We start from the raw sequence: 57671 nt of genomic DNA, 5'->3' as shown, positions 1-57671 counted from the left end.
ATCACCGGGACCAGCAGGCCCCGCGGGGTGGCGACTCCGAACCCCAGATGCACCTGACGGTGGACGCGAACCTGTGGGCCTTCGGCTGAGTCGACCCAGGTCGAGTTGAGAATCTCGTTGTGCCGCAACGCGATCAGCAATAACCGCAAGGTCAGGACGAACGGTGTGATCTTGTGATCCGCCGCCGTCCGGTCCGACAGCCGCAAGAGTTCGGTGCAGTCGACGTCGACGCTGACCTTGGCGGCGGGGATCTCCCTGTGCGACAACGTCATCTTCTCGGCCATTCGGGCGTGCACGCCGCGGACCGGCCGAACGTCCGCCCCGTTTTGGTCGGCGGCCGCCAGCACGTCCGCGCGGGTGATGATGCCGTCGGGATCGCGCTGCAGCGAGCGCAGGTCGACCATCAGTTCCTTGGCCAATTTGCGTGCCGGCGGGACCGCGCGCGGGCGGCCGGTCCGTCGGCTCGCGTCGATGCCGTCGTCCGCCCCATAGCCGACGAGCGTCGGCACCGCCCCGGCCGGGGCGTCGCCATTCACCGGTGCCGTGTCGATGCGAACCAACACAGCCCCCACGTCGAGCACATCGCCTTCATCGCCGTGCGTTTCGACGATTCGCCCGGCGTAGGGACTGGGAAGCTCGACCTCGGCCTTCGCGGTCTCCACCGAGCACAACACCTGGTTGAGCTCGACGTCGTCGCCCGCGGCGACGTTCCAGTGCGTCACCGTCACTTCCTGCAATCCCTCACCGAGGTCGGGAACCCGGAATTCCTGGATCCCGCCGCTCACGGCAACCCCAGCGCACGCTCGACGCAGTCCAGCAAGCGGTCGGGGCCGGGCAACCACAATCGCTCCAGCCGGGCCGGCGGGTAAGGAGTGTCAAACCCGCAGGCGCGCAACACCGGCGCCTCGAGTTCGTAGAACATGTCCTCTTGAATCCTGGCGGCCAATCCGGCGCCGTATCCCAGGCTGCGCGGGCCCTCGTGCATCACCACGCAGCGTCCGGTCCGGCGAATCGACGCCGCGACGGTATCGAAGTCCAGCGGGACCAGTGACCGCAGGTCGATGACCTCCAGGCTCCAACCGTGTTGCCGCTGAGCCTCTTCCGCGGCACCGACCGCGGTGCTCACCAAACTGCCGTAGGTCACGACGGTGACATCGGAACCTGGCCGGCGCACCACCGCCCGGCCGATCGGCGGTTCGGGCCGCTCGGTGTCCAGGGTGCCGCGCACCTGATAGCGCCGCTTCGGCTCGAGGTACATCACCGGGTCCGGGCAGGCAATCGCGTGGCGAAGCAGCCAGTACGCGTCCGCCGGGCTCGACGGGACCACCACCTTCAGGCCTGCGGTGTGGGCCCAGTACGATTCGGTGGAGTCCGAATGATGTTCGGCCGCACCGATTCCCCCGAAAGACGGGATCCGCACGGTCACCGGCATGTTGATCTCGCCGCGGGTGCGGGTGCGGTACTTCGCCAGATGACTGACCACCTGGTCGAAGGCGGGGTAGGAGAACCCGTCGAACTGAATCTCCGGCACCGGCACGAAGCCGCGTAGCGCCAGTCCCACCGCGATCCCGATGATGGCCGACTCCGCCAGCGGCGTGTCGAAACAGCGCTTCTCGCCGAATATTTCGGCCAGCCCCTCGGTTACCCGGAATACTCCCCCCTCGACCGACACGTCCTCGCCGAACACCAGCACCCGGTCGTCGGCGGCCATCGCGTCGCGCAGGGCGCGGTTGAGCGCCTGCACCATGGTCAGCGACTGCGCGACGTCCCGCGCCGCGGCAGTAGGGGTTTCGGCGGAACTGGCCGGCCGGTCGGCGAGCTGAGTCATTTAGGCCTCCCCACCGCCGCGGTCCAGTTCGGCTCGCAACTGTTGGCGCTGCGCCTCTAGCCCGGGCGTCATCTCGGCGTACACCGTGGTGAACACCTCGTCGATGTCGAAATCGGGTGCGCCGAACACGGCGTCGCGCAATTCCGCGCGCATCCGCTTTGCGCGGGCGGCGACCCGGTCCTCCAGGCGGGTAGACCACAGGCCCTCGTGCTGCAGGTAGGAGCGATAGCGCGGGATCGGGTCGAGTGCCGCCCAGCGGTCCACCTCCTCCTGCGTCCGGTAGCGACTGGGGTCGTCGGATGTGGTGTGCGGGCCCAGCCGATAGGTGACCGCCTCGATCAGCGTCGGCCCGCCGCCGGCCCGGGCGCGGTCGGCGGCCTCGGCCATCACCGCGTAGCAGGCGAGCACATCGTTGCCGTCCACGCGAATTCCGGGCATGCCGTAGCCAATTGCCTTGTGCGCGATGGACGGCGCCGCGGTCTGCTTGTAGATCGGCACCGAGATCGCCCACTGGTTGTTCTGCACGAAGAACACGCACGGCGTGGCGAACACGGCCGCGAAATTCAGCGCCTCGTGCACGTCCCCGACGCTGGTGGCACCGTCGCCGAGGAAGGCGACCGTCACCGAATCCTCGGCGAGCCGCTGGGCGGCCATCGCGGCGCCGACGGCGTGCAGGGTCTGGGTGCCGATCGGGATCGAGGTCTGGGCGCAGCACTTCTTGGTGAATTCCAGTCCGCCGTGCCAGGTTCCGCGCCAAACCGCGCCGACGTGCCCGGGCGGGATGCCGCGCACCAGGTACGCGCCGAGCTCCCGGTATTGCGGAAACAGCCAGTCCGTCTTGCGCAGACAGGCCGTCGCGCCCACCTGGGCGGCCTCCTGACCGCGGCACGACGCGAACAGCGCCAACTCCCCTTGGCGCTTCAGGTTGACGAACTCGGTGTCCAGCTCGCGGGTGACGACCATCATTTCGTACAGCCAGCACAGCGTCTCGGCCGGAAGGTCGCGGCCGTACCGCGGTTCGGTGGTCGGTGTGCCGTCGGCGGCGACGAGCTGCACGGGCTCGAGGTCGACGGTCATCGGCAACTGAGGCACCATCGCCATACCGTCTCCCTACCTCGGTGCCGCAGGGCCACAGCAACAGCTCAGCCGGGACCTACCGCGAGGCGAAGTCGATCGCCAGCTACCCGAAAGGCTTCGCTCGCCGCGACACTGGCGTACTGACCATTATGCGCCCGATTGACGGCAGACCGCGGCGATCGCGAACGTGTCGCGCCCGGCGGCCATTAGACGACTCTCGAGTCTGATATCGCCGGTGATACCGCTTTGGTGGATTTCACCCGGCGGCGGACTGCCCCGCCCTGCGCACCAGCATCTCCGCGTGCTTGAGCACCGGCGAATCCACCATCTGACCCTCGAACGCGAAAACACCGCGCTCGGTGCGGGCGGCGGCCAATACCCTTCGCGCCCAGTCGAGTTTCTCCTCGCTGGCACGGTAGGCGTCGCGCACGACGGGAATCTGGGTCGGATGGATGCAGACGGTTCCGTGGAAACCCACGGCGACGGCGTCCTCGGCCTCGGCGCGCAAGCCTTCGAGGTCGCGGATGTCCAGATGCACCGCGTCGAGCGCGGCCCGGCCGAAGGTGGACGCCGCCAGCAGGACCGTCGACCGGACATGGCGGGCGAAGTCGCGGTAGGTGCCGTCGGCCAGGCGGCTGGAGCTCCCGCCGAGGGCCGCGACGAGGTCCTCGGCACCCCACATCATCGCGACCGTCCCCTCCGCGGCGGCGATCTCGGTGCTGAAGACGGCACCGCGCGGCGTCTCGATCAGCGCGATGACGTTGCGCGGCGCCAGGGCAGAAACCTGCGCGGCGGATTCCGTCTTGGAGAGCATCACCGTCGTGTACGGAGTATCGGCCAAGGCGTCCAGGTCGCGACCGTGCTCCTCGGTGCCGGCCGCGTTGACGCGCACCACGGTGCGCTCGGGATCCAGCGGGGTCTCGCGCAGCGCCTTGCGCGCGGCGGGCTTGTCGGCCTCGGCCACGCCGTCCTCGAGGTCGAGGATCACGACGTCGGCCGCGGCCGCGGCCTTGGCGAACCGCTCGGGACGGTCCGCCGGGCAGAACAGCCAGCCCGGGCCGGCGGCTTGCAGGTTCATCGGGACTCCTCCCCGTCTGGTCGTTTCTGAACCAGCGTGGTCCGCACCGCCCGCGCCACGATGTCGCCGTGCTGGTTGCGTCCCGTGTGCTCGAGAGTGACGATCCCTTCCCCGGGCCGGCTCTTCGACTCGCGCTTGCCGGTGCAGACGGTCTCGGCGTACAGGGTGTCGCCGTGGAAGACCGGTTTGGGGAACGACACCTCGGTGAAGCCCAAGTTGGCGACGATGGTGCCCAGCGTCAGCTGCGACACGGACAACCCGACCAACGTGGAGAGGGTGAACATCGAGTTCACCAAGCGCTCGCCCCGAAAGCCCGGCTGCTCGGCAGCCCACGCCGCATCCAGGTGCAACGACTGGGTGTTCATCGTGAGGGTGGTGAACAAGACGTTGTCGGCCTCGGTGACGGTGCGGCCCGGCCGGTGCAGGTACGTCGTGCCGATCTCGAATTCTTCGAACCACAGGCCCCGCTGGACGACCGACTTGCCTTCGCTCATGGGCGCGACTCCTCGATCCCGGCTACGCCGGCATCATCGTCGCCAGCGCGGCTCATGACAACCCCAGCGATCGCGCGATGAGCATCAGCTGCACCTCGGTGGTGCCCTCACCGATCTCGAGGATCTTGCTGTCCCGGTAGTGCCGCGCCACCGGGTACTCGTTCATGAAGCCGTACCCGCCGTGAATCTGGGTCGCGTCCCGGGCGTTGTCCATGGCCGCTTCCGACGCGATCATCTTCGCGATGGCCGCCTCCTTCTTGAATGGATTGCCGGCCAACATCTTTGCGGCGGCGTCGTAGTATGCTGTGCGGGCGACGTGGGCGCGGGCTTCCATCCGCGCGATCTTGAAGCTGATGGCCTGGTAGGAGCCGATCGGCTGGCCGAACGACTGGCGTTCCTTGGCGTACTTGACGCTTTCGTCGACGCAACCCTGGGCGGCACCGGTCGCCAGCGCGGCGATCGCGATGCGGCCCTCGTCGAGGATGGACAGGAAGTTCGCGTACCCGGTGCCGCGGGGGCCGAGAAGGTTCTCCTCCGGCACACGCGCGTCGGCGAAGCTCAACGGATGGGTGTCCGAGGCGTTCCAGCCCACCTTGCTGTAGACGGGCTCGACGGTGAATCCCGGTGTGCCGTTGGGAACGATGATCGTCGAGATCTCTTTCTTGCCGTCACCGATCGTTCCCGTCACGGCGGTGACGGTGACCAGTTTCGTGATGTCCGTGCCGGAGTTGGTGATGAACTGCTTGCTGCCGTTGATCACCCACTCGCCGTCGTCGAGGCGGGCCGTGGTCCGGGTGGCGCCGGCGTCGGAACCGGCACCCGGCTCGGTGAGACCGAACGCGGCCAGGGCCTGGCCGGCCGTCAGGTCCGGCAGCCACTTACTTTTCTGTTCTTCGGAGCCGAAGCGATAGATCGGCATCGCGCCGAGGCTGACACCGGCCTCCAAGGTGATCGCCACCGATTGGTCGACCTTGCCGAGTTCCTCGAGCGCCAGCGACAGGGCGAAGTAGTCACCGCCCATGCCGCCGTACTCCTCGGGGAACGGCAGGCCGAACAGTCCCATCTCGCCCATCTTGGCGACGACTTCGTACGGGAAGCTGTGCTCTTCATCGTGTTTGGCGGAGACGGGCGCGACCACGGTGCGCGCGAACTCGGCGACCGTGTCGCGAAGATCCTCGTATTCTTTGGTCAGCGTTCCCGCGGTGATTGATGTCGTCATGTTTCGTCCTTACTCGAATCTGCTGCCGCTTCGGGCTCTTCGGGCACCAGCCGCGCCAGTACCTGGTCGACCGTGACCTGGTCGCCGACGGACACCAGGAGTTCCACTCGCCCCGAAACCGGCGCTGCGAGCGAGTGTTCCATCTTCATCGCCTCCACAACCACCACCACGTCACCCTCGGACACCTCGTCGCCGGAGGCGACCTGGACCGCGATCACGCTGCCGGGCATGGGGCTGAGGATCTCGGCCTGCTGCGCCCCGGCCGCGCGGTGAATCTTGTGTTCCTCGGCTTCGCGCAGGTGCCAAGCTCCGCGTTCGTCGGCGATCCACAGGTGACGGTCCGCTTCGGCCCAGAAGTATTCGCGGCGCACCCCGTCCAGCGTGACGTCCATCCGGTCACCGTCGACTTGCGCGGCGGCGGACTGGATCTCGCCCGCACCCACCTGCACCCGGGCGTCGGCGGGTGGCCCCCACACCGACACCGTGTCGCTGCGCAGCGGGGTCTGCATCTCGGTCCGCACGGGCGCGGGTGTGCCCCCGACCCGCCATCCGCTCGGCTCGGCCCAAGGGTTGCCCGCGGCACGACGGTCCAGCGCCCACTGGCGATAAAGCCCCCCGGCGGCGAGCACGTCGTCCGGCGCGGGCAGCGGCGCGAAGTCCGCCACCCGCTCGTCCAGCAACGCCGTATCGAGGTCGCCCGCGCGTACCCGCTCGTCGGCGAGCAGGAACCGAAGGAATTCGATGTTGGTCTGCACACCCAGGATTGCGGTCCGGGCCAGCGCGGTGTCGAGTTTCGCCAGCGCCTCGTCGCGCTCCTCGCCGTAGGCGATCACCTTGCTCAGCATCGGGTCGTAATCGCTACCGACCACCGTGCCCGCCAGCAGCGACGAATCGACCCGCACGCCGGCGCCCGACGGCTCGGACACCCGCAGCACCGTGCCGCCGGTGGGCAGGAATCCCCGCGCCGGATCCTCGGCGTAGACCCGGGCCTCGATCGCGTGGCCCCGCAGCTCGATGTCGTCCTGCGCGAACCCAAGCTTCTCGCCGGCGGCCACCCGCAGCTGCCACTCCACCAGGTCCAGGCCGCTAATAGCTTCGGTGACAGGGTGTTCCACCTGCAGGCGGGTGTTCATCTCCATGAAGAAGAACTCGTCCGGCCGGTCAGCGGAGACGATGAATTCCACCGTGCCCGCGCCGACGTAGTCGACGCTTCGGGCGGTGTTGCACGCCGCCGCCCCGATCCGCGCGCGGGTCTGCGGGTCGAGCAACGGGGACGGCGCCTCCTCGATCACCTTCTGGTGGCGCCGCTGCAGGCTGCACTCGCGCTCGCCCAGGTGCACCACGTTGCCATGCGTGTCGGCGAGCACCTGCACTTCGATATGTCTGGGCCGCAGCACGAATCGCTCCAGGAACAGGGTGTCGTCACCGAACGAGGAGGCGGCCTCCCGCCGCGCGCCCAGCAGCGCGTCGCGCAGCCGGCTCGGGTCGTCCACCAGGCGCATGCCCTTGCCGCCGCCGCCCGCCGAGGGCTTGATCAGCACTGGGTAGCCGACTTCCTCGGCGGCCGCGACTAGGTCGTCGTCCCTCAGTCCCGGCTTGGCCACACCCGGCACCACCGGCACGTCGAAGGCGGCGACCGCGTTCTTGGCGGTGATCTTGTCGCCCATCACCTGGATGGCCCGCGCCGGCGGGCCGATGAACACCACGCCTGCCCGCTCGCAGGCGGCGGCGAATTCGGCATTCTCGGAGAGGAATCCGTAGCCCGGGTGGATCGCCTGGGCGCCGGTGCGCGCCGCCGCATCGAGCACCTTGCCGATGTCGAGGTAGCTCTCCCGCGCCGTGGCGGGGCCCAGGCGAACGGCCGTGTCGGCTTCCAGGACATGGCGGGCGTTGGCGTCGGGGTCGCTGTACACCGCGACCGATCGGATACCCAGCCGGCGCAGGGTGCGCATCACGCGGACCGCGATCTCGCCGCGGTTGGCCACCAAGACGGTCTCGAACATGGTCATCACATCCGGAAGACGCCGTAGGAGACCGGGTCTAGCGGGGCGTGAGCGCAGACCGAAAGGGCCAACCCGACAACGGTTCTGGTGTCGGCGGGATCGATGATGCCGTCGTCCCACAGGCGGGCGGTCGAATAGTACGGGTTGCCCTGGTCCTCGTATTGCGCGCGGATCGGCGCCTTGAACGCCTCTTCCTCGTCGGGTGGCCACGGTTTACCGGCCGCGGCGAGCTGCTCACCGCGCACCGTCGCCAGCACCGAGGCCGCCTGCTCACCGCCCATGACCGAGATTCGGGCGTTCGGCCACATCCACAGGAAGCGCGGGGAGTACGCCCGCCCGCACATCGAATAGTTGCCCGCGCCATAGGACCCGCCGATCACGACCGTCAGCTTGGGAACCCGGGCGCAGGCCACCGCGGTCACCATTTTGGCGCCGTGCTTGGCGATGCCGCCGGCCTCGTAGTCGCGGCCGACCATAAAACCGGCGATGTTCTGCAGGAACAGCAGCGGGATCTTGCGTTTGTCGCACAGCTCGATGAAATGTGCGCCCTTCAAAGCGGATTCGCCGAACAGCACGCCGTTGTTGGCGACGATCCCGACCGGGTGGCCGTGGATGCGGGCGAACGCGGTCATCAGCGTCTTGCCGTAATTGGTCTTGAACTCGTTGAATTCACCACCGTCGACCAGCCGCACGACCACCTCGTGCACGTCGTAGGGCACCCGCGGATCCGGCGGCACCACATCGTAGAGCTCGCTCTGCGGGTGCTTGGGCTCGACCGTGGGCCGGACGTCCCACTGGCTGGGCTCACGCGGACCGAAGGTCGCGGCGATGGCCCGCACGATGCGCAGAGCGTGTTCGTCGTCGTCGGCGAGGTGGTCGGTGACGCCGGAGATCCGCGAGTGCAGGTCGCCGCCGCCGAGGTCCTCGGCCGAGACGACCTCGCCGGTGGCCGCCTTCACCAGGGGCGGACCGCCGAGAAAGATCGTCCCCTGCTCGCGCACGATGACCGCCTCGTCGCTCATGGCCGGCACGTAGGCCCCGCCCGCCGTGCACGAACCGAGTACGGCGGCCACCTGGGGAATCTCCTTGGCGCTCATGGTCGCCTGGTTGTAGAAGATCCGGCCGAAGTGCTCCCGATCGGGGAACACCTCGTCCTGGCGCGGCAGGAAGGCACCCCCGGAGTCCACCAAGTAGATGCAGGGCAGGCGATTCTGCAGCGCGACTTCCTGTGCGCGCAGGTGCTTTTTGACCGTCATCGGGTAGTAGGTGCCGCCCTTGACCGTCGCGTCGTTGGCGACGATCACACACTCGCGCCCCGACACCCGGCCGATCCCGGTGATGATTCCGGCGCCCGGGGATTCGTCGTCGTACATGCCATTGGCGGCCAGTGGGGCCAACTCGAGGAACGGGCTGCCCGGGTCGAGCAGCCGATCCACCCGCTCGCGCGGCAGCAGCTTGCCGCGGCTGACGTGACGTTCGCGGGCGCGTTCGTTCCCGCCCAACGCCGCGGCCGCCAGCTTGGCGTTCAACTCGGCGACCAGCCGGCGATGCTCGTCGGCGAACGAGGGCGCGGTCATCACAGCTGAACTCACAAATGCCTCCCGGTCCTCGCCAGCACAAGCGGCGGTTCGGTCTTGTCGAGCACCTCTTCGGCCGAAACGCCGGGGGCGGTCTCGACCAAATGCAAGCCGTCATCGCACACGTCGATGACGGCCAGGTCGGTGATGATGCGGTTGACACATCCCGCGCCCGTCAACGGATGGGTGCACCGCTCAACGATTTTCGGGCTGCCGTCGCGGGCGGTGTGTTCCATCATCGCGATTACCTTGCGGGCGCCGTGCACCAGGTCCATGGCGCCGCCCATGCCCTTGACCATCTTTCCGGGAATCATCCAATTGGCCAGGTCACCGGCGGCCGAGACCTGCATCGCCCCCAGGACGGCGACGTCGAGATGCCCGCCGCGAATGATCCCGAACGAGGTCGAGGAAGCGAAGAACGCCGCCCCCGGCATCGTGGTGACCGTCTCCTTGCCCGCGTTGATCAGATCCGCGTCGACGTCCTCGGGCCGGGGATACGGGCCCACGCCCAGGATTCCGTTCTCCGAATGCACGACGACCGTGACGGCCGGCGGGATGTGGTTGGGGACGAGGGTGGGCATGCCGATGCCGAGGTTGACGTATTGGCCGTCCTCGAATTCGGCGGCCACCCGCGCCGCCAAACCCTCCTTGCTCCAACTCACCGGGCGCCACTCCTCATCGCTTCGTCCCCCACGGCGTCGTCGTCGAGCGCGCTCACCGCACCGTCACCTTCTCGATCGGCTTGGCCGCGTCTGGCACGTGCACCACCCGATGAACGAAGACGCCGGGCGTGTGCACCGCCGCGGGCTCGATTTCGCCTGGCTCGACCAGATGCTCGACCTCCGCGATGGTGATCCTGCCGGCCGTGGCGCAGTCGGGGTTGAAGTTGGCCGCCGCCGCGCGGTACACGAGGTTGCCGTGCCGGTCGCCCTTCCAGGCATGCACCAACGCGAAGTCGGTGCGGATCGCCCGCTCGAGAACGTAGGTCACACCGTCGAATTCGCGCCTCTCCTTCGGCGGCGACACCACCGCCACCCCACCGGAAGCGTCGTAGCGCCACGGCAGGCCGCCATCGGCGACCGGGGTGCCGACCCCCGCCGGGGTGTAGAACGCCGGGATGCCCGCGCCGCCGGCGCGCAACCGCTCCGCCAGCGTGCCCTGCGGGGTGAGCTCCACCTCCAGCTCACCGGCGAGGAATTGGCGGGCGAACTCCTTGTTGTCACCGAAGTAGGAGGCGACGGCACGGCGAATTCGCTTGTGGTGCAGTAGCGCTTCCAGTCCGACGCCATAGCCGCCGCAGTTGTTGGACACCGTCTCCAGGTCGCGGACTCCGGTGTCGACCAACGCGGCGATCAAGGCCTCGGGGATGCCGCAGAACCCGAAGCCACCGACCGCCAGGGACGACCCGTCGGTTATGTCGGCAACCGCCTCGGCGGCCGTTGCCACCACCTTGTCCATCGCCGCAGCAGCCTCCTTGCCGTCGGGCGGGGGTTTTGAGTTAATCCTCATTAACTCACGGTGAGAATACCATCGTCGATCCCGCCGGTCCAGGGACGACGGCACCGGGCCACCGCCGGCCATCGCGGCAGGTAAACCCGCGGAAAACTCGTGCTAAGTTAGTGACGATTAACCAACCGGACGGGGATTCTCCATGACAACGTCCACCTCGGACGGCCAGTCGGGCCCACCCGATGCCCCAAATCGCCGCAGCCAGTTGAAATCCGACCGGCGTCTGCAGCTGCTGTCGGCCGCCGAGCGCCTGTTCGCCGAGCGCGGCTTCCTCGCTGTGCGGCTGGAAGACATCGGTGCCGCCGCCGGTGTGAGCGGCCCCGCCATCTACCGCCACTTCCCCAACAAGGAGTCGCTGCTGGTCGAGCTGCTGGTGGGCATCAGCGCGCGCCTGCTCGCCGGCGCCCGGGATGTGCGGGCCCGCAGCTCGGACGCGGCCGCGGCGCTGGATGGCCTGATCGACTTCCACCTGGACTTCGCGTTCGGCGAGCCCGACCTGATCCGCATCCAGGACCGCGACCTCGCGCACCTGCCCGAAGCGGCCGAGAGGCAGGTGCGCAAAGCCCAACGCCAATACGTCGAGGTGTGGGTCGGGGTGCTGCGCGAGCTGGACCCCGACCTGGCCGAGGCCGACGCCCGGCTGGCCGCCCACGCGGTCTTCGGGCTACTCAATTCGACGCCGCACAGCATGAAATCCGCCGACACCTCGCGCAGCAAATCCGCCCGCACCACGCGGTCGCGCGCCGTCATGCGGGCGATGACGGTCGCCGCGCTGGCCGCCGGGAACCGGTGCCCCTGAGTCATCGCTGGTGAGGTGATTCGGCGTTCGGGCGCCCGGCGCAGGTACTCTGCAATCCATGAGGTGGACATGAACGATTCACGTCCCACCGAGCGGTTCAGCCCCTCTCCGCCGGGAGCGGGCCCGCAGGGCGCGTGGTATCCGCCCGCCGACCCCGCCTACGCCGATCAGGCGCGCTATGTGCCCACCTACGGCGGGCAGGCTCCGCCGTGGGCGCCGAACACGAACGAGGCCAACACCACCAAAGAGCTGCCGGCGTACTGGCAGCACGAGCTGCCTCCGTCGGGGCAACCCCCGGGGTCGGCTCCCCCGCCGCCGGATGGTCCGAAGCCCCCGCCGCGGTGGCTGTGGATCGTCGCCGGCGCGGCGGTGCTGTTGGTGGTCGCCCTGGTTATTGCCCTGGTACTGGTGAACGACGCGATCAAGACTCAGACCGCCGTCCCGCCGCTGCCCGCCATGCCGGAGACGACTCCGGCGATGCCGAGCCCGTCGACACGCACCTCGACACCGCGCATTCCGGCGCCGGTGCCGCCCACCGGCGGTTCCCCGACGCCCACCGAGTCCACCGGCCCGGCCGCGATGCAAGACATCGTCTACAGCGTGGCCGGCGAGGGCCGGGCGATCAGCATCATGTACATCGACACCGGCGACCTGATCCAGACCGAATTCAACGTCGCGCTGCCCTGGACCAAAGAGGTCAGCCTGTCCAAGGCGGCGGTGCACCCGGCCAACGTCACGATCGTCAACATCGGCCACAACGTCACGTGTTCGGTCACCATCGACGGTGTCCAGATGAGCAAGCGCGTCGGCGTGGGCCTGACGATCTGCGACTCGAGGGGCTAAGCGTCCTACGACGGTTCGGCCGCGAGCGCGCCGCGTGCCGGAACACGAACCGCGAGCATGGCCAGCAACCCGGCGAGCAGCACCAGCGAGATCCCGCCAAGGCCCGCGCGCACCGCGCCGAATACGTCCACGAATACCGAGAACAGCCAAGGCGCGACGAAAGCCACCGCCCGTCCGGTCATCGTGTAGAGGCCGAAGGCGACGCCTTCCCTGCCCTGTTTCGCCATCTGCAGCAACAAGGCCCGCGAGGACGACTGCGACGGCCCGATGAACATGCACAGCAGTAGCCCGCAGACCCAGAACGCCACCGAACCCGACAGCAGCATCAGCGTGACGCCCAGGACGACGATCGCGGCGAGGGACGCCACGATGACGGGTTTCGACCCGATCCGGTGATCGACGAACCCGCCCAGCACCGCGCCCACGGCCGCCACCACGCTGGCCACCACCCCGAACACCAGCACATCTCCCTGCGAGATGCCGTACACGTTGACGCCGAGCACGGCGCCGAAGGCGAAGATCGCCGCCAGGCCGTCGCGGAATAGCGCGCTGGCGAACAGGAAGTAGACCAGGTTGCGGTCGCGGCGCCACTCCGCGCAGACCTCGGTCCAGAGCTTGCGATAGCCGCCGAGCATGCTGGTCGCCTCGTACACCTCGGCCGAGTCGGGAAGCCGATGCGCGACGAACAGGAGCGGCAGGGCAAAGATCGCCAGCCAGGCCGCCGCGACCAGCATCGCCTCCCGTACGTAGAGGCCGTCGTGAATGGACACCCGCAAGAAGCCACGCGTCGCATTCGGCCCGGAGCCCTTGCCGGAAATGAATCCGCTGTAGACCACGAGCAGCAGCAGGACGCTGCCGACGTAACCGGCCGCCCACCCCAGGCCGGAGATGCGGCCGGCGGTCTGCGGCGTCGAAAGTTGGCGCAGCATAGCGTTATACGGGACGCTGGCCAGGTCGCTGCAGGCCGCCGTCGCCCCCATCAGCACCAGCCCGGCCCACAGGTAGCCGGGGCGGTCGTGGATGAAGAACATCGCGCACGTCAGCGCGACGGCCAAAGCGGTCAACACGCTCAAGGCCACCCGCCGGCGATGTGGCGATTCCACCCAGACGCCGACGGCCGGCGCCAGCACCGCAACCGTCAATCCGGCGATGGCGGCGGCGCGCCCCAACCAACTCGCCGGCGTGGTGGCCCCGGGGAGGCCCACCCCCACGCTGCTGGTCAGATACACCGAGAAGACGAAGGTGGCCACGATCGCGTTCAGGCCGGTGGAGCCGCAGTCCCAGAGCGCCCACGCCACCACCCGGGATGGCACCGGCGTGAGTGAACGCGAGGACGGCTGGCCCATGCCCGGCACTCTATTTGTTGGGCAGGCGACCCGCCGCGCCCGGCGTCGCCGCCCTCGCGATCGCCTGCAATTTGTTGGGCAGGCGACCCGCCGCGCCCGGCGTCGCCGCCCTCGCGATCGCCTGCAATTTGTTAGGCAGGCGACCCGCCGCGCCCGGCGTCACCGCGCTCGCGATCGGCTGGCCTCTCTTCACAGCCGACCCGCCCCGCCCGGCTTCGTCGCGCTCGCTGTCTACGATTGGATCATGCCGATCCCCGCTCCCAGCCCAGACGCGCGCGCCGTTGTGACCGGAGCCTCGCAGAACATCGGCGAGGCGCTGGCCACCGAACTGGCGGCCCGCGGACACAGCCTGATCGTCACGGCGCGGCGCGAAGACCTGCTCAACGAGCTGGCCGCTCGCCTTACCGACAAGTACCGGGTCACGGTCGATGTGCGACCCGCCGACCTCGCCGATCCCGGCGAACGGGCCAAATTGTGCGAAGAACTGGCCGCTCGGCCCATTTCGATCCTGTGCGCCAATGCCGGCACCGCGACGTTCGGTCCGGTGGCCACGTTGAACCCCGCAGGTGAGAAGGCCCAGCTGCAGCTGAATGTGCTGGGCGTGCACGACCTTACGTTGGCGGTGCTGCCGGGCATGGTCGAGCGAAAGGCCGGCGGGATCCTGATTTCCGGTTCGGCGGCGGGCAATTCGCCGATTCCCTACAACGCCACCTATGCGGCCAGCAAGGCGTTCGCGAACACCTTCAGCGAATCGCTGCGCGGTGAGCTGCGCCACTCGGGCGTGCACGTCACGCTGCTGGCGCCCGGACCGGTGCGCACCGACCTTCCCGACGACGCCGAACGGTCACTGGTGGAAAGACTGGTGCCGGAATTCCTGTGGATCTCCACCGAGCACACCGCCCAGGTGTCGCTGGATGCCTTGGCGCGCAACAAGATGCGGGTGGTCCCTGGCCTGACGTCGAAGGCGATGTCGGTGGCGAGCGGCTACGCGCCGCGGGCTATCGTCGCGCCCATCGTCGGCAGCTTCTACAAGAAGCTGGGCGGTAGCTAGCCCTTACTTCCGGCGGCGGCGCCCGGTACCGAAGATGTTCTTGGTGATTTCGCGTATCGCCGTGTTGATGCCGCTTTTCACCGTGGGGTTGCTCAGCACTTCCTCCCACACCGCGGGCCCTTTCGGCTCCGCCGGCGGCGGCATCGGCGGCGGCGGCTCGTTCGCCGGGACCGGCGGGTAGTCGGACTGGGCCTGCGGCGGCTGACCCTGCGGCGTCGGCGTCTGGGCCTGCCGGTCCGGCGCGCCGGCCTGCGGCTGGGCCGGTTGTTCGATCGTCTGGCCGTACTTCTCTTGCAGCGGACTGCTTTTCGCCGCGGCGGCGATCGCGTCATTCCCGATCGAGGCCATCAGCGAGCGTGGCACCCGCATGCGGGTCCACGCCACCGGCGTGGGCGCGCCCTTCTCGGACAGCACCGTGACGACGGCCTCCCCGATACCCAGCGACGTCAACGCCGATTCCAGTTCGTAGACATCGGTTTTCGGATAGGTGCGTACTGTCTTGCTCAGCGCCTGCTGATCGTCGGGGGTAAACGCCCGCAGCGCGTGCTGGATCCGGGCGCCGAGCTGGGAGAGCACATCGTTGGGCAGGTCGGTGGGCAGTTGGGTGCAGAAGAACACCCCGACGCCCTTGGAGCGGATCAGCTTGACGGTCTGCTCCACCTGCTCGAGGAACGCCTTGGAGGCGTCGGCGAACAACAGGTGCGCCTCGTCGAAAAAGAAGACCAGCTTGGGCTTGTCGATGTCGCCGACCTCGGGCAGCACCGCGAACAAATCGGCGAGCACCCACATCAGAAACGTGGAGAAGATGACGGGGCGCAGCGACTGACCGCTGAATTCGAGCAGCGAGATGATGCCGTGGCCCTGGTCGTCGACGCGCAGCAGATCCTCAGGTTCAAGCTTCGGCTCGCCGAAGAACGTATCGCCGCCCTCGCCGGCGAGGTTGACCAGTGCCCGCAGGATCACGCCCGCCGTCGTCGGCGAAACACCGCCCAGGTCTTTCAGATCGGCCTTGCCCTCGTCGCTCGCCAAGTGGCTGATCACGGCGCGCAGGTCAGCCAGGGTGACCAGCGGACGGTTGGCCTGCTTGGCCCAGTGGAAGATCAGCCCCAACGTCGACTCTTGAGTAGCGTTGAGCCCCAACACTTTCGACAGCAGAACCGGACCGAAGCTGGCGACCGTCGCGCGAACCGGCACGCCCAGACCCCCGGTCCCCAGCGACAAGAACTCGACCGGGAACCCGGTCGGCGCCCAGTCGTCGCCCGTGTCTTTGGCGCGCGCGGCGGTCTTGTCGTTGGCCTGCCCGGGCCGGGCCAGACCCGACAGGTCGCCCTTGACGTCGGCCATCATCACCGCAACGCCGGCCGCGCTGAGTTGTTCAGCGATCAGCTGCAGCGTCTTGGTCTTCCCGGTCCCGGTCGCACCGGCCACCAGGCCGTGCCGGTTGATCGTGGCCAGCGGGATGCGAATCTGCGCCGTCGGGTCGACGGCGCCGTCGACGACGACGGTGCCCAATTCGAGTGCCCGCCCGTCGACGGCGTAACCGTTGGCGATCCGGCGCGCGGGTGTTTCCGCGGATTCGGTGCTCATCGTGCTGCGCCCCCGTTCCCTCGGCGTGCGGTCCGGCACCGCTCACACTACTTCTCCGTCGCAGGTGGGGGCGACGACCGGCACGGGCGCCACGTGGGCCTAGTCTGAGCGCTGTGCGAGACGAGTTGGTGTGGATCGACTGCGAGATGACGGGGCTGGACCTCGGCTCGGACAAGTTGATCGAAATCGCGGCGCTGGTCACCGACGCCGATTTGAACATCTTGGGCGACGGCGTCGACGTGGTGATCCACGCCGACGACGCGGCGTTGTCGTCGATGATCGATGTGGTCACCGAAATGCACACGCGTTCAGGGCTGACCGACGAGGTGCGGGCGTCGGCCGTCGACCTGGCCACGGCCGAGGCGGTGGTGCTCGATTACATCGGCAAGCACGTCAAGCAACCCAAGACGGCGCCGCTGGCGGGCAATTCGATCGCCACCGATCGCGCGTTCATCGCCCGCGACATGCCGGCGCTGGACTCGTTCCTGCATTACCGGATGATCGACGTGAGCTCGATCAAGGAGCTCTGCCGGCGCTGGTATCCGCGGATCTACTTCGGCCAGCCGGTCAAAGGACTCGCGCACCGCGCCCTGGCCGACATTCACGAGTCGATCCGCGAGCTGCAGTTCTACCGCCGGACCGCGTTCGTCTCGCCGCCGGGACCTTCTACCAGCGAGATCGAGGCCGTGGTCGCCGAGTTGGAGGGCGACGGCGGCGCCACTGGCGAAATCGATTCGGCCGCCGAGCCACCGACCGGCTAGTATCGACGTCGCCGCTCATGGCCTCGGGGCCGCTGGCGGCAATGGTGGCTGTAGTTCAGTTGGTAGAGCACCAGGTTGTGATCCTGGATGTCGCGGGTTCGAGCCCCGTCAGCCACCCCAATCGGCCGGAAGCCATTGGTGCTTCGGCGACCGCCTGGTCGTACCGGCCCGCGCAACGCGAACGCACCCGCAAACGGGAGGGAAGCGCGCCGTGCCGCCGAAGCGACGCCGGATGCCTCATCGCCTCGCCATGAATGCGGCTTGCGCTGCCCTGCTCGCGGGCTGCGGTGGTTCGAATAACACGGCGACCACCGTCACGTCGACCCTGCCGGCGGAGACCAAGACGGTAACCGTGACCGCCACGCCTCCCCCACCACCCGGGCCGAAAACCACCATCGAGGCGAACGGCACGTTCACGGTCGGCGGCGACATCGCGCCGGGCACCTACCGCAGCGCCGGGAACTACGGGTGCTACTGGGCGAGGCTGCGGAGCCTGGACACCAACGACGTCATCGACAACAACGTCAACGACGGCCCGCAGGTGGTGCAGATCCTGCCGACCGATCGCGCTTTCATGACCAGAAACTGCGCGACCTGGCACAAGGTCGACTGACCCGCACGTCAGGTGTTGGCGTTGCCCGCTTTCCACTGCGGCCAGGGAATGTTCCAGTCGCCGAGGCCCTCGGTGCCCGGCAGCGTCGGCCCCACCGTGTTGATGACCTCGACGATGTCGCCGGTCTTGCTGTGGTCGTAGAACCACTCCGCGTTGCTGGGGCTCACATTCAAGCACCCGTGGCTGGTGTTGGTGTGCCCCTGCGCGCCGACCGACCACGGCGCGGAGTGCACAAAGACACCGCTGTAGGACATCTGGGTGGCCCAATCAACTTCGGTGCGATATCCGTTGGGCGAGTTGACCGGAACGCCGTAGGTCGACGAGTCCATGATGATGTGCTTGAACCGGCCGCCGATGATGTAGAAGCCGTTGTCCGTCGGCGTGCTGTCTTTGCCCATCGACGTCGGCATGGTCTTGACCACTTCGCCGTTGACGCGCACGGTCACGGTCTTGGTGGTGTCGTCGGCGGTCGAAATGACCTCGTCGCCAATGGTGAAGTGGGTCTTGACGTTGTCCTCACCGAACATTCCGTCACCCAGGTCGACGCCGTAGGTGTTGACCGCCACGTCGATGGCCGTTCCCGATTTCCAGAAATGCTCGGGGCGCCAACGCACTTCGCGATTGTTGAGCCAGTAGAACGCGCCCTCGACAGGCGGGTTGGTGGTGATCTTGATGGCCTTCTGCGCGGCGGCGCGGTCCGCGATGTTCTCGTCGAACCGGATCGCCACCGGCTCGCCGATGCCGACGACCTCGCCGTCGCCCGGGGCGACGTAGGGCATCGTCAGGTGCGCGGGCGAACTGGTCTGGAACGTCATCTGCCGATTCGCCGCGCCGCCCATGCCCAGCGCTTTCACGGTCAAGGTGTAGCGCCGGTTGTAGCCGAGTTGCTCGGTGGTCGACCAGCGCAGCCCATCGGGGCTGAGCTGGCCGCCGATGGACTTGCCGTTCTCGTTGACCATGGTCACCGACGCCAGAACGCCATCGGCGACGCTGACCGTCACCGGGGCATCGACGGTGACGCCGACGGCGCCGTCGCTGACCGAGGAGGTCAGCTTGGGGACGAGCAGGTCGGCGAATGGGGTGCCCTTGTCGAAGATCACCTTCGCCGGCGCCGCGGTGTGGCCGCCGCCGCAGGCGACGCCGAACACAGCAACCGAAGCGATCGCGGCGGCCAGCCACGATCGTCGTCTGCGCAAAGGCGTCATCGAGTGACCTTCCATGGGATCCGATGCAGTTGGTCACCGCTGACCAGAAACGGTGCATGCATTGTAATGCCTTTTGTGGCGCCCGCATGCCGACCTTGACAGGTCTGTGATCAGGTGCCACGTGGGGCCGGATGTCGCGCACTCAGGCCGGTTGGCCCACCCTGTCGTGGAGCTCAGCCTCGACCCGATCACGGGTCGCGACGGCCTCCACCCGCGCGAGCTTGACGATGGCCGCCGCCGTCACTAGCACGGCCACCGCAAGGGCGATCATCCCGGCGGGACCCGCGTCCAGCTTCTCGTCGAGCACGACGACCCCCAACGTCGCCCCCACCACCGGCTGCGCCACCTCCAGGGTGGGCATCGACGCCGTCAGGGGTCCCGCCCGGAACGCTGACTGGCTCCACACCACGCCGCCCACAATCACCAGGATCGCGGCGTAGAGCTCGGGAGTCCGGATGACCGCCCAGCCGCCGTCGCCGAGCCGGGCGACGACCTCCTTGGCGAGCACCGCAAAGATTCCCCACAGTGAACCGGACACAAGGGCGAACAGCACCGCGGCCGCGCTGCCGCCCCGGATCCGGCCGGCCACGGCGCAGGCGACCAGTAGTGGCCCCAGCACCACGGCCACCAGCGCCCAGGTGCGCAGCGGTGCGGACGCGTGACCGGCCTGCGGATTGCCGACGACGACGATCACCGTCACCGCCGCGGTCAGCAGGCCGGCCCACATCCACTCGGCCGCCGTCACGGTGCGGTGATCCAGCCTGGCGTTGATCGGCAGCGCGAACAGCAGCGAGAACATGAGCAGCGCCTGCACCAGCAGCACAGATCCCTGGCCCAGCGCTGCGGCCTGCAACCCCACGCTGGCCGCGAGCAGTACCGCGCCGCACCACCACCGCCGGTTGCGCAGCAGGCTAGCGAACAATTCAACGTGGCCCGCCGTTCGGTCCTCGATGCAATGCGCCGCTCGCTGCTGGAGCACGTCGCCGATCGCAACGCACAGCGCGGACGCCAGCGCGAGCAGCACGGCGATATCCGTCTTCGCCATCAGGGCGCTCCGTCGGTATCGAATGCCGTTGGGGCACAGGCGGAAAGCGGGCTAGCCACGGTACGTCGCCGCTTTGGTGGGCCATCGTCGGATCGACGGCCGCTCGGGCGCGTCACCGTCCCAGCGGCGCCGCCCCACCGCGGCGGCCGCGTCTTCACCCGTATCGGACCGTTCCCGCAGCCACTCCAACGGTTTGGGCGCCCACCACGTCCATCGGCCGAGCACATGGATGAAGGCGGGCACCAGGACCATCCGCACCAGGGTGGCGTCGGCCAGAACGGCCAGGGTCAGGCCGACCCCGAGCATGCGCATGAACGACACGTGCGCGGGAATCAACGCGGCGAACGAAATCGACATCACTACCGCCGCGGTGGTCACCACCCGGCCGATGCCGGCGATGCCCAGGGCCGTGCTCTCGTCGGTCGCTGCGCGCGCTTCGGCCGGGGTGGGCGGCGTTTCCTGGATGGCTTGCGACGCCTGCCAGTATTCGTGGATCCGCGATACCAGGAACACCTCGTAATCCATGGCCAGGCCGAAGGCGATGCAGAACAACAGCACCGGGATGTTGGCGTTCAACGTGCCATTGGGTGTGGTGCCCAGCGCGCCCAGGTTGCCGTCCTGAAAGATCCACACCATGGCCCCGAACGCGGCCGTCAGCGACAGCAGGTTGCACACCAACGCCTGCAGCGGCAGGACCGCGCTCCCGGTCAGCAAGAACAGCAGCGCGAACGTGATGAGGGCGATCAACGCGAACACCAGGGGCAACCGCTTGGTGATCGCACCGACGCTGTCGCGGTTGATCTGCACCAGCCCGGTCATCTCCACCGATCGGCCCGCCGGCCCGGCGACTTTGTGCAGCCGGTCCAGCTGCGCGTTCGACGCCGGCGAGTACAGCGGCGCGCTGCTGGCCACGGTGAAGAAGGCGCCGCCGTTGGCGGCGCCGGCGGGCGCCGCGGGCGGTCCCACCCATTTACCCGCGACGAACGTCCCGGTCGGCGCGGTCACCGACGAGACGTCGGGCACGCGCGACAGTTCGGCGGCGTAGCGGTCCAGGTCGGCGGGACCCACGCCACGGGCGTCGGGGACGACGACGGTCACCCCGTTGCCGAATCCGTTGGCGAAGTCGTTGTCCAGCATGTCGGCGACCTGGCGCGCCGACGCCGACCGGGGCAGCACCCGCTCGTCGGGGAAGCCCCATTTCACGCCCAGGAACGGCACGCCGAGCAACAGCAGGAACGCGACCACGCTCAGGCCGACCGGCAGGGCGTGGCGCAACACGTATCGGGTCGACCGGTACCAGAACTGCTGCTCGAGCGGCTTGTGCGCGTGATCGCGGAACGACCGCTGCCCGTGCAGGACCCGATGCAGCACCCGACGGCCGTCAAGCGAGTCCAGCCGGGGCCCCAGCAGCGCGATCGCCGCAGGGGTGACCACGACCGCCGTGATCGCGACGATGGCCGCGGTGGCCACGATGGTGTAGGCCGACGATTTCAGGAAGTACATCGGGAAGACCGCCATCACGGCCATCGACAACCCGACCGTGGTGGCGGAGAACAACACCGTCCGACCCGCGGTGGCCATGGTCCTCACCAGCGCCCGGTCCCGGTCACCGCTGCGCGCCAGCTCCTCGCGGAAACGGCTGATGATCAGCAGGTTGTAGTCGATCGCCAGGGCGAGCCCCATCGCGATGCTCAGGTCCAGCGCGTACGTCGACACGTCGGTGGCGAAGGTGATCAGCCGCAACACCGACATGGTGCAGACGATGGCGAGCGCGCCCAGCACGATGGGCAGGGCCGCCGCCACCACCCCACCGAGCACCCAGACCAGCACGGCGAAGCTCAGCGGGATCGCGATGGACTCCATCAACAGCAGGTCGCGCTCGTTTTGGTCGTTGATCTGCGCGTAGGCCACCGCCATGCCGCCGGCACGCACGGTGACGCCGTCGCGGTCGTGCACCAATTGGTCGGTGAGCTGGCTGGCGTACCGCTGGGCGTCGTTCTCGCCGCCTTTCAGGCCGGCCACGATCATCCCGGACTTCTGGTCCTTGCTGACCAGCTGGGCGGCCGCCTGCGGCGGGGCCGTCCACGCCGACGACACGTTCAGCACCCATGGCGAGGTTTTCAGGCGGTTGGCGATGTCGGTTCCGACGTCGCGCGCCTGGTGGCTCTGCACGCCGGCCGGGGCGGTGACGACGACGATCATCTGCTGGTCGGTCTGGTTGAACTTGTCGCGGAGCACGTTGGTCGCCCGCGCGGATTCCGAGGTTGGGTCCTGAAAGCCGCCGCCCGACAGGCTGTTGATCACCGGCAGGCCGAAGACCGCCGCCGCGACGAGGACCAAAAAGGCAATCGCGATGATGCGGCGCGGCGCGGCGATGGCAAGTCTGGTGATCGCCTGCAGCATCTTCGGCCCTTTCCGCTAGGAATCCCCCGGCGTATCCCTATACCCGAACCAGACGCCCTGACCCACATTCACCGCGACGGGCGGCGACGTTTGGCATCCCATGACCCGGGTATCGCCCGAAGGGGAAGTCATCGGTAGGCCATTCGCTGTGCGGAGCGCCGGTTTGGCTGGGCTATAAGCGGATTGGATGTGCGATGAACTCGACGGGCGGCGCCATCAACATGCGGCACCCAACCAAGGACGAATTGCAGGCGGTTTACCGCAATCAGGCTCGCACCTTCGGGGATCCCATTGACCCGGAAAGCGTCGAAGCGTGGAAACGCCGCGTCGAGGTCGACGACATCTTGGTGGCCGAGGACGTCTCCGATCCGCAACGGCCATTGCTGGTGGGGACCTCGATCATTTATCCCACCCGGCTGACCGTGCCCGGTGCCACTCTGCGAGCCGCCTGGCTGACGATGATCGCCGTCGCATCAACCCATCAGGGCAAGGGCGTTTGGGGACAGCTCAGTGCTAAAGGGCTGGGCATTCTGATGGAACGGGGTTACCCCATCGTCTTCGGTGTGCCGACCCAGACCGCGATGTATGACGGCTTCGGGGCGGGCGTGGCCAGTTACACGCGCAGTTATTCCGTTGACCGCCGCTTCGCGAAGCTACGAGCGGCGCCGGGCGCCGTTCGGGCCCGTGAGATCGACGCCGACGAAGCGAAGTCACGCTTGCCGGAAATCTACGAACGCTGGTGTGCCGCAACGCCGGGAGCGGTAACGCGCAGCGACGCGTGGTGGGCGGACCACCTGCAGGACCGGCCGACACAGCGGGGCAACGCAACTGCGTTGAACTACACGATCCATCCGGACGGATTCCTGACGTACCGCGTCGTCGGTGGGTCCAATCACGGTTACCGGCCCCCGTTGGGCAACGTCGTTGTCGAAGACTTCTGCCCCATCACGGACGACGCGCACACCGAGCTGCTGCAGACGCTGTTGGTTCTGGAAATGTTCGACACCATAGAGATCGACGTGCCGGTCGACGACCCGCTGCCGCTGAAGCTCACCGACCTGCGCGCCGCCGAAACCACCAACGTCAGCGATTTCCTGTGGGTGCGGATCAACGACGTACCCGAGGTGCTGGGCACCCGCGCGTACGCCACCGACATCGAGATCACACTCGACGTCGCCGACCCGCTTGAGCTGGCGGGCGGGCGGTTCCTGCTGCAGGGTCGTGACGGCGTGGCAAAGTGCGCGCCCCACGAGGGAGCCACCGACGTGCAGATCGGGCTGGCCGACTTGGCCACCATCTACCTGGGCGCGCACAGCGCCTCCGACCTGCTCCGCGCGGGCCGGATAGCGGAACAGCGACCGGGCGCGATACGGGAGTTGGATGCCGCGTTCAGGACCGAGCGGGCGCCGTATTGCGGAACGCTGTTCTGAGTGACCTGCGCTGCAGCCCATTTCGTGACCGACGCCACCGATCCGTCCGGGCCAGGACCCGGCCACCCCCTGGCGGTCGGTATCCTGGAGCAATCCGGGGATTTCACAGCGCGGCAGGACGCCTGTTATTGTCGCGTACGCGGTCTCGGCCGTCGTAAGCGCCGTTAGCTCAGTTGGTAGAGCAGCTGACTCTTAATCAGCGGGTCCGGGGTTCGAAACCCTGACGGCGCACCATTGAAAATTCGAGGACGCCCACCAGACGTCCCGTCCGCCCGCAATTCGGGCCCACCCGACTTTTCGGCGTTAATCGGCTGCCGCGCGAATGACCGTGCAGGTAGCTTCTCCTTCACAGCGAGTGCCCCGTGGAACGAGCCGTGCCGAAGGAGCTGCAATGGGGTTCATCCAGCCGAATCTGCCCGTCGTCGACGTGGCCGAATGGAGCAAGCAACCCCGCGCTCAGCGGATCGTGCCGATGGTGCGCCACATCGCCGAGAACGGGTTCGGCACGCCCCTGGTGATGCATGTGATGTACGGGGTGAAGATCGCGCTGTACATCCTCGGCGGCTGGGTGTTCGGGTGGTGCACGACAGGCATCGGCAGCTTCACGGGCGTCGCCGCCTGGTGGTCGGAACCGATCGTGTTCCAAAAGGCCGTGCTGTATACGATGTTGTTCGAAGTCATCGGCCTGGGCTGTTGCTTCGGGCCGCTGGCCGGCCGGTATTTCCCGCCGATGGGCTCCATCCTGTACTGGTTGCGGCCCGGCACCATCCGGTTGCCGCCATGGCCCGACCGGGTGCCACTGACCAAGGGCAGCGTCCGCAGCCCGATCGACGCCATCCTGTACGGCGCGCTCCTGGCGCTGCTTGCCGTCGCGCTCGTGTCCGACGGCACCGGCCCAATTCCCGCCCTGCACACCAAGATTGGCGTGCTGGCGCCGTGGCACACCGTCGCGATCCTCGCGGTCCTGGCCGTCCTCGGCCTGCGCGACAAGGTGATCTTCCTGGCCGCCCGCGGCGAGGTCTACGCGCCGCTGGCGCTGGTCTTCCTGTTCTCCGGCGCGGACTGCATCATCGGGGCCAAGGTGGTCTTCATGGTGATCTGGCTCGGGGCGGCGACGTCAAAACTCAACCGGCACTTCCCATTCGTGATCTCGACGATGCTCGCGAACAACCCGTTCATCCCGTCCGGGGCGCTGAAGCGATCGATGTTCAAGCGCTATCCGGACGACCTGCGACCCAGCGCGCTGGCGGGTTTCATCGCACACTTCTCCACCGCCGTGGAAGGCCTGGTGCCGCTGGCGCTGCTGTTCTCCCACGGCGGCTGGCCGACCGCCATCGCCGCGTTCGTGATGATCGTGTTCCACCTGAACATCTTGCTGGCCTTCCCGATGGGGGTGCCGTTGGAGTGGAACGTGTTCATGATCTTCGGGGTGCTGTCGCTGTTCGTCGCGCACGCCCCCCTCGGACTGTCGGACCTGGCCAACCCGGTGCCGGTGGCGATCCTGTTCGTGGTCATCGCCGGCGTCGTCGCCATCGGCAACCTGTACCCGCGCAAGGTGTCCTTCCTGCCGGGCATGCGGTATTACGCGGGCAACTGGGACACCACGGTGTGGTGCGTCAAGCCGTCGGTCGACGAGAAGTTTCGCACCGGCTCGCGCGCGCTGGGGCCGATGCAACACCTGCAGCTGGAGCGCCTCTACGGCTCCAAAGAGGCCACCCTGGTCCCCCTGCACCTTGCGATGGCGTTCCGCGGGATGAACACGCACGGGCGCGCGCTGTTCACCCTGGTGCACCGCGCGCTGGCCGGCTACGACGAGGCCGACTACAACCTGTGCGAGGGCGAGGTTTTGTGCTCGATGGTGCTGGGCTGGAACTTCGGCGACGGGCACATGCACAACGAGTGCCTCATCGAGGCGTTACAGCAGCGCTGCCATTTCGAGCCCGGTGACGTGCGGGTGGTGATCCTGGACGCGCAGCCCATCCACCTGCAGCGCCAGGAATACCGGCTGGTCGACGCGGCGACCGGCGAATTCGAGCGCGGCTACGTCGACGTCGACGACATGGTCACGTCGCAGCCCTGGGCCGACGACATTCCGGTGCACGTTCTAAGCGGCACCGGCGCCGGCATGGCCTGACGCGTCAGCGGTTCCGGACGCGGTGCACCACCACCACGACGACGAGGACGCCGACACCGGCCAGCGACACCGTCACCGCGGGCTTTTTGACAAAGGCGATTACCTTCACCTTGAGGTCATCGGCGAGGCGGCGCGGGTTGGCTCGCACGGCAAGCGAGTCGACGGTCGCCGCCAGCTGGTCGCGGGCGACGTCGATGTCCCGCTTGATGGCCTCGGGGTCCCGGTCCGCCACGTGTCTGTCCTCCCAATCGGCCTGATGCACCTGAGGCACTACCCTAGATCAGCTGGCGATAACCCCAACGCTCCGGTGAACAGAAAGGGGCCCCGAAATTGGCCGAGACCACACGGCTTGCGCCGGGCGACAAGGCACCCTCCTTCAGCCTGCCCGACGCCGACGGCAACACGGTGTCGCTGGCCGACTACAAGGGGCGTCGCGTCATCGTGTACTTCTACCCGGCGGCCTCGACACCGGGCTGCACCAAGCAGGCCTGCGACTTCCGCGACAACCTGCACGAACTCAGCGACGCCGGCCTTGACGTGGTGGGCATCTCCCCCGACAAGCCGGAGAAGCTGGCCAAGTTCCGCGACGCCGAGAAGCTGACGTTCCCGCTGCTGTCGGACCCGGACCGCAAGGTGCTGACGGCCTGGGGCGCCTATGGCGAGAAGCAGATGTACGGCAAGACGGTGCAGGGCGTGATCCGCTCGACCTTCGTGGTGGACGAGAAGGGCAAGATCGCCGTCGCGCAATACAACGTGAAGGCGACCGGCCACGTCGCCAAACTGCGCCGCGACCTTTCCGTCTGAACCGCCGGCGTTACCCGATTACGCGGCGCACTGCGCCAGGCCGGCCTCACCCGAGCCCGTCGTCGACTTGGTGTCCTTCACCGTCCCATTGACCGTGATCGTGCAGGTCGTCTTTTGACCGGTTGGGTTCGCCGCGACGGTCAGCACCGCCGTGGGACTTGAGTCCTTACTGGTGAACGAGATGGACCAGGGGACCTGCTGACTGGTCAGCGTCTGCAGGGTTCCCGTCGCGTCTATGTAGGACACCGCGGCCAACGGGGCGTCCGAGGTCACGGTGTAGACGACCGCATCGCCCGGTGCGGCGAGCGCACCCGGTGCGGCCATCAGCCACGCTGAAACGAATGCCGCGGAGGCCGCAGCGAACTGTGTCTTCATCAGAGCTCCCTTCTTGCCCCCGCTGACCCGTACTCTGTGCCCCCGCTGACGCGTACTTTGCACTCGTTGTGGCCTTCCGGCAACTTCACACCACGACAGCCCCGAGCCCAATACGAAAATTGGGATCGGTAGCCCCAAGCGAACGTCAAGAATTTCTCAAGTGATTCGCCGTAGCGTACGGCGCGTTCGGCAGCAAAGGATTCTGGAATGAGCACATCACTCGGGCGGATCATCGGGACGGCGATGATTTCCGGCGGTGTACTGGCGGCCGCCATGGGCTTGGCCGCGCCCGCCGAAGCTACGCCGCCGTCCTATTGGCATTACTGCCCCGGCCAGAAATGGGGATACACGGTTCCGATACCGCCCGGGTTCGACCTGAGCGTTTGTCATTGGTTCGCGGTGACCGCTGAAAGCACCCCGTCGGGCCCGGTGTATCACTTCCGGGAAGCTGACCCGTCCGAGGTGCCCCCGCCGGCACCCGGCTTCCCCTGGCCGTAACGGTCAGCCCGATGCCGGTGACCAGGGGCGACCATTGCACTCCACGCCTGCCGAGGCGGATCATTTAGCCGTGGACGCGGACGACCCCGAGCAATACATTCGCGACCTTGAGCACGGCGCGGGCAAGTCGCCGGGCACGCCGCAGCCGTTCGAGGCGTCCAGTGGCGGGCAGTTCGGCGGCCCGCGCAGTTTCGGCGACGTGGCGAAGCTCGCGACTACGCCGCGAGGAAAGTTGATTCTCGGGATGTGCGCGGTCGTGGCGGCGGTGGCGGCCGCGTTCTTCTTGAGTCACGCCGGGACCACCGTGCAGGGGAATCTGGTGATGATCAATAGCGGCGCCAAGAGCACGATCGACTGCAACAACGGCAACCTGAAGCTGGACGGCGACAACAACACCTACACCGTCACCGGCCACTGCGAACGGCTCGAGATCTTCGGCAGCGGAAACCATGTGGCCGCCGACAGCGCCGACACCATCGACGTCTTCGGCGACGACAATGCGGTGACCTACCATTCGGGCTCACCGAGGATCGAAAAGACCGGAAACAACAACGCCGTGGCCCAGCGACGGTGAAGCGTTCGCCCGTAGGGGTCGTCGTCAGGCCAGGTTGGCCAGCAGCAGCGCCTCGGCGATGGCGGCGCGTTCCAGCACCCCCAGGTGCAGACTCTCGTTGATGCTGTGCGCCTGGGTGCCGGGATCCTCGACGCCGGTGACCAGGATCTTGGCTTGTGGGAAAGCGTCGGCGAACTCGGCGATGAACGGGATGGAGCCCCCCATGCCCATGTCGATGGGTTCGGTGCCCCACGCCTGCCGGAAGGCCGCTCGCGCGGCGTCGTACACGGGGCCGCTCGCATCGATGGCGTAGGGTTCGCCGACGTCGCCGCGGGTGACAGTGACGTGCGCGCCCCACGGCGCGTGCTCGCGCAGATGCGATGTCAACGCGTCCAGGTGCGCCTCGGCGTCTCCGCCGGGCGCGACCCGCATGCTGATCTTCGCCCGGGCGCGCGGGATCAGCGTGTTCGATGCCTTTTCGATGGGCGTGGTGTCGATGCCGATCACGGTGATCGCGGGTTTGGCCCACAGCCGCTGCGGCGCCGAGCCCGAACCGATCTCGGATACCCCGTCCAGCAAGCCGGAGTCGGCGCGCACCCGCTCGGGCGGGTAATCCACAGCGGCGGCGGTGCTTTCGTGCAGGCCGGCGACGGCCACATCGCCGTTGTCGTCGTGCAGGCTGGCCAGCAGCCGCACCAGGACGCTCAGCGCGTCGGGCACGACGCCACCCCAGATACCCGAGTGCAGACCGTGATCGAGCGTGGCGACCTCGACGACGCAGTCGACCAGGCCGCGCAGCGACACCGTCAGCGCGGGGACGTCGGTGCTCCAGTTGTCGGAGTCGGCGATGACGATGACGTCGGCGGCCAGCGCATCGCAGTGGGCGGCCAGCAACCGGCCCAAGGACGGCGAGCCGGATTCCTCTTCGCCCTCGACGAAGACGGTCACACCGACCGGCGGCTGGCCGCCGTGTGCCCTGAAGGCCGCCAAATGCGTTGCGATGCCTGCCTTGTCGTCGGCGCTGCCGCGGCCGTAGAGCCGCCCGCCGCGCTCGGTGGGCTGGAAGGGCGGCGTCACCCACTGGCCGGCGTCGCCTTCGGGCTGCACGTCGTGGTGGGCGTAGAGCAGGATGGTCGGCGCGCCGGGCGGCGCGGGATGGCGTGCGATGACCGCGGGCGCGCCGCCCTCGCTGACGATCTGCACATCGCCAAAACCGGCCTGCGACAACAGGTCTGCCACCGCCCGGGCGCTGCGGTGCACCTCGTCGCGGCGGCCGGGGTCGGCCCACACCGATTCGATGCGCACCAGGTCTTCGAGGTCGCGGCGCACCGACGGCAACACCTCGCGGACGCGCTCGACAAGATCGCTCATGATCTCGAGGCTAGTCGTCCCCGCACACCGTCGAGCGTCACGCCAGCGTGACGTTCAGGGGGTCTCCAGGATCGCCACCGCGGCCGCGGTATCCCCCTCGTGCGTCAGCGACACATGGATCGTCACATCCGCCAGGTGTTTGGCGATGTCGCCGCTCAGCCGCACCCGGGGCCGCCCCCACATGTCGGTGACCACCTCGATGTCGCGGTGGATGTCCTCGGGCAGCACGGGTCGTTGCGCGAACCGGGACCCCGACCACGCCTTGATCACCGCTTCCTTCGCGGCCCACCGGGCCGCCAGGTGGCGCGCCGCGAACGAACTCTTGTCCGAGGCGTCGCGGCGCTCACCCGGCGTGAACGTCTCGGAGAAGACGGTTCCCGGCTGATCGACTTGCTCGGCGAACTCAGGGATGGAGACGACGTCGATCCCCACACCGACAATTCCCATGGGACGCCAGGCTAACGGACGGTCGCGTCCGGCGACGATGCGGTCCGCGCGGCCAAGCGGGCTGGGGCCGGACGACAAATCGACGTCATCCGGCCGAGACCTCGTAGGCCTCGCCCTCACCCAACCGGGATGCCGGGTCCAGCAGCATCGCCGCCTCCTGACGCTTCTCCGGTGCGTCATGGCTGAAGCGACGGTCCGCCGGCCGCTCGTACATCGGCGCGCCGCCGGCGATCGCCGAGGCCAACCGGCGCTGACCGGCCAGCAGCCGCGCCTCCGCGCGCCGCTGGTAGTCGGCGCGCTGATCGGCATCCAGCGACGCGATGAACGCCTGCGGGTGCACCAGCGCCACCAGCCCGGACACGTGCCCGAACCCGAGGCTGGTCAACAGCCCGGCCTTGAGCGGGAACTTCTCGCCCAGCCGCAGCGTCTCCCGCACCCAGACGAAGTGCGCCGAGCCGGCCAGCTCGTCGTCGACGCAGTCCAGGCTGCGGTTCGGCGGGATCACCCCGTCGCGCAGCATCTGGCACAGGCCCATCATCTGGAACACCGCCGCACCACCCTTGGCGTGGCCGGTGAGGCTCTTCTGCGACACCACGAACAGCGGTGCGCCCTGGGAGCGGCCCAGCGAGTCGGCCAGCCGCTCGTGGAGCTCGGTCTCGTTGGGATCGTTGGCCAGCGTCGAGGTGTCGTGCTTGGAGATCACCGCGATGTCGTCGGCGCCGACGCCGAGCTTGCCGAGCGCCCGCGCCAACTGCGAGTCCCTGCCGCCGCGACCGGCGCCCAGGGCGCCCAGACCCGGCGCCGGGATCGAGCTGTGCACGCCGTCGGCGAACGACTGCGCGTAGGCGACGACGGCCAACACGGGCAGGCCCATCTTGAGCGCCAGGTCGCCCCGGGCGAGCAGGATGGTGCCGCCGCCCTGCGCCTCGACGAAGCCGAGCCGGCGCCGGTCATTGGGCCGGGAGAACTTCGAGTCGTGGATGCCCCGGCCCCGCATCATGGACGTGTCGGCGGTGGCGGCCATGTCACCGAAGCCGATGATGGCTTCCAGCGTCAGGTCGTCGAAGCCGCCGGCAACCACCAGTTCTGCCTTGCCGAGGCGGATCTTGTCGACGCCCTCCTCGACCGACACCGCCGCGGTCGCGCACGCGCCGACCGGGTGGATCATCGCGCCGTAGCTGCCCACATAGCTCTGAATGACATGCGCGGCAACGACATTCGGCAACACTTCCTGCAGGATGTCGTTCGGCTTGTTCCGGCCGAGCAGGTTGCCGTGATACATGGTCTGCATCGAGGTCATCCCGCCCATGCCGGTGCCCTGGGTGCTGGCCACTAGGCCCGGGTGCACCCACCGCATCAACTCGGTCGGGGTGAATCCCGACGACAGGAACGCGTCGACGGTCGCGACGATGTTCCACAGCGCCACCCGGTCTGTCGAGCTGGCCATGTCCTGGCTGATGCCGAACACGGTCGGATCGAATCCGGTGGGGACCTGCGCGCCGACGACCCGCGACAGCTTGGTCTTGCGCGGGACCCGAATCTCGGTGCCGGCCTTGCGGATCACCTGCCAGTCGCTGGAGTCGGCCACGGGCCGCACGATCGTGTGCTCAGGGTCGAATTCGACGAAGGCGCGAGCGTCGGCCTCCGAGGACACCACGAAGGAGAAGTCCTTCTCCAAGAACACCGACACCAGCAGCGGCGACGCGTGATCGGGGTCGATCGCCCCGTCGTCGACGAACTCACGGATGCCCACCCGCTCGACCACGATGTCGTGGTAGCGCTCGACCAGTTCGGTCTCGTCGACCAGGTCACCGGATTCGGTGTCATACCAACCGGGTTGGGGGTCGTCCTCCCAGCGCACCAGCCCGGTGGTCCAGGCCAGCTCGAGGACACCGGCCGCCGACAGTTCGTTGTCGACCTCCATCTCGAACCGGGTGCGCGACGACCCGTACGGCCCGATCTCGGCCCCGCCGACGATCACCACCAGGTCGGCCGGGTCGACGTCCAGGTCGGCCCACTCGGGCGGCGGTGCCGGCTTGACGCCGCGCGGCGGAGACGGCAGTGCGGCGATGGTGCCCTCGGCCGCCGCGTCTTCCGAAGTCTGCTCGCTCGACGTGGCCTGCTCGCGCGCCTTGGCGGCCAGTTCGGACATGTCGAGGTTGGCCTCGGCGAGGCCACCGGTCAGGTCGGCCTTGATCGGCGCGCCGGCCGCCGCCACCTTGGATTCGACGTCGCAGAGGTCCAGCAGCATGGCCGCCATCTGCTCGGTGGAATACGTGGTGACACCGGCCTCCTCGACGGCCTCGACGATGGCGTCGTTGTGGCCCATCAGCCCGGTGCCGCGGGTCCAGCCGATCAACGCATGCGCGAGGCTGACCCTTGCGGCCCAAGAGGATTCGGCGTGCCAGCGACTCACCAGCGCGTCCAGCGCCGACTTGGCCTCGCCGTAGGCGCCGTCGCCGCCGAACATGCCGCGGTTGGGCGAGCCGGGCAGCACGACGTGCAGCCGCGACGCGATGTCGCGCTCGGCACCGATCTTGGACAGCCCACCGATCAACCGCTGCACCGCCCAGAGCAGAACCTTCATCTCCATCTCGGAACGCGAACCCGCCTCCGACAGGTCCCCGGCGACGCGCGGCGCCGCGAACGGGAAGAGCAGCGTCGGGGTCTGCGCGTCCTTGATGTGAATGGATTGCGGCCCAAGGCTTTCGGTCTGCTCGGTGCCGATCCATTCCACCAGTGCGTCGATGTCGGAGTAGGACGCCATGTTGGCGGCGACCACCCACAGCGCCGCGCCGTAGCGGGCGTGGTCGCGATAGAGGCCGCGGTAGAACGCCAGCCGCTCATCGTCAAGCTTCGAGGTCGTGGCGATGACCGTGGCTCCGCCGTCGAGCAGTCGGGCGACGACCGACGCGGCGATCGAGCCCTTGGAAGCGCCCGTCACCACGGCGACTTCGCTGCTGTACGGGCCGGGGTCGGGGTTCTCGGCGCCGGCCGCGATGCGGCCGTACAGCGACGCGTGGATCTGGCGACCCGCGGCCAGCGACTTGCCCTGCCACCAGGTGGCCTGGGTCGCGACGACATGGCCCGCGCCCTCGAACCTTTCGGACAGGCTCTTCCACTGGGCGTCGATCTCACCCTCGTCGGCCAGCCAGAGCTTGACCAGGTCCTCCCGGGCGCTGGCCCACCGGTCGTCGAAGACAACGGCCTTCTTGGCGTCGAAAGCCGGTGCCACCAGACGCGGCCAGTCCGCGCCGAGTTCGGCGGTGACCAGGTCGATGAGCTCGGCGTCGGTGGCCGCAGGCAGCGCGCTCACCGGATTGTCGTGGCCGAGCTGGCCCAGGATCAGGCGGGCGGCCGAGGCGAGCACACCGTCGCGGCCGGTGATCTGGTCGGTGAATTCGCTCAGCGCGGCCGCGTCGACTGTCGCACCGCCGCCGCCACCCGAAGAGGGCAGCGCCACCGCGATCCCGCGGCGCGCGGCCACGGAAGCGACCGCGGCGTCGATGACCTTGTCGACCGACGCGGCGTCGGCCAGCGCGCCCTCGTGCAGGTGGCCCATGGCGCCCCCGCGCACGCTGGTGCCCTCGCGGGTGCCCAGCGCGACTTCCACCGTGACGTGCTTGGCCCAGCCGTCGCCGAGCTCCCACGTCTTCTTGACCCGCTCGGCGATCGCGGCGGGCCGCTTGCCGGAGGGCCCGAGCACGGTGCGCAGCTGGTCGTTGATCGCGTCGGAAAGCACTGGGCCGAAAGGCTTGTAGGTACGGGCCAGCTTGGTGACCTGCGACCGCAGGCCGGCCAGGTCGGCCTCGGCGGCGCCGTCGATGGCACCCAGGTTCAACTCCGACCCGAGGTCGACGAGCAACTGGTTGCGCCGTGACGAGGCACCGTCGGTGATCGACTCGATGGAGTCGAGCTCCTCGATCTGGTCGATGCGCATCTTGGCCGACAGTGCGATCAGCGCCAGGGTGGCGTCGGCGGCGTCGAACCCGATGTCATCGGGCCTCGGAGCACCGGACGGAGCTGCGGCCGGAGCCGCAGCGACGGCTGGGGCGACATTGGGGTTGGGCCCACCGTCCGACGCGGCAGCGTCGGAATCGGCGGCCGGCTCGTCGGCCTCCGGCTCCCGCTCGGGGTCGGTGTCGGTGGCGAACAGCACCGCGGCGTCACGCTCGGCGTTGAGCACTTCGACTGTGCTGTGCGCGTATTCGGGAAGCTTGAGGGTGTTGGTGGCCAGCCCTGCGACGGTCGGCGCCGACTTCACGCCGATCTCGACGAACCGCTCCACGCCCAGGCCGCCCGCGGCCTCCTCGGTGAACAGCAGGTCCTGGGTTTCGATCCAGCGCACCGGGCTGGCGAACTGCCAGGCCAAGAGCTCGATCAAGACGATGCGCGCCATCTCGTTGCGGCGCTCGGCCAGCCAGGTGTCGTAGTCGGCCAGGATCGGGTCGAGCGGCTCGGCGGGCACCAGATCGCGGATCTCTTGGATGAAGTCGCGGTCGAGGGTGAACGGCCTGGGCACCAGGTTGGGGATGTAGCGGCCGATGATGACGTCGGGGTTCTTGTCACGCGGCATCACGCGCTCGAGCGAGCGGCGGAACTCCGCCACCCCGACGCGCAGCACCCGCGAGTGGAACGGCACGTCGATCCCCGGCACCAGGATGAAGGAACGCTTGCCGCCGGTGAGCTCGCGGCGCCGCTCCACCTCGGCCTCCAGCTCCTCGAGGCCGCGGACCGTGCCGGCGATCGCGTACTGCGAACCGCGCAGGTTGAAGTTCACGATCTCCAGGAATTCGCCCGTGCGCTCGGCGATTTCGGCCACGAAGCCGGGGACCTCATCATCGGGCAGGTCGATCTGCGACGGGCGGATGGCGGCCAGCCGGTAGTTCGAGCGGCCCAGCTCGTCGCGGGGCACGATGTCGTGCATCTTCGAACCCCGGTGAAACACCGTCTCCAGCAGGGCTTCTAGCTCGTAGATGCCTGTGACGCAGGCCAGCGCGGTGTACTCGCCGACCGAGTGGCCGCAGGCGATCGCGCCTTCGACGAAGGCCCCTTGCTCACGCATCTCGGCGACCTGGGCCGCCGCCACGGTCGCCATGGCGACCTGGGTGAACTGCGTCAGGTACAGCACCCCCTCGGGGTGGTTGTAGTGCACGCCGCTGGCGATGATGCTGGTCGGGTTGTCGCGCACCACGTGCAGCACCGAGAAGCCCAGCGTGTCGCGGGTGAACTTGTCCGCCTTGTCCCACACCTTGCGGGCGGCCTTCGACCGGGCGCGGACGTCCATGCCCATGCCCTTGTGCTGAATGCCTTGGCCCGGGAAGGCGTACACCGTGTGCGGGGCGGCCAGGCGCGCCGTCGCCGACATCACCAGGTCGGAGCCGATGCGGGCCGCGACTTCCAAAACCTCTGCTCCCCGGTCGATTCCGACGCGCTCGACGCGGAAGTCGACCTCGTCGCCGGGGCGCACCATGCCCAGGAAGCGCGCGGTCCAGCCGATCAGCCGGGCCGGCGGGCGCGCCTGACCGTCGGTGGCGGTCACCGCGTGCTGCGCCGCGGCCGACAACCACATGCCATGCACGATCGGCGATTCCAGGCCGGCCAGCAGGGCGGCCGCCCGGTCGGTGTGGATCGGGTTGTGATCACCGGACACCACGGCGAACGGTCGCATGTCGACAGGGGCGGTCAGCCGGACGTCGCGGCGGCGGCGACGCGGGGTGTCGGTCGCGTTCTCCGACACCGCACCGCCGGCCCGCACCGGGTCGGTGAGCTCGGCAGAGCCCGTGCGACCAAGGATCGCAAAGCGCTCGTCGAAACGGGCGATGGTCGCGCCGTCGGCGTCGGCGATCGTCACCGCGACCCGGACCACACGGCCCATGTCCGTGTCGACGGCCGGGGAAGCCGTTGCGCTGATGGCCAATTCGGCCGCGACCTTCGGCAGGGCACCGACCACATGGGCGGCGTGGTCCAGGTGCACGAGGCTCAGCAGGCCCTCGACGACCGGCACGCCGGCGTCGGTGACCGCCGAGCCGATCGCCGCGAATACCGCGGGCCAGCACAGGCCGACCAGCGCGTCGGGCACGGTGGTGAGGCCGGGCGCCAGCGGCTCGCCGAAGGTGGCGGTGACCCCGGTGTGGTCGGCGACCCGCTCGGGGTCCCAGTCCACCGTCACGGCGGCCGTGCCGTCCACGACCGCGGGCAGGAATTCCGGCCCCTCGACACCAGCGGCGATCGCCAGCACGGCGCGCATGGCGGTGGCGGCGTCCTCGGTGGATACCACCGGGGTTCCGCCGTCGACGGTGTTGGCCGGCAGAGTGAACGGGATGTCGATCCAAGTCCCCGAGATCGGGACGCTCAGCACCACCCGATCGCCGTCGACCTCAAGCCGCGCGCCGGTGAATGAGTGTGTGGCGCGGCGACTTTCAGGCCCGTCATGTACCAGCCAATCGCCGGGGTCTGCGATCCGGTGGACCGGATTGGTCGCGGTGCGGCCGGCCCACTGCACGTCGGGGGCGTCCAGCACGACGGCGAGCGGTCCGGTCACGTCCTGCCGACCCAGGCGACGCGACGCGACGGCCCGGGGCTGCCCGTTGGAGGAGAGCACCTCGTCGATGGCGGCCTGCTCGAAGCGGTCCAACAACTCGCCGACCGGTTCGTCCATCCGGGTGATGCCGGCCACGGCAGCGGTGCCCGGGATGATGCACACCTGGTCGGCGTCGTAGCGGGCGTCGTGCGCCTGCCACAGCGAGTCGCTGCGCCACCAGCGCCGCACGTCCTTGTCGATGACCGGCACGAAGTTGACCGGCTTGCCCAGCGTCTTGCACAGGGTGACGAAGAAGGGGACGTCGGCCGGATGCAGCTGCACGGTGTCGGCGTCCGGGTAGTGCGTAAGCAGTGCGGCGATCGCGTCGTCAGGCCGTTCCAGCAGGGCCGCATCGTTGAACAACGTCTCGATGGGGCCGGAATCCTTTGTGTGCAAGCGGGCTTCGGCGCGCTGCAGCATCTGCTGGAACCGGTCGCGCCAGGTGTCGGCCAGCCAGGGGCTGCCCGGCGCGGCCGTGTCGGCGGTGGAGTCGCCCTCACCGATGGCCAGCTCGACGTAGCGCTGCAGCCACTGCAGGTAGGTCATGTCGGCGACGTCACCGAAGTACGGCTTGGCCGTGTTGGCCATCGCGGCGATGATCTCGTCACGACGAGCCGCCACCGCCTCCGCGTCACCGGCGACCTCATCGAGCAGCCGCCCGCACCGCGAGGCGCTGTTGTCGATCTCGTGGATGTCGGCACCCAGCTGGCTGCGGCTGGAAGCCATGCCGCCCACGGCTTTTCCGGCGCCGACCCACTGGTCGGTGCCCTGCGTCTCGACCAGCATCCGCTTGACCGACGGGGAGGTGGTGGCCTCCAGCGTCGCCATCGCCGCGGTGCCGACCAGGATGCCGTCGATGGGCATCAGCGGGAAGCCGTACTTCTCGGCCCAGCGCCCGGACAGGTACTCGGCCGCCCGCTCGGGCGTGCCGATGCCGCCGCCGACGCAGACGGTGATGTTGGGGCGCGACCGCAGTTCGGAATACGTTGCCAGCAGCAGGTCGTCGAGGTCTTCCCAGGAGTGGTGGCCGCCGGCACGCCCACCCTCGATGTGCATGATCACCGGCTTGGTGGGCACCTCGGTCGCGATGCGGATGACCGAGCGGATCTGCTCGACCGTGCCGGGCTTGAACACCACGTGGCTGATGCCGACGTCGTTGAGCTCCTCGATCAGCTCCACGGCGTCCTCGAGGTCCGGGATGCCGGCGCTGATCACCAGGCCGTCGATCGCCGCGCCGGACTGACGGGCCTTCTGCACCAAGCGCTTTCCGCCGACCTGCAGCTTCCACAGGTACGGGTCGAGGAACAACGCGTTGAACTGATAGGTGCGGCCCGGCTCGAGCAGCGTGGAGAGCTCGTCGACGCGGGCGGCAAAGATCTCCTCGGTGACCTGCCCACCACCGGCCAGCTCCGCCCAGTATCCAGCGTTGGCCGCGGCGGCGACGATCTTGGCGTCGACCGTCGTCGGGGTCATGCCCGCAAGCAGGATCGGCGAGCGTCCGGTCAGCCGGGTGAACTTGGTCGACAGCTTGACCCGGCCGTCGGGCAGGCGAACCGCCGTGGGGGCGTAGCTCGACCAGGGCCGCGCCACCTCGGGGACGGCGCCGACGGTGAACAGGTTGCGCTGCCCGCCGCGGGTCGCGGCGGGCACGATGCCCACACCGAGGCCCCGGATCACCGGCGCGGTCAGCCGGGTCAGGATGTCTCCGGGCCCCAGGTCGAGGATCCAGCGCGCACCGGCCTCGTGCACGCGGTTGATCTCCTCGACCCAGTCGACGCGGCGCACCAGGATGGCTTCCGTCAGCTCGCGCGCCAGCGCGACGTCGAGGCCCACCTTTTCGGCCCAGCCGCCGACGATGTCGATGCCGTCGGCCAACCGGGGCGTGTGGAACCCGACCTCCACCTGCACCGGGTCGAAGACCGGCGCGAAGACGTCCCCACCGCGCAGCTTGTTCTTGCGGTCGGCCTCCTCCTTCTCGGAGATCTGCCGGCAGTACAGCTCGAACCGGGACAGCTGCTCGGGTGTGCCGGTGATGACGACCGAGCGTCGGCCGTTGCGGATGGACAACACCGGCGGCAACACGGTGCGGACGTCTTGCGCGAACTCGTCGAGCAAGCGGCCGATGCGCTCGGGGTCGGCGTTGGTCACCGACACCATCGGGGGGCGGTCGCCGAGCACCGAGATGCCGCGCCGACGGGCCACCAGCGTCCCGGCCGCGCCGATCAATTGCGCCATCGCCAGCAGTTCGGCGTCGCGGGTGCCGGCGGCCTTGAGCGCCTCGACCGCGAGCACGCCTTGCGAATGCCCCGCGACGGCCACCGGCGGGGTGTCGTTCAGGTCCATGCCTTGGCGTGCCAGCGCGCGCACGGCGGCGATTTGGGTGAGCAGCACCCCGGGAATCGACACCGCGGCCGACGTCAGGTGCTTGTCCGACGGAACGGGGTCCTCGGCCGCGAGCGCGCGCACCCAGGTGAGCGGCTCGAAACCGATCGGGCGCACCACCACGAGCTCTTTGGCCACCGGCTCGAGCAGCAGTTCCACCTCACCGACCAGCGTTGCCAGGTCGGACTCGATCCCGGCCGATGACACCAATTCTTCGAGGGTCTCCAGCCAGGCGCTGCCCTGGCCGCCAAACGCGACGGCGTACGGCTCGCCGGCCGTCAGACGGTCGACCAGAGCGTGGGCGGTGTGCGGTTCGTTCGAATCGCGATCAGCGGACACCCGGTCGTGCTCGTGGATCGTCACGTCTGTATCTCCCTCAATGCCTCTTGTACGTCTTACGTATCAGTGCGTTCAGCCGGTCCGAAGGGGACAGGAACTCACAGAGTCCGTCGATTCCACATCGAATCGCGACCGAAGATCCGTCTGACCGGTGTGTTGTCGGCGGGCCGTCCGGGTCGGTGGAGCGGCGCGGCGGACTGCATCGGCTGTACTAAGAGTGTCATAAGGATCGAGCCCCGTTTTGCGTGGTGATTGGTTACTGGTGAGTTCTACGCATGGGTAACCGTGTCCTGGGTAACACCGGCCTGAATCGGCGGCGCGGGCCCGGCGAACAAACCTGCTGCATGTAGGTGGTTACGGTCGAGTAGCTATAACTGCGCTGATCAAAGCAGTTTTGTTATGTAATCGTTATGTAAAAATTTCGAGCCGTCGAGCCGCGTCCAACCCGGCTCAAGCGTGTCGATCGGGAGGCGTTCGCACCCACCGCCGCCCAGAATGAGCGAACGAGTGTTTGCTGGGATCTTTAAGAGTGGCCGCCCGACGTCGGCCGGTGAAGGGACCCGGCGGCTAGGCCCACTGGCCGAATTGCGGCTTGAGGATTTCGTTGACGTCTACCCCAACCCCGCCGACGCTGCGTTTGTCGATCTCAACCTGATGCAAATGGGCGGCGGGGTGGGTGAACCCCTTGGGTGAGCCCCAGTTGTGCTGCCAGAAGTAAGACCCCAAACCGTCGTGCAGCGCCCAGTCGATGGTCTTCGAATTGGCGTACACACCTGTGCGCTGATGACCGATCACCGACTCCCACGACCGTAGATACGGCGCGATCAGCTGTTTGTACTGGTCGTAGGAGGGGTCGTCGTCGATGGAGGCGTAGATCGGCGCGGTGGCCGGCCCACCGGCGGCGGCGTGCAGCTGCATCCCGCGCTGCGCGTGCTGAAGCCCGGCGTTGGCTCCGCCGAGCCAGTCGGCGGTGTTGCCCTTGCCGTACTGATAACAGGACACGATTTTGAGCCCGTTGCTGTCGAGGTCACGCGCCTCGGCGACCTGGATCGGCTTGCCAAGCATCCAGTTGCCGCCGGGTCGCCGGTCCGACACGTACCTGATCGAACCCACGGCCCCGGCGGCCCTGATCTGGCTGGCGGGGATGACGCCGGCCGCGTAGTCCAACAGGGTGCCGAGCGATGCCGACGCCGGCGCGGCGCCCATGGATGCGCCCGCGACGCCCAGGCCCACTATGGCTGGGGTTGCGGCCGCCAATCTGAGCAGGTCGCGACGCGAAACGCAGGACACAAGCGACAGAGTACGACAGCAACCCCATCTGACACATTGACCACACTGATCACATCTGCATCACAGTGCCACATCCTGGGTTTGGGGCGACGTCGCGGTGGGCAGCACGATGACGCTCACGGCCTCCAGGCCGCGGCCGGCGGTCTGCCGGGCGATCTCGTCGAGGAAGTGCGCGGCGGCCGGGTTGATCGATCCCGCCCAGGCCCGGAATCCCTGCACGATGACCGGGTCGCGCTCCAGCGCCGGTTGCACTCCCCGCAGCACGCCGACCACGTCGTCGGGCAGCGGGTCGGCGAGTTGCTCGTCGATCCAGCGGTGGGCAAGCTCCGTCGCCGCCCCGTCGTCGGCCAACGTGATCACGTCGCCGGCGAGGTTGCGTAACCGGTCGAACAGCACCTGGCGTCCCGGCGTCTCGGCCAGTTCCGCCAACAACGTGCTGGCCGCCGCCGGCAGGACCATCTGGCCGAAGAGGACCGGAACCGGCAAGTCCCACTCGTCGAACAGGTCGGCGTACATCGCGGCGACGGGCTCGGACAGCGGTGCGCTGAGCCGCCCGATGACCCCGATGCTGTCGCGGTGAGTGGTCGCCAGCCTGCGCAGGATGTCCTCGTTGACGTCTTCGGCGGGGCGATCGGTGGCGGCGCGGGACCGGTCGATGGCCGCGATCAGCTGGTCCAGCCGGTCGCGCTGACGCATCAACAACGTCCGGTGCTCATCGAGCACACCGGCCAACGTGGTGCGCCCGCCCGCGACCAGCCGCTGGATGTCGTTGATGCTGACGCCGAGACTTCTCATCAGATCGATGCGCAACAGGTCGAGCACCTGCTCCACGCCGAAGACGCGATAGCCATTGGACAGATGCTCGGCGCGCAGCAGGCCGATTTTCTCGTAGTGGCGGATGCGACCGGAAGCGATCCCGGTCAGGGCCGTGACGTCGCCGATCAGCAACTGCTCAGCCACGCCTTGACCTTACAACTGTCGCAAGGTCTGTACTGATCAGATGGAACGCGACCAGCTGATCGACCTCACCCGCCGCGCTGTGAAGTTGGCGCGTGACAGGACCACCGATCTCGCCCCGGAGGAGCACCGCGTCGAGGCGCGGGCCTACACGTCGGCGGACCGCCACGAGCAGGACCGCGCCCTGTTGATGGCCAGCCCGCAGTTGGTCGGCTATGCCTCGGAGCTGCCCGCCCCCGGCACGTACTGCACCAAGACGGTGATGGGCCGGTCCATCTTGCTGACCCGAACGGCCGACGGATCGGTCAAGGCGTTCAACAACGTCTGCCTGCACCGCCAGTCGCAGGTGGCGACGGGATGCGGCAGCGCAAAGCGATTCACCTGCCCGTACCACGCGTGGACCTACGACAACACCGGGCGCTTGGTCGGGTTGCCTGGTCGCGAGGGTTTTCCCACCGCGGCGATCGCAAGCGCGGCGAAGCCGGGCGACGCGGGTCGCCGCCACACCACCGCGGCGATCGCAAGCGCGGCGAAGCCGGGCGACGGCCTGACCGAACTCCCTGCGGCCGAGTTCGCCGGATTCCTCTGGATCACACTGGATCCCGGAACCCCGCTCGACGTCGCCGCGCACCTCGGCCCCCTGGCCGAAGAGCTTGATTCGTGGGGCATCGGACGCTGGTCGCCGCTGGGCGAGAAGGTGCTCGACTGCCCGATCAATTGGAAGCTCGCGGTCGACACCTTCTCGGAGAACTACCATTTCGCCACCGTGCACCAGCAGACCTTCGCCACGATCGCCCGCAGCAACTGCACGGTCTTCGACGCGTTCGGTCCGCACCACCGGCTGATCTTCCCTCTCAACACGATCCTGGGGCTGGACGAGGTCCCCGAAGATCAGTGGGATCCGTTCCAGAACATGGTCGTCATCTACGCGCTGTTCCCCAACATCGTGCTGTCGGTGACCATCGCCAACGGCGAGCTGTTCCGCATCTACCCCGGCGATCGACCGGGGAGATCGACTACGGTGCACCAGAATTCGACGCCGCTGGACCTGACCGACGAATCGGTGGCCGCCGGCGCTCAAGCGGTCTTCGAGTATGCCCACGCCACCGTGCGCGACGAGGACTACCGGCTGGTCGAGGGCCTGCAGGCCAACCTCGAGTCGGGCGCTCGCGACCACTTGCTGTTCGGCCGCAACGAACCCGGGCTGCAGCATCGCCACATCGTCTGGGCCCGGGCGCTCGCGGAGGCTCGCGACACTTAAACCACGCACACGACACGCCGCACAACGTGTGCGTGGTTTCAGTCTCGACGCCCCGCCCCTCAGTCGGTGACGGATATAGCCGCCACCAGGTCGTCCAATAGCGTTGCCAGCGAGTCGTTTTGGGTGGTGCGCACCGTGTTCAACAGTCCGACCGCTTCCTGTCGACGCCCCCGGGCCAAGAGCTGGACCAGCAGACCCGCGGCCATCTGCAGGTCCCGGTCGGCGGGTTCCATGTTCGCGACGGTGGTGGCCAGCACTTCGACCAGCTCCCAGTCCCGGTACAGCGCCAGCGAGCGCTCGTTGAACGCAAAGCCAGTCACGGGTTCGCCCCATAGGGTCCCGCTGTAGCGGTACGGCCCCTCCATGTATTCGATGGGCAGACCGTGCGCGGGCACGGGCACTAACGGCTCACCGACGATATCGAGTTGCATGGTGCCGCAGGTGATCCGGTGGCGGTCCGGCATGTATCGTGCGGCCGCATGCGGGCGCACCAACGGCCGCACCGCCTCCGGCCATCGGACGTAGCTGCTGACCGTCACCTCGACGTCTTCCGCGCATTCCGGCGGGATGGCCGGGTCGGGGTGACTCATCGTCACTCCGGTAAACGGCTGCAGCGCATTGCCATTGGTGCGGTCGAACTGCCGCCAGATGCTCAGGTCGACGCCGTTGTCGAAGTTGATGGTGCGCCACTCGTGGGACCGGGCCCGTGGGTCTCCCCCCGTCCCGCCGCCGCCGGCGTACTTGGGGAACCACTGCCGGTCGATGTGCCCGCTGCTACCCGAGACCTGCTCGACGACGTCGCCCCAGCGCAGCGTGCCCGTCATCGCCATGCCAGTCTGGAAGTACGAGTAGGTCTCGGTCTGGCCGAAGCAACAGATCTTTCCGTTGTACGTCGAGGCGCCCACCGGTGTCGGTGCGCGGGTTGGCGTTACGGCCAGGTCCAGCCGCATCGGGCGGCCCGACTGGTCCTCGCCCACCAGGCTGACGCGATAGGTGTAGGGCAGTAGCCCGCCATCGGCGTCCCGGCACGTGGTCCACGACGCGGTGCCGGCCCCGCTGGAGTAGTGGATATCCAGATAGCCCGGCGCCAAGCTCAGCTTGCGCTGCGCTCCAGGCTCCATGTTGGCCGGCGGCATGTCGTAGTCGGTGTAGGTGCCGTAGTCCCCGGTGTCGAGATCGAACAGCGCCAGCGTGTAGAAGTCCGCGACCACCGTCCCGCCGGGCCGGTTCTTGTTGAAGATGGTCAGGAAGGCAAACGACCGGCCGGTCTCGGCGGCGTCGAGCTGCCCGGCGATGAACCAGGTGTCCGATTCCTGATCCGGGTGCTCGCCCTCGGCGGCGGGAAAATCCAGCTGGCTGTCGCCGGGCACCAACTGGAACGGGTAATTGCGCCAATCGCTGGTCATATCGGGCCCTCGCTGCTTTTTTAGCTATGTTAGCGTCAATAGCGAAATCACGGTCACTGTGCCATGCGCGCCCAACCCTCCCAGGAAGTGTCCGATGACAGCAATCGCCGACCACCGGTCCTACAGCGAACTCTTCATTGGGGGGCAGTGGCGCAAGCCCGCCAATCCCCAACAGCTCGCCGTCATCTCCCCGCACTCGGAAGAACCGGTCGGGCACGTCCAAGTGGCCGGGCCGGAGGACGTCGAAGCCGCTGTCGCCGCCGCGCGACACGCCTTCGACCACGGCCCGTGGCCGCGGATGACCCACGCCGAGCGCATGGCCAAGGTCGAGCAGCTCGCCACGATCTACGCCGGCCACATCGAGGAGATGGCCGACCTGATCACCGACGAGATGGGCTCCCCGCGCAGCTTCAGCCGGATGGGCCAGGGTGCGGCCGCGGCGACGCTCATTCATCTGTCGCTGGCCGCCGCGCGCGACTTCCCGTGGGAGGAACGGCGCCAAGGCGTGCTCGGTGAAGTGCACCTGCGCCGGGCCCCGGTCGGGGTGGTCGGTGCGATCGTCCCGTGGAACGTGCCGCAGTTCCTAATCATGCCCAAACTGATCCCGGCGCTGATCGCGGGATGCACCGTCATCATCAAACCCGCGCCCGAAACACCCTTGGACGCTTTGTGGTTGGCGGAGATGATCGAGCAGCTGGACCTACCCGACGGGGTGGTCTCGGTGCTGCCCGGCGGCCCCGAGATCGGCGAGGCGCTGGTGCGCCATCGGGGCGTGGACAAGATCGCGTTCACCGGCTCGAGCGCCGTCGGCCGCCGCATCGCCGCGCTGTGCGGCGAACAGCTCAAGCGGGTGAGCCTGGAACTGGGCGGCAAGTCGGCGGCGATCATTCTCGACGACGCCGACATCGGCAAGACCGTCGCCGGATTGAAAACCGCCGGCCTGATGAACAACGGCCAGGCCTGCGTCGCCCAGACGCGCATTTTGGTCAGCGACCGGCGACACGACGAGGTCGTCGACGCGCTGGCCGACATGATGTCGTCCCTCAACGTCGGCGATCCGGCCGATGACGCCACCGACATCGGACCCCTTGTCGCGCAACGGCAACAACGACGCGTCCAGGACTACATCAAGTCCGGCCAGGCCGAGGGGGCCCGCGTCGTCCTTGGCGGCCAGGACAGCCCTTCGGACCGCGGCTGGTATGTGCGGCCGACGCTGTTCGCCGACGCCACCAACGACATGCGCATCGCCCGGGAGGAGATCTTCGGGCCGGTGCTGACCGTGCTGCGCTACCGCGATGAGGACGACGCGATCCGCATCGCCAACGAGACCGACTACGGTTTGGCCGGTTCGGTGTGGACCTCCGACATCGCGCACGGCATGGAGATCGCGGCCGGTGTGCGGACCGGCACCTACGGCATCAACATGTACACGCTCGACATCGGTGCCCCGTTCGGTGGCTTCAAGCAATCGGGCATCGGGCGTGAGTTCGGCCCGGAGGGCCTTGACGAATACGTCGAGCTCCAAACGTTGGTATGCAAAGGGCAGCTGCCGCCGCTATAACCGCCGTCAGTGCCCTGCCCAAGATCGGGGCATATGGCGATTGCCGTTTGCGATATCACCGGCGATATCAAAATCCGAACCCGTCTTATGGTCGCGACCCTCGCTACGCCGTCTCCGGTCGCCATGGCATCTGCAGGGTGAGCTCGACGGGGCAGCACAGCGCGCCGTGCTGATTGGTCACCTGAATCTCGATGTCGACGAGGCAACGGGGCGGGTCCACCGAGTCGTCGCGACGCTTGGCCACCGCGCGCCCCCGGCCGATCATCGTGTCGCCGGCATAGACCGAACCCGTCAACCGCAAGGAGCGCCGCACCACGCGACTGCCCGGGCCCGCCCAATCCGTCGCGACGCGGTCGGCGAAGCCGGCGAGGTGCATCGTGTTGACGTAGATCGTCGGATTGCCCTGGCGCTGGGCATATTCGGGGTCGAAGTGGCCCGGGAAGTAGTCCCACGTCGCCCCGGCGTTCTCGACCACTCGCTGGTAGCTGATGTGGTCGAGGACCTCGGGCAGGTCGACCGGAACGGTGATCGAGTCGAAGTCCAGGCCGTCACCGGTCACGATGGTGCGCCCGGCGTGAAGCGGAACAACGTGTTGCGGCACGTTGCGATCACCGTCTCGTCCTGGCGGCGATAGGTCTCCAGCGTCTCGACGAAATGGCCGACGCCCAGCCGTGTCCGCTTCTCCGGCGACACCGACACCAATTCCTCGACGACGGTGAGCACGTCGCCTTCGATGATCGGTTCCAGGAACTCGACGTCGTTGGCCGCGTTGATGAAGGTGGTGCCGGGCAGCGGCACCCGTAGCACCAGGGACGCCGTCGGCGGCCTGCCCTGCGGCTGCCACGGCGGCGGGATCAGCCATCCCATCAACAGGGCCGGCGGCGCCAGCAGCCCGCCCCACGTCCGATTGGCGAACTCGGCGTCCCAATAGGAACGATTGCGGTCGTGGACCATCGCGGCGAACAGTTGAATGCGCGCGCCGCTGACCGCGGTGTCCGCGGTGCGCGGCTCGCCGGTCGCGCCGACCATCCGCAGCGCGTCCTCGTAGGTGCCGAAGGCCAGCTGGTAACTGAGATCGGGTTCCACGCCGCTCACATAACGAGCGGGTGCCTACTGGGCACCGAATCCCATTGCAGCGTGCGGGAAGTGAAGTACCAGCCGCCACGCTCGTAGACCAGCGTGTCCCGGAAGATCCCGGTGGCCCGCAGCGTGGTGTCGCCGTACATGGCGGCGAAAAGCACGGCGACGCAATGCTGTGTCGCGTTGACCCCGTCGACGCGGATCTCGTGATCGAGGGTGACGAGCCGTTGTCCGTCGCCGCCGTCGAACGCCGCGCGCAGGTCGTCGAACGTGTCGCCGTCGCGGTGATAGGTCGCCCCGGAGTGGCGGAAGGTGGCGATCCAGCGCTCCCGATCGCCATCGGAGTAGGCCCGGTTGTGCCGGGCGTTCAGGTTGAGGATGGCAGCGCGGCCCGTGGCAGCCTGCAACATTTGCTGTTCCTGATAGGACATGGTCATTGCGGTCTCCAGACTCTCCCGGGAAACGACTGCCAACGAACGGACGCACGTAACATTAAAGTAACTTTCCGACGATTACGTAACATTAACGTAACTTACCGGCTAACGATATAGCCCTGAGCTTCACGATCCCACGCCTCCTGAGTCACCCCCCGCTCGCGCAACAGGTCCTTGCGTATCCGCCCGATGACGTTCTTCGGAAGTTCGCCGACGGTCTCCACGAATCGCGGCACGCAGAAATACGGCATCCGGGCCGCGCAGAAATCGAGCAGCTCGGTGTAATCGACTGTGGCGCCCGGCCGCAACGTCACCAGCAGCAGGATGTCGTCTTCGCCCAGCGCACTGGGCACCCCGACCGCGGCCGCTTCGGCCACGGCCGGATGGCTCATGACGACGGCCTCCACTTCGACCGAGGAAACGTTCTCTCCCCGCCGGCGCAGCGAATCCTTGCGGCGGTCGACGTAGGTGAGGTTCCCTTCCGTGTCGAGCCGGCCGAGGTCGCCGGTGCGAAACCATTCTGAGTGTGGAATCACGCGTGAGTCCTCGTCGATATAGCCTTCGCTCATCACGCCCGGGTACCTGGGCCGGCAGGCGATCTCGCCGACCGCGCCGGCGGGCAGCGGATCGCCGTCTTCGTCGACGATGCGCACGTCGAAGTTCGGATTCGGCCGGCCCGACGTCCCCGGCACCCCGTCGTCGGCCAGCGCCTTGACCGCGATCGGAAACGCCTCGGTCATCCCGTACATCGTGACGATCCGGCAGCCGTAACGCTTTTCGATGTCGCGATACGCCTTGGCGTCGATCGGAGCCGCGGAGATGAACCGCAGTGGCAGCTGGGCGTCCTGGGGATCCGCGGGCAGGTTATGCAGCATCGACACCATCGCGCCGGCGCCGGCGAAGCCGACGGCATTGCTCGCGCGGATGCCGTCCCACACCTCGCCGGGGTGAAACGCCTGGGCCAGCACGGTCGTGGCGCCGAGCAGCATCGGGGCCAACACGCTGGGAGCCGCGCTCAGGTGAAACAGCGGCATCGCCGTCCACAGCACCTCCCCGGCACGCAATTCCCAGGCCGACGCGACCGTCGCGGCCACCGTGAACAGGTAATGCCACGTCGTGGCAACCGCTTTCGATGGACCGGTGGTGCCGGACGTGAAGAACAGAGCGCCCACCTCCCCCGACGCGGTGCACGCATCCTGGGAACGCCCGCCGCTGCTCAACGCCGCCCTGAGTGAATCGTCTTGCAGCACAATGCGGGGCGCGGTGTCCAGCGCGCCGGCAACCTCGTCGAGCCGGGGCCGCCGTTCGGTGTCGGTAAGGACCACCTTGGCCCGCGACAGCCGCAGGGTGTGCAGCAGGAAGTCGCCCTTGTTCGCGGCGTTGACGGCCGCACTCACCGCACCGAGGCGCGCCGCGCCCAGCCAGAAGTACACCCATTCCGGGCACGTTCCGGTGAACAGCGCCACGCAATCACCGGCGCCAACACCGAGGTCCGCGAGCATGTTCGCCGCGGCGCAGGACCGCTGCCGCATCTGCTCGAAGGTCACGTCGACGCCGGCGATAGACATCATCACCCGGTCGGGGTACTGCTCGGCGCGCACGTCGAGCACCGCCGGGACGGTGAAACTTTCGACACCGAAATCGGAGGGGCCAAGAGGTCCGCTCCGGTCGGGGCACATGAGGCCTGCAGGGTTTCCGGTTAGGCTTTCGCGGCCGCCGGATCGGGCTCACCGGCCGCGGTGTAGCCGAAATCGGACGGCGACGGCTGCGTGCCCGGGTAGAAGCGGTGCGCCCAGCGACGAAGGGCCGCGTAGTCGTGCGCCTCTTCGGGAGCCAGGTTCGGCTTCTCCAGGTACTTCATGTTCTCCCAGGTGAAGAAGTCCTGCTTGATGACTTCCTGCTGCAGCGCCAGGAATTTGGCCGCGCGACCGGTCGGCACGTCGCCCGTGTCGCCCGGCTCGCGGACCGACGCCTGCGTGTAGAAGTAGTCGGTGTAGTCCTCGTCGACGGGCGTCTGACCGGTGACCTGGACGGTGGCCACCAGCTCGCTCGGGAAGCGGACGACGCCCAGCCCCAGTGAGTAGTTGTCGTAGATGATCTTGGCGTCGACGGGCCCGTTGGGAGTCAGCCAGGTCGACGCGCGGCCGCCCCCGAAGTGGGCGTTGACGGTCGCGTGCAGGTGGTAGCCGGAGACCTCGAACGACGCGGTGGTGGCGGGGTTGGCGGCCTTATGCACGTATTGCACGTGGTACGGGTCGGCGGCGTTCTCGATGATCATCTGCGGGTGCACCTTCACCCGGTTCACCATCTGGGTGTGCGGATGCAGCGGGTAATACTCGTTTGTTTCCAGTTCCGGCAGCACGGGCGGCTGCCAGTACGGCGCCCGCCCGTGGCGCTCGTGCCAGGCCAGGATGAAGCCGTACCACTCCACCGTCGGGTAGGTGCGGATGCGGACGTTGTTCTTGCAACCGATCTTGCTGTAGGGAATCAGCGCATTGGTGCCGTCACCGCGCCACCGCCAGCCGTGCCAGGGGCAGACGATGTTGTCGCCTTCCACGGTGCCGCCGACGCCCAAATTGGCGCCCAGGTGCTGGCAATAGGCGTCCATCACGTGCACCTGGCCGGACTCGGTGCGGAAGATGACGAGTTCCTCACCGAAGTAATGGGCACGCTTGACCTGGCCGGCGGCCAAGTCGGAGCCGAACGACACGATGAACCAGCCCGTCGGGAACCGGTAGGTCGACAGCGCGATGCCGGTCTGCCCGAACTCGCGTTCCGAGGGATCTCCGGCCGAATCCGAAGCCGGGTCCGAAATTGTATGCGTCACGAGCTCTCCATATCCCGCCCTGCCCAGGCGAGCCGAGCGCAACTGGGCCGCCCTTCACTCACCGCGGTTCGACGACAAGGTCTATTTTTACTATTTTAAGCATTGAACGTCAACGCGCCACCGAAAGCGTCCGGCAGAGCGGGGTTTGAAGATGACGGCTGCGGCAGTAGACCTTTCCGACTTCGCGCTGTGGCGCAACGGCTTTCCGGACGACGTGTTCGCGGAGTTGCGCCGCAGCCGGCCGTTGTTCCGACACGAACTGACGCCCGGCGTCGCCAAGACGGTGCACCGGGATTTCTGGGTGGCGACCAAACACCGGCACGCCGTTCGGCTGCACCGCGACACCGACTCGTTCACTGCGGCCGACGGGCCGCTCATTCAGCCCGTCGCCATGTTCTCGTCGTCGCCGACGATCATCACGCTGGATCCCCCGGACCTGAACAAGCGTCGCAAGCTCATTTCCAACGCGTTCAATCCGCGAGCGATCGCCAAGCTGGAGGCCGGCATCCGCGCGCGTGCGGCGCGGATGATCGACGACCTGCTCGCCGCGGGCGGCGGAGACTGGATCGAGGACGTCGCCGACGCGTTGCCGATGACGGTGATCGGCGACATCATCGGCATCCCGGAGGAGGACAGACCCCGCGTCTTCGACCTCTTCGACCGCATCCTGAAGGCGCTTGTGCCGGAAGCGCACCCGACCGGGCAGGTGGAACTCGAGCTTTTTGCCTCGGTCTTCGACTACGCCATGGAACTGACCGCCGAGAAGCGGCGCAATCCCACCGACGACATCTGGAGCACGCTCGCGTCGGCGGTGATCACCGGCGACGACGGTGCGGAGTTCAGGTTGGCCCCCAACGAACTCGAATTCTTCTTCTTCGTCCTGGCTTTCGCCGGCAGCGACACCACCAAGAACGCCCTGGCGATCGGGCTGCAGGCTTTTCTGGCCAACCCGCAGCAGGCCGAGCGCTACCGCACGGACGAAGGCGTGCGGCCGACCGCGGTCGAGGAGGTGTTGCGCTGGGCGTCGCCGGTGGCCTACTGGACGCGTACCGCCAAGGTCGATGTGGAGATGGACGGCCAGCACATCGCCAAGGGTGAGCGCGTGGTGTCGATGCTGCGGTCGGCCAACCGCGACGATGAGGTCTTCGACTCACCGTTCAGCTTCGACGTCGGCCGTCAACCCAACCCGCACGTGGCGTTCGGCGGCGGCGGACCGCACCACTGCCTCGGCGCGATGCTCGCGCGCGCGGAACTCCGCGCGGTGTTCGACGAATTGCTGCTGCGCTGCGACGACATCGAGATCGGGCCGGCCACGGTGGCTTATCCGAACCTGATGACGAACATGTCGATCTACGACGAGATGCCGATCTCGGTGACCGACCGGCGCTAGGGGGCTCGGGTCAGTCGATCAGCCGCAGCGCGGCCTTGGGGCACTGGTCCACCGCGGCACGCACGTCGATCTCCAACCGCGGCGGCACGGGGCCGTCCGCGATCTGCACCACGTCCTCGTCCCCCAGCTCGAAGACTTCCGGTGCCAGCGATTCGCAGAAACCGTTTGCCTCACAGAGGTTTTCGTCAACCGTCACACGCATGAGATGCCCTCCACTTCTCTAGAGGCCCTTGGGTCGGGTCCCGATCACCCCGCTGCTCGCGAGGCGTGTCAGTTCTTCGCCGGTCAGCCCGCACCGATCGCGCAGTATCTCCTCATTGTGCTCGCCCAATCGCGGTGGCGGCCGCAGCAGCCACTTGTCCTGGCCGCCGAGCCGCGCGAACGGTGGGCAGGGATAGAGGCCCGCACCGGTGCTGGCGTGGTGCAGGGTTTCCAGGAAGCCCCGATGGCGCAGTTGGGGATTGTCGGTGACCAGCGAGGGCGACACCACCGGGGCGGCGGGTATGCCCGCGACGGCCAATCGCTCGACCGTCGGGTGAAGCGGTTGCCGGGCGAACCACGCCGCCAGCCGGCGATCGATGTCGTCGGCCCGCTGGAGCCGCCCGGCGACGGTGGACAGCTCCTCGACACACCAGGCCGGTCGATCCAGCACCTCGACCAGAGCATCCCACTCCCGGTCGTCGCGCACGGTGACCGCGATCCAGTCGTCTTCGCCGGCGCAGCGGTAGATGTTCTGGATCGCGTCGCCGAAACCGCGGTTGCCCCGCCGGGTCAGCGTCGTGCCGAAGACCTCGGATTCGATCGCCTGTATCGCGGTGGCGTTCAGCACCGTCTCGAGCATCGGCAGCTCGACGAGCTGGCCCGATCCGGTGCGGTCGGCGAAGTTCAGCGCGGCCAGCACGGCGAAGGCGGCGTGCACCCCCGCCAGCGGGTCGCACGCCCCGCGCGGAGTGACCGGCGGGGTGTCGGGCAATCCGGTTACCCAGGCCAGGCCGGCGATCTGTTCCATCGTGGGGGCGAATCCCACCCGGTCCCGCCACGGCCCGTCCAGCCCGAAGGCGGGCATCCTGGCGACCACGAGCTTGGGGTTGACGTCCAGCAGCGCCTCGGCGGTCAGGCCGAACTGTTCCATCACCCGAGGCGAGAAGTTCTCGATCACCACGTCGGCGCCGGCGGCCAACTCGGTGAACAGCCGCCGCCCGTCCTCGGACCCCAAATCCAGGGTCACCGAACGCTTGTTGGTGTTCATGGCGTGGAACACCCAGCCGTACTCCCACCAGTCGTCGACGTCGGTGCGCATGCCGCCGGAGTAGCGAATGCCGTCGGGCCGCTGTATCGATTCCACCTTGACGACGTCGGCGCCGAACGCGGCCAGTAGGTGGGTGGCCGCGGGACCGGCCCAGAACGCGGTCAGGTCGACGACGCGCACCGCGGCCAGGGGCAGTTCGGTCGCCGGCGAAGGCGAAGCGATTTCCCTTGGGAGCCACGGAGTTTCATCATCGGCCTCACCCAGGGCGGGGGTGCCGCGCGGCAGGGCGGGCGCGCACTCCGACATCAGCCACGGCGCCCGGGGCTGGTGAAAACCGGCGGGGTTGCGGACGAAGGCCCCGCGCTGCTTCACGTACTCCATTTCCCGGATGGTGGAGCCGTTGCCCAGCGCCGCGACGGGCAACCGGAACAGTTGACCGAGCTCGACGATCTCCTCGACGGTCCGTTCGGCCAGCCAGGGGCCGATCTGTTCGCGGATCAGGTCGCGGTAGGCCCACCGGCCGATCTGGAAGCGGAGCTGTTCGATCTCCTCGAGCTGCGGGCATTCGACCATCGCGAGGAAGTCGAGCCATTGCTGGCCGGTGACCATGGTGATCCCGACATAGCCGTCCTTGGCGGGCTCGATCGACGGGACTTCGAGCGTGCGGCGGACCGGCGGCACGCGCAGCAGCTGAGAATGCAGCCATTCGCTGCTCTGCATCGCGGTCAACGCCTCGAGCATGGACAGATCGAGGTGCTCGCCGGGTCCGCCGCGTTCGACGCGGCGGCGCACGGCGAGCACGCCGAATGCGGCATACACGCCGCCCATATACTCCCCCAGGTCGCCGCCGATCGAGATCGGCGGCCCGGCGGGGTCACCGCGGAAGCCGGGCGAGCCCGCCCACGCCTGAAGGGTGAATTCGCTGGCGGCCCGCCGGGCGTACGGTCCGGTCCAGCCGAAGTCGGAGATCGTGACGATGACGGCAGCAGGCGCGGCGGCCAGCAGGAGCTGCGGGTCGACGCCCAGCGCTGCGGCCCGCTCGCGCCCGGCCGTGATCACCACCACGTCCGCGGCGGCCAGTTCCGCGGAAAACCGCGCGGAGCCGGGCCGGCAGGTCAGGCTGCGCTTGCCGGCGTTGAGGAAGGCGAAAAACGGCGAACTCTTCCCGTCCGGCACCGGCGATCGCGTCGCCGAATAGTTGCGCAGCCAATCCCCTTGCGGCGGTTCGATTTTGCGCACCTGCGCGCCGGCGTCCGCCAGCAGCTTCCCGCAGTAGCTGCCGGCGATCCGGTCGCTGATCTCGACGACACGCAGGTCGTGCAGCGGTGTGGGCCGGCTGTCGGACCGCTCGCTCACTTACACCCGCCCTCCCGATCGACACGCGATCGAAGAAGCTATTTATACCATTACTGCTAAAATAGCTAAGCCAGCGAGTTGATTGGTTTCGAGGATCGGATGACCGACTTGGGAATTGGGCGCGACGCCCGTCGCCGATTGTCGGCGCCGCGGATCGCTGAGATCGTAGCCGACGAGTTGCGCCGTCAGATCATCAACGGCGACCTGGCGGACGGCGACCTGTTGCCGCGGCAAGAGGTATTGGTCGAGCAGTTCAATGTGAGTTTGGTTTCGCTGCGCGAAGCGTTGCGCATTCTCGAGACCGAGGGTCTGGTGTCGGTCCGGCGGGGCAACCGCGGCGGCGCGGTCGTGCACGCGCCGGCCAAAACCAGCGCCGCATACATGCTCGGACTCTTGCTGCAGAGCGAGTCGGTCGCGGTTGCCGACCTCGGAATGGCGTTGCAGGAACTCGAGCCCGCGTGCGCCGCGCTGGCCGCCCGGCGGCCGGACCGCGCGGATACGTTGGTCCCGGAACTCAACCGGGTGAACGACGCCATGGCCGAGAACATCGAGGACGGCGCGCTCTTCACCGAAATCGGCCGGGAATTCCACGATCTCGTGGTGCGCGGCTGCGGAAACCACACCATCATCGCGGTGGTCGGCAGCTTGGAGACGCTGTGGACCAGCCACGAACAACAATGGGCGGACGAAAGCGCGGCGCGGGGCACCTACCCCTCGCTGGCCCAACGCCGCGCCGTCCTCGGCACGCATGTCAAGCTGACCGAGACCATCGCGGAAGGTGATGTCGACCGGGCGCGCCGCATCGCGGGTCGCCATCTCGCCGACACGCAGACGTACGTGCTCTCCGAACGGCACGGTCAACTCATCCACGCGCTCTCACCGCAGGCTTTGTCGCGGACGCGGGATTTCCGGCAACCCTAAGAGGCGCCCCTTGAGAACCGCATTGGTCACCGGCGGCAGCGGCGGGATCGGCAAAGCGTGCGCACGCAAGTTGGTCGAGCTGGGTTACGACGTGGTGCTGGCGGCGCGTCGAGAGGCTCCGTTGCGCGCCGCCGCCGAGGAGATCGGCGCGCGTCACGTGGTGGCCGACGCCTCGGATCCTGACGGATTCGCTGCGGCCACAGGCTTTTTGGAGAGCGTCGACCTGGTCGTCCACGCGGCGGGCACGCTGGGCGGAACGTACGCGCGCAAGCAGACATTCGAGCAGTGGCGGACCATCATCTCGGCCAACCTCGACTCGTGCTTCGTGGTCACCTCCGCCGCGTTGCCAAGGATGCGCGCGGGTTCGCGGTTCGTGTTCATCTCGTCGTCGGCGGCGCACGAACCGATGATGGCCCGCACCGCCTACTCGGCATCGAAGGCCGGCATGAACGCGTTCGCCCGCGCCCTGGCGCTGGAGGTCGACCGCGACGGCATCGCCGTGCACATCGTGACGCCGGGCCCGGTGGAAACCGAGATGCTGCAGGACGTCCCCTTCGAGATGTACGCGATTCGCGTGTCCGATGTCGCGGACACGGTCGCGTGGCTGGACACCGTCGACCCGTCCGTCGACCTGCCGGAGGTCCGGCTCAGCGCGGTGCAGCGCGGGCCGTTCGCCCGGCCGCCGGTCGTTCCTACCGAGGCGCGGCGGCGCCGCCAGGGAAAGCCTTGATCACCGATTCGCCGAACTCGTGCAGGGAGTCGGGCTTGGCGAAGTCGGCGAACCACACGTAGAACCGCTCGACCCCCTGGGCGGCCAGGCCGCCGAAGTGGCCGACCAGCTCGTCGGCGTCGCCGCAGACCAGGCCCGAGCCCAGGTTGCCGAATCGGCGAGTGCTCACCTCACGGACGGCCTGCGGATCGCTGCCGGCCCGGGCGAATCCCACCATCTGCTGGATCGACACCCGGGCGGACCCGGCTTCGGGGGCCAGCTTGGGCAGTCGGTCGAGGTGGTTTGCCGGCACATTCCACCAATCCGCATGCCTGCGAACGAGTTCCATCATCCGCGGTCCCGTTCCGCCCAAAACCAGCGGTATCGGATAGGTCCGCCGCGGGGACTGCACGGTATCCCCCGCCCCATCGCCCCAGTATTCCCGGATCAGTTCCAGATGGCGCCCGAGCTGTGCGACCCTGGCCTTCGGATCCTGCTGACCCACAGCGAATCTGGTGAACTCCGTGGGCCAGGAGCCGGCGCCCAGCCCCAGATCGAACCGGCCCTCGGATGCGTCCGACAAAGTGACGGCCTGTTTGGCAAGCACGGCCGGGTGGCGAAACGCGTCGCACAACACCAGGTGACCAATCCGCAGCCGCTCCGTCCTGGCCGCCACCCAGCCGGCAATGCCCATTGCCTCCCAGATGCTTTCGTCGGGCAGCCCCGGCGCCTCGAGATGGTCGATGAACGCCATGCCGTCAAAGCCGCTCCCCTCCGCGTGGCGGGCCCGCTCGACGATGTCGGCCGCCGACATCCGCACCTGCGGCAGGAACAAATACCACTCGACCATGCGCCCACCTCAAACGTCTATTCCCGTGCGATTGCGGACCGGGCCGCTAGTTTACTATTTTTATTATGTTAGGGGTCTTATGGATGTTGGACTGAACGCGGAGCAGCTGTCGCTGCGCGAGACCGTGCGCGACATCCTGCGTACCGAGAGCCCGCCCGACTCCGCCCGGCAGGCGATGACGGATCCGGAGCGGTGGCGCACGCTGTGGAAGACGGTCGTCGACCTCGGGTGGACGGAACTGGCCGCCCCCGGGGCCGGCGACTACGGACCGGTTGAGCTCGCGGTGGTGCTCGAGGAATGCGGTGCCGCCATCGCGCCGATCCCGCTGTTGAGCAGCGTCGGCCTGGCCGCCGGCGCGTTGCGGGGCGCGGGCCTCGACGCGGTTCTCGACGACATCGCCGGCGGTGTGGTCGCCACGCTGGCCGTGCACACCAAGGGATCTCGGCTACCGGGGGCGCCGATGACGCTGCGCGCCGGGCGCTTGCGCGGACGGGCGGTGGCGGTGCCCAACCTGTCCCGCGCCGAGCTGCTCGTCACGCTGGCGCGGGCCGACACCGCCCCCGATCGCACGGTGGTGGCGGTCGTGCGCTGCGCCGACGGGGTATCCGTCATCCCCGGTGAGTCGACCGACCCCGCGCAGCCGCTGGCCGACGTCGAGGTCGACGCCGAGCCGTTGGTCACCGCACCGGTCGACACCGAGCGCGCGTTGACCGCGCCGTTGGTGGCCGCGGCGGCCGACCTCGTCGGCACGGCGAGCGCCGCGGTGGTCCACGCCTCCGCGGGCGTCGTGGTCGGGTCGTCCAGCCGGGCGGCCGCGGCGTAGGTGAGACTGCGGGCGCGCTCCAATCCGACGTAGTTGTCGGCCAGCGCGTGCTTGATGCCCTGGAACGCGCCGATCGGCGTGCCGAACTGGCGGCGCGTCTTCGCGTGTTCGACGGCCCGGTTCAAGGCGGCGCTCGCCGTGCCGACGAGGTCGGCCGCCGCGGCCACCAACGGCGCGGTCAACGCGCGCTCGGTGTCGACCGG

The 57671-nt window shown here is 68.2% G+C and carries 46 protein-coding genes, 2 tRNA genes and 2 pseudogenes (1 of these 50 running past the window's edge); 18 read left to right on the top strand and 32 right to left on the bottom strand.

Annotated features, from left to right (window positions below):
- The 10 genes from A5681_RS04125 to A5681_RS04080 form a co-directional block, all read right to left on the bottom strand.
- On the bottom strand, positions 1 to 785 hold the 5' portion of the coding sequence (locus tag A5681_RS04125; RefSeq protein WP_067269657.1) for a dihydrolipoamide acetyltransferase family protein. The gene continues 367 nt to the left of window position 1, outside the view; the window shows 785 of its 1152 coding nt (coding positions 1–785); its start codon is at positions 783 to 785; its stop codon lies beyond the left edge, outside the window.
- Positions 782 to 1828, bottom strand: coding sequence for a 3-methyl-2-oxobutanoate dehydrogenase subunit beta (gene bkdB, locus A5681_RS04120; protein ID WP_067269642.1), 1047 nt, complete (start codon positions 1826 to 1828; stop codon positions 782 to 784). Before bkdB ends, A5681_RS04125 begins: the two co-directional genes overlap by 4 nt.
- Positions 1829 to 2929, bottom strand: a complete 1101-nt coding sequence (gene pdhA / locus A5681_RS04115) for a pyruvate dehydrogenase (acetyl-transferring) E1 component subunit alpha (RefSeq protein WP_067269641.1) — start codon at positions 2927 to 2929, stop codon at positions 1829 to 1831.
- A 232-nt stretch (positions 2930 to 3161) separates the two neighbouring features.
- On the bottom strand, positions 3162 to 3983 hold the full coding sequence (locus A5681_RS04110) for an HpcH/HpaI aldolase/citrate lyase family protein (RefSeq protein ID WP_067269640.1): 822 nt from the start codon (positions 3981 to 3983) through the stop codon (positions 3162 to 3164).
- On the bottom strand, positions 3980 to 4477 hold the full coding sequence (locus tag A5681_RS04105) for a MaoC family dehydratase (RefSeq protein WP_067269639.1): 498 nt from the start codon (positions 4475 to 4477) through the stop codon (positions 3980 to 3982). Before A5681_RS04105 ends, A5681_RS04110 begins: the two co-directional genes overlap by 4 nt.
- A gap of 52 nt (positions 4478 to 4529) precedes the next feature.
- The gene (locus A5681_RS04100; RefSeq protein WP_067269637.1) at positions 4530 to 5696 is read right to left on the bottom strand and encodes an acyl-CoA dehydrogenase family protein; all 1167 of its coding nucleotides are present in this window, start codon (positions 5694 to 5696) and stop codon (positions 4530 to 4532) included.
- Entirely contained in the window at positions 5693 to 7699 is a 2007-nt protein-coding gene (locus A5681_RS04095) for an acetyl/propionyl/methylcrotonyl-CoA carboxylase subunit alpha (protein WP_067269710.1), read from the bottom strand. The genes A5681_RS04100 and A5681_RS04095 overlap by 4 nt, the downstream gene beginning before the upstream one ends.
- A gap of 5 nt (positions 7700 to 7704) precedes the next feature.
- A complete protein-coding gene (locus A5681_RS04090; RefSeq protein ID WP_067269635.1) occupies positions 7705 to 9276 on the bottom strand; it encodes a carboxyl transferase domain-containing protein in 1572 nt (523 codons plus the stop codon).
- Positions 9277 to 9287: 11 nt separating this feature from the next.
- The gene (locus A5681_RS04085) at positions 9288 to 9938 is read right to left on the bottom strand and encodes a 3-oxoacid CoA-transferase subunit B (protein ID WP_067269634.1); all 651 of its coding nucleotides are present in this window, start codon (positions 9936 to 9938) and stop codon (positions 9288 to 9290) included.
- 52 nt (positions 9939 to 9990) lie between these two features.
- Complete coding sequence (locus tag A5681_RS04080) at positions 9991 to 10734, bottom strand: CoA transferase subunit A (RefSeq protein ID WP_067269633.1); 744 nt, start codon at positions 10732 to 10734, stop codon at positions 9991 to 9993.
- A 193-nt stretch (positions 10735 to 10927) separates the two neighbouring features.
- On the opposite strand from A5681_RS04080, the gene A5681_RS04075 reads away from it, so the two are divergent.
- Positions 10928 to 11584 (top strand): TetR/AcrR family transcriptional regulator, encoded by a 657-nt coding sequence (locus tag A5681_RS04075; protein WP_067269631.1) that lies wholly within the window; start codon positions 10928 to 10930, stop codon positions 11582 to 11584.
- A 63-nt stretch (positions 11585 to 11647) separates the two neighbouring features.
- Positions 11648 to 12427: an MmpS family transport accessory protein gene (locus A5681_RS04070; protein WP_082968189.1), complete on the top strand. Its 780-nt coding sequence runs from the start codon at positions 11648 to 11650 to the stop codon at positions 12425 to 12427.
- Positions 12428 to 12432: 5 nt separating this feature from the next.
- Here A5681_RS04070 and A5681_RS04065 read toward each other — a convergent pair whose 3' ends face one another.
- Complete coding sequence (locus A5681_RS04065) at positions 12433 to 13773, bottom strand: MFS transporter (RefSeq protein ID WP_067269629.1); 1341 nt, start codon at positions 13771 to 13773, stop codon at positions 12433 to 12435.
- A 244-nt stretch (positions 13774 to 14017) separates the two neighbouring features.
- Between A5681_RS04065 and cmrA the strand changes: the two genes are divergently transcribed.
- Positions 14018 to 14824 (top strand): mycolate reductase, encoded by an 807-nt coding sequence (gene cmrA, locus A5681_RS04055; protein WP_067269623.1) that lies wholly within the window; start codon positions 14018 to 14020, stop codon positions 14822 to 14824.
- A gap of 3 nt (positions 14825 to 14827) precedes the next feature.
- Here the strand turns inward: cmrA and A5681_RS04050 are convergent, their stop codons facing one another.
- Positions 14828 to 16411, bottom strand: a complete 1584-nt coding sequence (locus A5681_RS04050; protein WP_067269621.1) for a helicase HerA-like domain-containing protein — start codon at positions 16409 to 16411, stop codon at positions 14828 to 14830.
- Positions 16412 to 16524: 113 nt separating this feature from the next.
- Between A5681_RS04050 and orn the strand changes: the two genes are divergently transcribed.
- The 3 genes from orn (at position 16525) to A5681_RS04035 (ending at position 17785) form a co-directional block, all read left to right on the top strand.
- A complete protein-coding gene (gene orn / locus A5681_RS04045; RefSeq protein WP_067269619.1) occupies positions 16525 to 17172 on the top strand; it encodes an oligoribonuclease in 648 nt (215 codons plus the stop codon).
- Positions 17173 to 17216: 44 nt separating this feature from the next.
- Positions 17217 to 17292 (top strand) — tRNA-His (locus tag A5681_RS04040).
- A gap of 130 nt (positions 17293 to 17422) precedes the next feature.
- Positions 17423 to 17785 (top strand): hypothetical protein, encoded by a 363-nt coding sequence (locus A5681_RS04035; protein WP_082968188.1) that lies wholly within the window; start codon positions 17423 to 17425, stop codon positions 17783 to 17785.
- An 8-nt stretch (positions 17786 to 17793) separates the two neighbouring features.
- On the opposite strand, the gene A5681_RS04030 is transcribed toward A5681_RS04035, so the two are convergent.
- The 3 genes from A5681_RS04030 to A5681_RS04020 form a co-directional block, all read right to left on the bottom strand.
- Positions 17794 to 19005, bottom strand: coding sequence for a L,D-transpeptidase (locus A5681_RS04030; protein WP_067269615.1), 1212 nt, complete (start codon positions 19003 to 19005; stop codon positions 17794 to 17796).
- 127 nt (positions 19006 to 19132) lie between these two features.
- The gene (locus A5681_RS04025; protein WP_067269612.1) at positions 19133 to 20035 is read right to left on the bottom strand and encodes a DMT family transporter; all 903 of its coding nucleotides are present in this window, start codon (positions 20033 to 20035) and stop codon (positions 19133 to 19135) included.
- 51 nt (positions 20036 to 20086) lie between these two features.
- Positions 20087 to 22438 carry an MMPL family transporter gene (locus A5681_RS04020; protein WP_067269610.1) on the bottom strand — a complete coding sequence of 784 codons (2352 nt, stop codon included), beginning with the start codon at positions 22436 to 22438 and terminating at the stop codon, positions 20087 to 20089.
- 194 nt (positions 22439 to 22632) lie between these two features.
- Between A5681_RS04020 and A5681_RS04015 the strand changes: the two genes are divergently transcribed.
- The 3 genes from A5681_RS04015 (at position 22633) to A5681_RS04005 (ending at position 26002) form a co-directional block, all read left to right on the top strand.
- A complete protein-coding gene (locus A5681_RS04015; RefSeq protein ID WP_067269608.1) occupies positions 22633 to 23868 on the top strand; it encodes a GNAT family N-acetyltransferase in 1236 nt (411 codons plus the stop codon).
- Between the two features lie 158 nt (positions 23869 to 24026).
- Positions 24027 to 24102 (top strand) — tRNA-Lys (locus A5681_RS04010).
- Positions 24103 to 24259: 157 nt separating this feature from the next.
- Positions 24260 to 26002, top strand: a complete 1743-nt coding sequence (locus A5681_RS04005; RefSeq protein WP_067269606.1) for a DUF3556 domain-containing protein — start codon at positions 24260 to 24262, stop codon at positions 26000 to 26002.
- 4 nt (positions 26003 to 26006) lie between these two features.
- Here the strand turns inward: A5681_RS04005 and A5681_RS04000 are convergent, their stop codons facing one another.
- Positions 26007 to 26234: a DUF3618 domain-containing protein gene (locus A5681_RS04000; protein ID WP_067269705.1), complete on the bottom strand. Its 228-nt coding sequence runs from the start codon at positions 26232 to 26234 to the stop codon at positions 26007 to 26009.
- Positions 26235 to 26332: 98 nt separating this feature from the next.
- Here A5681_RS04000 and bcp point away from each other — a divergent pair, with 98 nt between their 5' ends.
- Positions 26333 to 26806, top strand: a complete 474-nt coding sequence (bcp, locus tag A5681_RS03995) for a thioredoxin-dependent thiol peroxidase (RefSeq protein WP_067269604.1) — start codon at positions 26333 to 26335, stop codon at positions 26804 to 26806.
- An 18-nt stretch (positions 26807 to 26824) separates the two neighbouring features.
- On the opposite strand, the gene A5681_RS03990 is transcribed toward bcp, so the two are convergent.
- The gene (locus A5681_RS03990) at positions 26825 to 27181 is read right to left on the bottom strand and encodes an MmpS family transport accessory protein (protein WP_082968187.1); all 357 of its coding nucleotides are present in this window, start codon (positions 27179 to 27181) and stop codon (positions 26825 to 26827) included.
- A gap of 207 nt (positions 27182 to 27388) precedes the next feature.
- Here A5681_RS03990 and A5681_RS03985 point away from each other — a divergent pair, with 207 nt between their 5' ends.
- Complete coding sequence (locus tag A5681_RS03985) at positions 27389 to 27679, top strand: hypothetical protein (RefSeq protein WP_067269602.1); 291 nt, start codon at positions 27389 to 27391, stop codon at positions 27677 to 27679.
- Between the two features lie 70 nt (positions 27680 to 27749).
- Positions 27750 to 28253, top strand: a complete 504-nt coding sequence (locus A5681_RS03980; protein ID WP_067269601.1) for a DUF3060 domain-containing protein — start codon at positions 27750 to 27752, stop codon at positions 28251 to 28253.
- A gap of 24 nt (positions 28254 to 28277) precedes the next feature.
- Here the strand turns inward: A5681_RS03980 and A5681_RS03975 are convergent, their stop codons facing one another.
- From A5681_RS03975 to A5681_RS03955, 5 genes are all read right to left on the bottom strand, one after another.
- On the bottom strand, positions 28278 to 29603 hold the full coding sequence (locus A5681_RS03975; RefSeq protein WP_067269600.1) for a dipeptidase: 1326 nt from the start codon (positions 29601 to 29603) through the stop codon (positions 28278 to 28280).
- A gap of 54 nt (positions 29604 to 29657) precedes the next feature.
- Positions 29658 to 30050, bottom strand: coding sequence for a holo-ACP synthase (locus A5681_RS03970; protein WP_067269591.1), 393 nt, complete (start codon positions 30048 to 30050; stop codon positions 29658 to 29660).
- A gap of 85 nt (positions 30051 to 30135) precedes the next feature.
- Complete coding sequence (locus tag A5681_RS03965; RefSeq protein ID WP_067269590.1) at positions 30136 to 39378, bottom strand: type I polyketide synthase; 9243 nt, start codon at positions 39376 to 39378, stop codon at positions 30136 to 30138.
- 543 nt (positions 39379 to 39921) lie between these two features.
- Positions 39922 to 40644 carry a DUF1906 domain-containing protein gene (locus A5681_RS03960; protein WP_067269589.1) on the bottom strand — a complete coding sequence of 241 codons (723 nt, stop codon included), beginning with the start codon at positions 40642 to 40644 and terminating at the stop codon, positions 39922 to 39924.
- A 60-nt stretch (positions 40645 to 40704) separates the two neighbouring features.
- Entirely contained in the window at positions 40705 to 41604 is a 900-nt protein-coding gene (locus A5681_RS03955) for a MerR family transcriptional regulator (protein WP_067269587.1), read from the bottom strand.
- Positions 41605 to 41644: 40 nt separating this feature from the next.
- Here A5681_RS03955 and A5681_RS03950 point away from each other — a divergent pair, with 40 nt between their 5' ends.
- Positions 41645 to 42862, top strand: coding sequence for an aromatic ring-hydroxylating oxygenase subunit alpha (locus tag A5681_RS03950; RefSeq protein ID WP_067269585.1), 1218 nt, complete (start codon positions 41645 to 41647; stop codon positions 42860 to 42862).
- Between the two features lie 59 nt (positions 42863 to 42921).
- On the opposite strand, the gene A5681_RS03945 is transcribed toward A5681_RS03950, so the two are convergent.
- Entirely contained in the window at positions 42922 to 44268 is a 1347-nt protein-coding gene (locus A5681_RS03945; RefSeq protein WP_067269581.1) for a lipocalin-like domain-containing protein, read from the bottom strand.
- Between the two features lie 94 nt (positions 44269 to 44362).
- Between A5681_RS03945 and A5681_RS03940 the strand changes: the two genes are divergently transcribed.
- The gene (locus A5681_RS03940) at positions 44363 to 45829 is read left to right on the top strand and encodes an aldehyde dehydrogenase (RefSeq protein WP_067269579.1); all 1467 of its coding nucleotides are present in this window, start codon (positions 44363 to 44365) and stop codon (positions 45827 to 45829) included.
- Positions 45830 to 45932: 103 nt separating this feature from the next.
- Here the strand turns inward: A5681_RS03940 and A5681_RS03935 are convergent, their stop codons facing one another.
- The 5 genes from A5681_RS03935 to A5681_RS03915 all read right to left on the bottom strand — a co-directional run bounded on the left by A5681_RS03935 (position 45933) and on the right by A5681_RS03915 (position 50170).
- Complete coding sequence (locus A5681_RS03935) at positions 45933 to 46388, bottom strand: MaoC family dehydratase (protein WP_067269577.1); 456 nt, start codon at positions 46386 to 46388, stop codon at positions 45933 to 45935.
- Positions 46385 to 46858 carry a MaoC family dehydratase gene (locus A5681_RS03930; RefSeq protein ID WP_156737841.1) on the bottom strand — a complete coding sequence of 158 codons (474 nt, stop codon included), beginning with the start codon at positions 46856 to 46858 and terminating at the stop codon, positions 46385 to 46387. Before A5681_RS03930 ends, A5681_RS03935 begins: the two co-directional genes overlap by 4 nt.
- Positions 46859 to 46920: 62 nt before the next feature.
- Entirely contained in the window at positions 46921 to 47346 is a 426-nt protein-coding gene (locus tag A5681_RS03925) for a nuclear transport factor 2 family protein (protein ID WP_067269575.1), read from the bottom strand.
- A gap of 95 nt (positions 47347 to 47441) precedes the next feature.
- The gene (locus A5681_RS03920; RefSeq protein WP_067269573.1) at positions 47442 to 49022 is read right to left on the bottom strand and encodes an AMP-binding protein; all 1581 of its coding nucleotides are present in this window, start codon (positions 49020 to 49022) and stop codon (positions 47442 to 47444) included.
- Positions 49023 to 49042: 20 nt separating this feature from the next.
- Positions 49043 to 50170 carry an aromatic ring-hydroxylating oxygenase subunit alpha gene (locus A5681_RS03915; protein WP_156737838.1) on the bottom strand — a complete coding sequence of 376 codons (1128 nt, stop codon included), beginning with the start codon at positions 50168 to 50170 and terminating at the stop codon, positions 49043 to 49045.
- A 151-nt stretch (positions 50171 to 50321) separates the two neighbouring features.
- Between A5681_RS03915 and A5681_RS03910 the strand changes: the two genes are divergently transcribed.
- A complete protein-coding gene (locus tag A5681_RS03910) occupies positions 50322 to 51560 on the top strand; it encodes a cytochrome P450 (RefSeq protein WP_067269572.1) in 1239 nt (412 codons plus the stop codon).
- A gap of 10 nt (positions 51561 to 51570) precedes the next feature.
- Here the strand turns inward: A5681_RS03910 and A5681_RS03905 are convergent, their stop codons facing one another.
- Positions 51571 to 51762 (bottom strand): ferredoxin, encoded by a 192-nt coding sequence (locus tag A5681_RS03905; RefSeq protein WP_046185638.1) that lies wholly within the window; start codon positions 51760 to 51762, stop codon positions 51571 to 51573.
- Between the two features lie 18 nt (positions 51763 to 51780).
- Complete coding sequence (locus tag A5681_RS03900) at positions 51781 to 54165, bottom strand: CaiB/BaiF CoA-transferase family protein (protein WP_067269569.1); 2385 nt, start codon at positions 54163 to 54165, stop codon at positions 51781 to 51783.
- A 99-nt stretch (positions 54166 to 54264) separates the two neighbouring features.
- Here A5681_RS03900 and A5681_RS03895 point away from each other — a divergent pair, with 99 nt between their 5' ends.
- Together A5681_RS03895 and A5681_RS03890 are read left to right on the top strand one after the other, a co-directional pair.
- Positions 54265 to 55086 carry a FadR/GntR family transcriptional regulator gene (locus A5681_RS03895; RefSeq protein ID WP_067269567.1) on the top strand — a complete coding sequence of 274 codons (822 nt, stop codon included), beginning with the start codon at positions 54265 to 54267 and terminating at the stop codon, positions 55084 to 55086.
- Between the two features lie 10 nt (positions 55087 to 55096).
- A complete protein-coding gene (locus A5681_RS03890; protein WP_067269565.1) occupies positions 55097 to 55816 on the top strand; it encodes an SDR family oxidoreductase in 720 nt (239 codons plus the stop codon).
- Here A5681_RS03890 and A5681_RS03885 read toward each other — a convergent pair.
- Complete coding sequence (locus A5681_RS03885; RefSeq protein ID WP_067269563.1) at positions 55779 to 56645, bottom strand: LLM class flavin-dependent oxidoreductase; 867 nt, start codon at positions 56643 to 56645, stop codon at positions 55779 to 55781. The two genes, A5681_RS03890 and A5681_RS03885, sit on opposite strands and share 38 nt — an antisense overlap.
- Before the next feature lie 79 nt (positions 56646 to 56724).
- Between A5681_RS03885 and A5681_RS28030 the strand changes: the two are divergent.
- Positions 56725 to 57411: pseudogene (locus A5681_RS28030) on the top strand (acyl-CoA dehydrogenase family protein); the annotation flags it as partial.
- Here A5681_RS28030 and A5681_RS28025 read toward each other — a convergent pair.
- A pseudogene (locus A5681_RS28025) lies at positions 57408 to 57635 on the bottom strand (acyl-CoA dehydrogenase family protein); the annotation flags it as partial. The pseudogenes A5681_RS28030 and A5681_RS28025 overlap by 4 nt on opposite strands.
- Between the last annotated feature and the right edge of the window lie 36 nt (positions 57636 to 57671).

This window comes from Mycobacterium scrofulaceum, from assembly GCF_001667885.1.
Classification (GTDB): domain Bacteria; phylum Actinomycetota; class Actinomycetes; order Mycobacteriales; family Mycobacteriaceae; genus Mycobacterium; species Mycobacterium scrofulaceum_C.
This window is presented reverse-complemented; position numbering and strand designations above follow the sequence as displayed.

What these genes read in the sequence shown, in the direction of transcription:
- A5681_RS03910 (WP_067269572.1), top strand. Translation starts at nt 50,322, where the DNA reads ATGACGGCTGCGGCAGTAGACCTTTCCGACTTCGCGCTGTGGCGCAAC.
- A5681_RS03885 (WP_067269563.1), bottom strand. Translation starts at nt 56,645, where the DNA reads ATGGTCGAGTGGTATTTGTTCCTGCCGCAGGTGCGGATGTCGGCGGCC.
- A5681_RS04090 (WP_067269635.1), bottom strand. Translation starts at nt 9,276, where the DNA reads ATGACCGCGCCCTCGTTCGCCGACGAGCATCGCCGGCTGGTCGCCGAG.
- A5681_RS04020 (WP_067269610.1), bottom strand. Translation starts at nt 22,438, where the DNA reads ATGCTGCAGGCGATCACCAGACTTGCCATCGCCGCGCCGCGCCGCATC.
- A5681_RS04030 (WP_067269615.1), bottom strand. Translation starts at nt 19,005, where the DNA reads ATGGAAGGTCACTCGATGACGCCTTTGCGCAGACGACGATCGTGGCTG.
- A5681_RS04095 (WP_067269710.1), bottom strand. Translation starts at nt 7,699, where the DNA reads ATGTTCGAGACCGTCTTGGTGGCCAACCGCGGCGAGATCGCGGTCCGC.
- bkdB (WP_067269642.1), bottom strand. Translation starts at nt 1,828, where the DNA reads ATGACTCAGCTCGCCGACCGGCCGGCCAGTTCCGCCGAAACCCCTACT.
- A5681_RS04110 (WP_067269640.1), bottom strand. Translation starts at nt 3,983, where the DNA reads ATGAACCTGCAAGCCGCCGGCCCGGGCTGGCTGTTCTGCCCGGCGGAC.
- A5681_RS03945 (WP_067269581.1), bottom strand. Translation starts at nt 44,268, where the DNA reads ATGACCAGCGATTGGCGCAATTACCCGTTCCAGTTGGTGCCCGGCGAC.
- pdhA (WP_067269641.1), bottom strand. Translation starts at nt 2,929, where the DNA reads ATGGCGATGGTGCCTCAGTTGCCGATGACCGTCGACCTCGAGCCCGTG.
- A5681_RS03940 (WP_067269579.1), top strand. Translation starts at nt 44,363, where the DNA reads ATGACAGCAATCGCCGACCACCGGTCCTACAGCGAACTCTTCATTGGG.
- A5681_RS03895 (WP_067269567.1), top strand. Translation starts at nt 54,265, where the DNA reads ATGACCGACTTGGGAATTGGGCGCGACGCCCGTCGCCGATTGTCGGCG.
- A5681_RS03975 (WP_067269600.1), bottom strand. Translation starts at nt 29,603, where the DNA reads ATGAGCGATCTTGTCGAGCGCGTCCGCGAGGTGTTGCCGTCGGTGCGC.
- A5681_RS03990 (WP_082968187.1), bottom strand. Translation starts at nt 27,181, where the DNA reads ATGAAGACACAGTTCGCTGCGGCCTCCGCGGCATTCGTTTCAGCGTGG.
- A5681_RS03920 (WP_067269573.1), bottom strand. Translation starts at nt 49,022, where the DNA reads ATGTGCCCCGACCGGAGCGGACCTCTTGGCCCCTCCGATTTCGGTGTC.
- A5681_RS04035 (WP_082968188.1), top strand. Translation starts at nt 17,423, where the DNA reads ATGAATGCGGCTTGCGCTGCCCTGCTCGCGGGCTGCGGTGGTTCGAAT.
- A5681_RS04080 (WP_067269633.1), bottom strand. Translation starts at nt 10,734, where the DNA reads ATGGACAAGGTGGTGGCAACGGCCGCCGAGGCGGTTGCCGACATAACC.
- A5681_RS03905 (WP_046185638.1), bottom strand. Translation starts at nt 51,762, where the DNA reads ATGCGTGTGACGGTTGACGAAAACCTCTGTGAGGCAAACGGTTTCTGC.
- A5681_RS03970 (WP_067269591.1), bottom strand. Translation starts at nt 30,050, where the DNA reads ATGGGAATTGTCGGTGTGGGGATCGACGTCGTCTCCATCCCTGAGTTC.
- A5681_RS03950 (WP_067269585.1), top strand. Translation starts at nt 41,645, where the DNA reads ATGGAACGCGACCAGCTGATCGACCTCACCCGCCGCGCTGTGAAGTTG.
- A5681_RS03925 (WP_067269575.1), bottom strand. Translation starts at nt 47,346, where the DNA reads ATGACCATGTCCTATCAGGAACAGCAAATGTTGCAGGCTGCCACGGGC.
- A5681_RS04050 (WP_067269621.1), bottom strand. Translation starts at nt 16,411, where the DNA reads ATGAGCACCGAATCCGCGGAAACACCCGCGCGCCGGATCGCCAACGGT.
- A5681_RS04100 (WP_067269637.1), bottom strand. Translation starts at nt 5,696, where the DNA reads ATGACGACATCAATCACCGCGGGAACGCTGACCAAAGAATACGAGGAT.
- A5681_RS04015 (WP_067269608.1), top strand. Translation starts at nt 22,633, where the DNA reads ATGAACTCGACGGGCGGCGCCATCAACATGCGGCACCCAACCAAGGAC.
- A5681_RS03985 (WP_067269602.1), top strand. Translation starts at nt 27,389, where the DNA reads ATGAGCACATCACTCGGGCGGATCATCGGGACGGCGATGATTTCCGGC.
- A5681_RS04105 (WP_067269639.1), bottom strand. Translation starts at nt 4,477, where the DNA reads ATGAGCGAAGGCAAGTCGGTCGTCCAGCGGGGCCTGTGGTTCGAAGAA.
- A5681_RS04065 (WP_067269629.1), bottom strand. Translation starts at nt 13,773, where the DNA reads ATGGGCCAGCCGTCCTCGCGTTCACTCACGCCGGTGCCATCCCGGGTG.
- A5681_RS04075 (WP_067269631.1), top strand. Translation starts at nt 10,928, where the DNA reads ATGACAACGTCCACCTCGGACGGCCAGTCGGGCCCACCCGATGCCCCA.
- A5681_RS04025 (WP_067269612.1), bottom strand. Translation starts at nt 20,035, where the DNA reads ATGGCGAAGACGGATATCGCCGTGCTGCTCGCGCTGGCGTCCGCGCTG.
- A5681_RS04005 (WP_067269606.1), top strand. Translation starts at nt 24,260, where the DNA reads ATGGGGTTCATCCAGCCGAATCTGCCCGTCGTCGACGTGGCCGAATGG.
- cmrA (WP_067269623.1), top strand. Translation starts at nt 14,018, where the DNA reads ATGCCGATCCCCGCTCCCAGCCCAGACGCGCGCGCCGTTGTGACCGGA.
- A5681_RS03930 (WP_156737841.1), bottom strand. Translation starts at nt 46,858, where the DNA reads ATGGTCGGCGCGACCGGCGAGCCGCGCACCGCGGACACCGCGGTCAGC.